The following is a 57,671-nucleotide window of genomic DNA, read 5'->3' as shown; positions in this document are numbered from 1 at the left end:
AACTGAGGGATGCTCAATCGAGGGTTGAGCTAAATAAAAGAGGGAGCTAAAAGCTCCCTCTCAATGCTATGTATATTTTTGTAGTCTGTTACTCTTCCCAAACCACCAATTTATCTTTCGGCCAGTTATGACCGACTTCGTGATATTTTTGCTCAAGGATATGTCGTTTGATCTTAAGCGTTGGTGTTAACACGCCATTCTCAATACTCCACGGTTCCTTAATCATTAATACGCCTTTGATCTTCTCGTGTGAGGCGAGTTGTTCGTTCATCTTCTCGATAACACGCTTGGTCGTTTTCTCATAACGAGCTCGATCAAAGTTAGGGAAGTCATGGGGTACAACAAGCAGGATAGGGCCTGGCAAGCCTAAGCCTATCAAACACATCATTTCTACGCGGCTGTATTCAAAGAGTTTGTTCTCGATTGGAACGGGAGCAACAAACTTACCTTTAGCTGTTTTAAAGGTGTCTTTCTTACGTCCACGAATCGTTAAGTAGCCTTCGCTGTCAATATCACCAATATCACCCGTATGTAGCCAACCCTCTGAGTCAAAAGACTCTTGAGTCGCAATGTCATTTTTGTAATAACCAGAGAACATGCCTTTGCTTCGAACTAAAATTTCTTCGTCTTCTGCAATTTTGAGTTCGATGCCTGGACCTGCATTACCCACCGTACCAATTTTGTCTGATCTAAACGGGTGGTTAATCGTGCTGTAGGCGAAAGACTCTGTCATCCCCCAAGCCTCGGTAATGTGTAAACCAACGCTTTCATACCATGCGAGTAAAGCCGGTGATACAGGCGCTGAACCACAACCAAGAACACGAGCTTGGTCTAAACCCAGACCATCAGCCAGTTTCTTCTTAATGATGTTATTCACAAATGGAATTTTAAGTAAGAAGTTCAGTTTTTTCTGTGGCAGCTTATCCTGAATTCGTTGTTGGAATAGAGTCCATAAGCGAGGAACTGAAATAAACAAAGTTGGACGGTGCATTTTCACATCGTCAATAAACGTGTCTAAAGATTCAGGGAAAGCCGTAACTACCCCACCCATTACTGATGAACCAAAGATGTAAACGCGCTCTGTAATATGGGCAAGTGGTAGATAAGAGAATAGGCGATCGCCTGGTTGGATACCAATATGGTCGATCAACCGTTGAACTGACCAAGTAAAGGCACCATACGTGAGCATTGCGCCTTTCGGTAAACCAGAAGTACCAGATGTATACACAAGCGACATCAGCTTATCATCGTGATGCTGAGGTCGTTTGGTTGAGGGTTCGTGTGTCTCGATAAGCTGCTCAAAAGTGTGTTGGCACTTAGCGGCAGTACCGTAGGGCAGTGAGATACTGACTAGACTCTGGTTATCATCGAGTACTTTTTGAGTGGCCTTAGGATCGTCAAGCTTGCCTGCAATCACAATTTTACTTTCACTGTGTTCAATACAGTATTGAATGGTGTCTGCTCCAGCTGTTGGAAAGATTGGGACGCTGACAAAATCTCCTAACATCATGGCAAGATCGCAGATAAACCACTCTGCACAGTTTTTTGAAACGAGAGCGACTCTATCGCCGGGTTGGGCTCCGAGTCCTTCTAATGCTGACGCCAGTTTTAGTGCTTTGTCGGCCACTTCTTTGTAAGTGAATTCAACAAATTGGCGGTTAATTATTTGTTTTAAATAGACTTCATCTGGGCGTTCTTCTGCCCATTTTAAAATCATGTCATTGGGTGTAGAGAGAGCTGTTGCTTTTTCTTGGCTAAACTCGTTAGGCTGAATCATTGTCTAACTCCATGTTTTTCGCTAAGTTATTTTTGTTAAGATCATGTTAAATGTACCATGATTTTTTATTTTAGGGAGTAAAATTAGCGTTTTCTGTTATCCGTGCAGGCACGTCTGTAACTTGCGGGGGTAACTCCAGTCCTTTTCTTAAAGATTCTTGAAAAATACGACACATCCTTGTATCCACATAGGTAAGAAATAACAGCGATTTTTGATTCGGTATCGGCTTCGATTAACTTTTTGGCTAAAAGGATTCGTTTATCGCACACAAAATCCCTGAAGCTTACCCCAAAGTGTAGATGAAACTTTTTAGAAAAATAGGTAGTAGAACAGTGACATTTTTCTGCAATTTCAGTTTCTCTGATCTCTTTGTTTATGTTGTCCATAACAAAGTTAACGACTTCAGAGGTAAACAACTTTGCAGGTAGCTGATTATTGTTATTCGTATCTCGGTCGAGATCAAAGTGAGGCTCGAAGATATGTTGGGTTTTACGCTGCAGTTCTTCGAACTTACTGGTCAGATGATTACTGCTCGTTTCTATTATAAAGAATATATTCTTATGATTTCGAACGATATTAGGTATCTGACCTGAACAAATAATGACTATTCGCTTGTTCAGATTTTCGCAAATAGACAGTGCCATTGTAAGTAGTTGAAGCTCATCCGTTCGATTCAATATATAGAATACTAACCTTACATCTAAGTTACTGATTATAGATATATCCTGTTTATAGTTCTCAATAGGGAAGTAATGACGAATTTTATTGGTAATAACTGAGTTGAAATCACTGTCTATATCAGAAAGTAGTGGTGTTATTATTTCCATAGTTATTGAACCTGTATCATATCAAAATAAACAGTAAGAAATACATATCAAAATGGCATCTATTAAATAGATTAGAAGTACAACAAAAAAGTGCAAGTAAATAGCAAGAAAATCCTAACCTAATATATTGTTCAGCTCTAGATTTAGTTTACAGGTAAATAAACCTGTAATGTAAATCAAGGAGAGATTCTCATGAGTAAGTTTTTGAAAAATTGTAAAGAATTCATGAATGATGAAGAAGGTCTTACGGTTATTGAATATGTTATTGGCGCAGCCATGCTTGTTCTTGGGCTAACCACAATATTTACTGGGATTGGTACAGCGCTATCAACGAAACTAAGTACTATTGTTGATCAAATTAGTACTTCATAAGAGCTAACGGTAATGAACCTTAAAAGGGTGGGGTATCAGAAAGGGTTGACTACGGTCGAGTATGTTATTGGAGCTGCTTCACTTGTCATTCTCGCTTGGTTAATATTTTCTGGAATAGCGACGGCTCTAATCAGTAAGTTTCTTTCTATCGTGGCGGGTATCTAAATTAATGATAAGTGAATCTTTATTGTTTTGGGCATTGCTTATTGTTGTTTCGGTATACGATGTTGAGAAACATCGTATACCAAATAAGATACTGATTTTATTTTTATTTTTGTACTTTTTATCTGTGTTAAATAGTGGGTTTTCTTTAGATGCATTAGTTGCTTCATTGATAGGTGCTGTAGTTCTTTTCTGTTCAGGTTTGATTTTGTATTTTCTGAGGGCCATGTCTGCAGGGGATGTGAAATTATTAGGTGTTATTGGGTTGTATATTGGGTGGGGCTCATTACTTGATGTGTCTTATTACATACTCATCGCTGCCGGAATAATTGGAACATTATATTTACTTTATAATCGAGCCAATAATAGTGAGATAACAGTTAGACGATACTTTGAAGAAAAACTAATGCTAGTTAGCGGGATATCTCCTGATATTAAAGGTGAACCTGTTGTGCATTCTCGTTACTCAAATAAAGTAACCATGCCATTTGCTCCTTCAGTTGTAATAGGTTTAGCGATGTACAGTTATTTTACATAGATCAAACTAAATCACTAGTCGATGTGTTGGAGAGGACATATGGATATGAGAGGGATACCTTCCCCGAGCAATTTAAAGCCTCAAATATCAGCTCCAGTGGTACCGACTTCCATCGAAATGCTTGGTGTTCCTGAGGTTGTTGTTGAGAACCTATTGCTAAAGCACCTATCAGCTTACCCTAAATCTGACGTGTTAGATTTGTCTAACTATTTATGTGTTGTTACACATGTCATAGAGAATGGACTAGCCGCACTCAGAAATAAATCTCTTATCGAAGTATTTCAACCTACTTCTGCTTTGTCTTTGGAATCGTCTTCTCATAGTCATGTCCGTTATTCCTTGTCAGAGAAAGGCTTAGAAGAAGCCGATCTTGCGTTCAAACGAGATGCTTATTTAGGTCCAGTTCCTGTTTCTCTCAAGCAATACACTGAAATTGTAGAGCAACAAGATTTAAGGGCAGAGCTTGTTACTCGCCCTGATGTGGAAGCCGCATTGAGTGATGTTTACGGCGTACAAAAAATGATCTCGGTGTTAGGGCCTGCAATAAATTCGGGAAGGGCGCTGTTGTTGTATGGGCACGCTGGGACAGGTAAAACTTTTGTCGCGTCTCGTATCGTGAACGCGCTTCATACTTCAGTTTTTATCCCTTATGCCGTTTACGCGTTAGGGAATGTCATTAAGGTTTTCTCAGCGCAACATCATACTCCTTTAGATCGTAATGGCAGTGAGCAAACTGTTTCACTCCGAGATCAATACGATAAGCGATGGCTCAATTGTGAACGTCCTAATATCCAAGTGGGCGGAGAGCTCACCATGGATATGCTTGAGGTGAATCACTCTGAGCATAATCGCGTTTGGTTAGCACCTTTACAAATGATGGCTAATAACGGCATTTTTGTTATTGATGATCTGGGGCGCCAACCCATGCCAGTGGATGCTTTGCTCAACCGCTGGATCGTACCAATGGAATACTTCTTTGATCACCTGTCATTACCGAATGGTCAACAAATCACCATGCCATTCGTTTTAACGCTCGCATTTTCTACCAATTTGAATCCTGAAAAGATCAGTGACCCAGCCTTTCTACGTCGCTTGGGCTACAAAATAGAATTCAAGCCTCTGAATCAGCAAGATTATGAAGCTCTGTGGGTGAGCGTAACTGTTGATAAAGAGATAGAACTGCAAGATGGGTTCTTTGAGCGTTTGTCTCAAATGCATACGCTGCACAAAGTACCGCTTTTCCCTTGTTTACCGAAAGACCTTGTTGGTATTAGCAAAGACATTCTTTCGTTTGAGCAACTCCCACCCGTTATCACATTCGACATTCTAGCCATGGCATGGAAAGTCTATTTTACCTCTGATGGACACGAGGAAGAGAATAATGAATAAGAGTCAAGTTTTCCTACTGTTTTTATTGTCCGTAGTATTCGGTTTAGCCGCTGTATTTTTCGCTAAACAATGGATGGACAACCAAGTTCAACCGACGATTGAAGTCGAGCAAGTTGAGCGTCATCCGGTTGTAGTGGCATCTCAAGAAATTGAAGCTGGAACCATAATTGAAGAGCAATATTTAACAACTAAGTTGATGGAAGTCGATTGGATCAATGAAAACAACTATTCGGATAAAACAGAACTGCTCGGAAAAGTAGTCGCCAATACCATTTATGCCGGAGAGGTACTTCATAAGTTACGTTTTACTGTGCCAGGAGAAGGGTCAACACTTGCTGCTCTTATTCCTGAAAATAAACGTGCGGTAACGATACGTGTTGATGATGTTATTGGTGTGGCTGGTTTCTTATTACCGGGGAATAAGGTTGATATTCTCAATACTGTTTCTTACGGAAAAAATTCTGCAGCGACTCAAACGGTATTAAAAGACATTAAGGTTTTAGCCGTCGACCAAACGGCTAAAACGAAAGAAAACAGTCCGATTATCGTTCGTGCGGTAACACTTGAGATGACGCCAAAAGAGGCTGAGAAACTCCTCACGGCTAAAAGCAAAGGTAGTATTCAGCTGACCTTGAGAAATCCACATGAAGTAGAGAAAAAAGTGGTTCGTCGATATGTGCCTAGACCAAGTGTCACCATTATCAAAGGTACAGAAACATCTAGTGTGCGCGTCAAGGATTGAGGTGAGATATGAAAATATTATTAGCGTGTGTTTTTAGCCTGATTTGTTTTTCAGCGGCCAGTGTTGCTGCTCTACAGACGGGAAAAACGGTCACGGTGCCGCATCATAAATCTACGCATGTGGTGCTGTCGGGAAAAGCGGCGAAGGTTTCTCTTGGAGATCCTGAAGTCTTAGACATTGTGATTTTGAAGTCTAATGAGTTGTTCTTAATTGGTAAAAAATTAGGGGCGACAAATTTGATGGCTTGGGATTCGCAAGGTCAGTTGATTGAGTCGATTAACATCGAAGTTACCCATGATCTTAATAGCTTAAAGTCAAAGCTATACGAGTTTCTTCCTGATGAGACGATTGAGGTTCATAGTGCGCAAAACCGTTTGCTGTTAAGTGGGCAAATCAGTAATCAACAACAAATGAATGTAGCGATGCGAATTGCCGAAACTTATGCGGCAGGACAAGCGGCGGATGATGCTAAAGAGAGTGGTAGTGAGCAAGCAGCCGCAACGGGTGTGATCAACTTGATGTCTATTGGTGGCGCACAACAAGTTATGCTTGAAGTGACGGTAGCCGAGGTTCAGCGAAGCTTAGTGAGAAAGTTCGATGCTAACTTCCATTTCTTCCAAACCAGTGGTTCTAACTTTTCGTGGGGCGCTTCATCAGTCCCTGCTGGTGTATTGGGCGCAACGCCAATTTTCGATATCCCAACCTCTACCGATTACGGAATTCTAGGTTCTTTCATCGATAGTAATACCTTGTTTACTTTTGCTCTTGATGTCGCGAAGCAAAACGGTGTGGCTAAGGTATTAGCAGAGCCAAACTTAACCGCATTAAGTGGTTCTAAGGCTGAGTTTTTAGCGGGTGGTGAATTTCCTATTCCTGTTCCCGACGACGATGGAATTACCATAGAGTACAAGGAATACGGTGTCGGCTTGAAATTCATACCTACCGTACTCAGCGATAAAAAAATCAATCTTAACCTAGCGGTTGATGTGAGTGAGATAGCTAACAGCAGTTCATTGACTATCGATCCTGGGTCGACGAATGCGACTTATTTTATCCCACCAATCACACGTCGAAGTGCTTCTTCTACGCTTGAGCTTGCTGATGGCCAAACTATCGGTATTGCAGGGTTGTTGAGTGAGAACGTACGAGATGTCAGTAACAAAATGCCGGGTATTGGTGATGTACCGATTTTAGGTCAGCTTTTCAATAGCCAAGAATACATATCGGGTGAAACCGAGCTTGTCATTCTCGTTACACCGAGGCTCGCTAAACCGGTGGACCGAAGTAAAGTCACACTGCCAACTGATGCCTTTGTGGATCCGAATGATCTGGAATATTACTTGTTAGGTAGAAGCGCATACATTGCGGAGCCTTCTGATTCTGAAGACAGCAGCAAGACAAGTTCAGACAAAGGAATCGCGCCAACTGATGGTGGCAGTGAAGGTTCATTTGGTCATGATTTATAAGGAGATAGATATGATTAGAACAATGATGGCCTTTCTCATAGTTGTACTCGTCGGTTGTGCCAATGATGCACCACTAGGGCAATCTGTGGCCACGTTAAAGATGGAACAAACGTACAACCCTAATGCGACACAGGAGAACTTACAGGTTTTGCCTGATGGTACCGGAGAGCGCATGCAAGCTGGTTACGATAAGTATGTGGGTAAAGGTGACGAAGAACTTTCCGGAAGTAGCAGCCAGGTTTTAAATAGTTTTAATTAGCGCAAATGATTAGGTACAGATGCATCGAGTTACAAGTACTGTTTAGACTATCTCATTAGGGCAAATTAGATTTTTTGAACAGTGGTGCGAGATTGAATAGGAAGCGTCGTGAATAGGTTAGCCATCATCGTAATGAACTTAGTGTTTACCGTTAAGGCTTGATGATATTAGGACAAGATGTCCACAATGAAGACAGGTGGGAATATGGGCGAAGCAATTGATATTTTACCTAATGAGGACGATGCGATTCGCCTTAAAACCAACTTGAATGTATGGCTGATTTATAACAATGATAATTTTCATGCTCATATGAGACAGCAATTGAAACGTTGTCGAAACGTGCATATTGAATCTTTTTCTTTGTTAGGTATGACTGAAGAGTATGTGAAGAATATCGATGCACCAGATCTAATCTTTGTTGAATCTAGCGGTGGTTGGGCTCAGAAAATGGTGGATTTGCAAAGCTACAATCTGCAGTTAGAAGAGCATGATTTATCTTTGGTTGTGTTTGGTGATGAAAGTGACAATGGGTCATTAAAAATAGCGTTAAGACTCGGTGCTTCGGATTTTTTGTCTCACGATATTTCTATTTCTGGTCTTCTCCCCTTACTTAAAAAAACAGCGGCGGAGAAAATCGAAAATTCGAGCTACGGAGAAGTGTTCCTATTTATCAACACTAAAGGTGGTATGGGAGCGACGACCTTAGCGCTTAATACAGCCGTAGAAATAGCAAGTTATCACCCGAATGAGGTGCTGTTGCTCGATATTGACCTCCAGTTTGGTGTTATTCCTGAATATTTGAATATCACGCCGACCTACAGTATTTCGGATGCCATCGATAGCTCAAATGATTTAGATGAGATGTCTTTGAGTAGCTTGGTGAATAAGCACTCGTCAGGATTACATGTTTTAAGTTTCAAGCATGAAAATAACGCAGATGATTATGAACATGCTCAGAAAATCGGGAAGTTACTGCCCGTATTACGTCGCTTCTATCGCTACATTATTATCGACTTTTCTCGAGGGTTGGATCATATCTTCGCATCGGCTATCTCCCCTGCGACTAAGGTGTTACTTGTTGCTCAACAAACCTTGGTTTCGGTTAAAAATAGCAATCGATTAATTCGAACACTCAAGTTTGAGTACGGGTTGCAGCAGGACTCAATCGAGATCATTGTGAATCGTTATGAAAAGCGACAAACAATTAAGCTAACAGACATAGAACAAACCGTTGGAAAGCATGACATCCATTTAATGCCTAATGATTTTAAGGTGGCTCTTGAGAGCGCTAATTTAGGTTTGCCGTTGGTTGAATCGAAGAAAAAGAGCTCAATTACACGGTCGATTATTGATTTGTCTCATATCCTTTCTCCGCCAGAACAAGAAGAGAAAGGTTGGCTTAAAAAAATATTTTCATAACACGTTTGTTACAGCATATATGAGGGATCGTTATGTTCTTTAAACGAAAAAATATTAATCCGGAGTTTGAAAAGAAAGTAGAACAGTTTTCCCAAGAGGAAGACGGCGTTGTATCGCCCCTCATTCAGAAAGTCGCTAACGTATCCCATGAAGCTAAGAGTTTAGAGGCGAGTGAAGAGCAAGAAAAGTCGATGAATGAGGCGAAAAAAGTCTTAGAGCAAGAATTGTCGATTAAACACTACTTTCATAAGCAGTTACTCGAAACATTAGATTTAGGGCTACTTTCTAGCTTAGATAAAGAGCGCGCCAAAGTAGACCTTCATGAAGCGATCGTTCAGTTAATGGCGGATGACCAAAGCCACGCATTAAGTGCTGAGGGGCGTAAGCGAGTCATCAAGCAAATTGAAGATGAAGTATTTGGCCTTGGCCCACTTGAACCATTGCTCGCCGATAAAACGGTGTCCGATATTTTGGTCAACGGACCTAAAAGTGTTTATGTCGAACGCCGAGGCAAATTAGAAAAAACACCGTATACGTTTTTAGATGATCGTCACTTAAGAAACATTATTGATCGTATCGTTAGTCAGGTTGGACGCCGGATTGATGAAGCGTCGCCGATGGTGGATGCTCGATTAGTTGATGGTTCACGAGTGAATGCCATTATTCCCCCTTTGGCCTTAGATGGCCCTTCTGTTTCGATACGACGTTTTTCTGTAGATAGCCTAACCATGGATAATCTGCTGGAATACAAGTCAGCCTCTCCACAAATGGCAAAGTTCATTGAAGCTGCCGTAAAAGGTGAGCTTAATATCCTTATTTCTGGTGGTACAGGCTCAGGGAAGACGACGACGCTGAATATTTTTTCTGGGTTTATTCCTAGAGATAAACGGATTATTACCATAGAAGACTCCGCAGAGTTACAACTGCAGCAACCACACGTGATTCGTTTAGAAACACGCCCCGCAAACCTTGAGGGTAAAGGTGAGATCAGTCAGCGAGAGCTGGTGAAAAACACCTTGCGTATGCGACCTGACCGTATTGTTGTCGGGGAGGTACGTGGTAGCGAAGCTGTTGATATGTTAGCGGCGATGAACACGGGCCATGATGGTTCACTTGCCACGATTCACGCGAATACACCTCGTGATGCACTAAGTCGTGTTGAGAATATGTTCTCGATGGCGGGGTGGAATATTTCAACGAAAAATCTAAGAGCGCAGATTGCTTCTGCTATTCATTTGGTGGTTCAAATGGAAAGACAAGAAGACGGTAAGCGTCGCATGGTCAGTATCCAAGAGATCAACGGGATGGAAGGAGAGGTCATCACTATGTCTGAGATCTTCCACTTCCAGCGTCAAGGTATCGATGAGCATGGCAATATCTTAGGTTATTACACCGCAACCGGTGTCGTTCCTCAGTCTCATGATCAGTTAGTTAAACGTGGTCTTGATTTGCCTTATGAGATCTTTACCGAGTCACATAGCTGAGGAGCCGATCATGGATAGTGTAACTGTATCGTTGGCCCTATTGTTTGTTGCGGTATTGTTTATTTCGCAAGCTTTGTTATTGCCAGCTGCCGGGAAAAAAGCTAAGCACAAAGAGCTATCCCGTCGTTTAAAAGAGACACAAAGAAATATTGATGAAGAGAGTTTGTCGCTCTTAAAAGACCATTACAACAAAGAACTTTCTCCCTTTGATCGTAAATTGATTGTTGTTCCTTTTTTTGCCGACTTAAAGCGTATGTTGGAATTAGCAGGTCTAAAAATCACATTAAGCCGCTTTTTGCTGATTGTATTCTTGGGCGGAATCCTATTGGCTTTGGTTGCTCTGGTATTCAATCAAGTTTGGTTCATTTGTGTTGCCGCTTTCGTCTTTGTTTGGGTTGTTGCTTATCTGTTTGTTCAAAATAGAGTGACCTATCGAATGGCACGGTTTGAGGAGCAGTTACCAGACGCCTTGGACATCATAAGAAGAGCCTTACAAGCGGGTCAGCCATTAGTTCAGTCTTTTAATGAGGTTGGCGAAGAGATGCCAGAGCCTATTGGGGTTGAGTTTAAGAACACCTATAACTTATTGAATTATGGTTATGATTTACGGCTCGCCATCTTACAAATGACAGAAAGAGTACCGACGGTTTCTATGTTGGCTTTTTCAAGTGCGGTCATGTTGCAGAAAGAAACGGGGGGCAACCTCTCTGAGAATCTGCAAAAAGTATCTGAGGTATTAAGAGCGCGCTTTAAGCTAGAAAGAAAAATCAAAACCCTTTCAGCTGAGAGTCGACTTTCTGCTTGGATACTGACGCTTTCTCCTTTTGCCCTATTTTTCGGTCTCAAATTCGTAAACCCTGAATACATCGAGCCTTTGTACAGTGATCCTAGAGGAATATCTATGGTCAGTGTTGGCGTGATTTTGTTGGCGATTGGGGCGTTATGGATAAGAAAAATAATAAATATCGAGATATAGATTATGGAATTCTTTGATTTAGAAGTATGGAAACAAACACTCTCTGAGTTCGGTATCACTAGCCAGACCCTGCTTTACGGGATGATTCTGCTTACCACTATGCTACTTACTCTTACTTTAGGGTTTCTTTTTGTTGGTACTCGTTCCCCGTTGGATAAAAAGTTAAAACAGATTTCCGGAGGGAACCATACTGGTAGTCGCAAACCTTATGACTTTACCAATACCTTGGAGTCGCTGACGCCATTTATTGGGAGAGGGAACAAAAAAGATAACGAAACGTATTCAGAAAAATTAATGCATGCTGGATATCATGAAAAGAGCGCACTTTCAGTATTTTACGCCTTTAAAGTACTTTCAACATTAATAGGGTTTGTCTGTGCATTTATGGTGTTTTACTTGGCTATAGGTGGCAGCTACAACAACTTATTGATTGTGACATGTATTTTTGTCGGGACATTCTTCCCCAATTTTGTATTGAGTAAAATGCAAAAAGAGAGACAGAGAAAAATCAGAAACGGTGTCCCTGATGCTTTAGACCTTTTGGTGGTATGTACGGAATCAGGTCTTGGTTTTAATGCCGCACTAGGGCGTGTCGCCAACGAGTTATACATTTCACAACCCGAACTTGCCGATGAGCTAGATACTGTGTTTGCTAAAATTCAAGCGGGTGTCACTATGCCTGATGCTTTGAGTCAACTCGTTGAACGAACTGGGCTTCGTGAGTTGGAAGGACTTGTTTCTTTGCTCTCACATGCTTCAAGAATGGGAGGCGGTTTAGCTCAAACCTTACGTGACTATACCGAAGATTTTCGAGACAAACGCCAACAAGCTGCGGAAGAAATTGCAGCCAAAATCCCCACCAAAATGCTATTTCCCATGTTGTTGTTCATTTGGCCTTGCTTCTTTATCGTTGCTCTTGGGCCCGGAATGATGATCGTAATGGATGCACTGACATCTCCAGGAGCGAGTTTATGATGCGAATGAATAGAATGGTTTTACTTTTACTACCGTTAGTAATTCTCGGTTGCGCTTCTTCTGATGAGCCTACTAATCAGTTTGATGCCGAATTGTATTCGGGTAAGCCAATTGACACCTTAACCAGTGACGATCCGCCGGTAAGTGAAAAAGAAGCAATCATGCGTGGTGATGTTGCTTTGAGAGACAACAACATCGATTTAGCTCTTTATGAGTACATCCGATCTCTGTCTTTTCCTGAACAAGAGTTTCACGATAAAACGCTATTTACTATCGGTCGAATTCATTCATCGAGAGGCAATTACGCACTCGCTGAAAAAGCGTATTTGGCGGCATTAGATTTTAACCCTGCGCATACTGAAGTTTTAGAGCTGTTAGGTGTTTTATATACTAAGCAGCGCCGTACAGACGAAGGTCGAAGTTATTTCTTTAAAGCGATCAATGCAGACCAAGTTCGCTTAAAAAGTAGTAGTACGATTAAAAACTACCAAGCGTTAAGTCAAAGTGAAGTAGCAGGTTTGAAGGTTGATAGTATGTCTCCAGCTCTGGCTTTCATGGGCATTGGAGTTTTGGAAGATGTTCAAGGTAAGCATCAGATCGCTCAAGAGTATTTTAAAAAGTCGCTGACTATCGATAAAACATCAGTGAAAGCTCTACTGAACATGGGTTACTCCCATTACATGTACGGCAACTACAAAGAAGCGTACCAATACACTCGTTCGGCTTTAGAAATAGAACCTAACAATGAGAAGGCTCAGAATAACCTTGCACTCATTTATTTGGCGTCAGGTGATGTGAAAAAAGCAATAAATGTGTTCATGCGCCATATGGATGCGCCAGAAGCTCTGAATAATGTCGGCTACTTTTTAATTATTCAAGGTCGACCTGATGAAGCGATTCCTTACCTGCAACAAGCCATAGATAAAAAACCATCTTATTACAAAATCGCCAATGAAAACCTAAATCGAGCCCTAGCAGAGGTGAGAGAAATGAAGGCGAGCACACCAATATAGTGTTGTTCTGTGAAGAGTTACTCTCCTTATGGTAAATAGCACAAATGAATTAGCCCCTGATGAGTGTCCTTATCAGGGGCTAATATTTGTCACTCAGTTTTGTATCTAAAGTTGGGTATCTAAGTACTTAATTATAAATAGTTAAGAACCACACCAGCTGCGATAAAGGTGCCAACTAAACCTACTATCGGCATCTTCATTGTTTTCAATAACCAAACGCCAACAATGATCAGAGCGAAGTCTATGCCGCTGCTCACTGCGCTTGTGAAGATTGGTTGATATAGAGCCGCAAGTAATAGACCAACAACTGCTGCATTCACACCAGTAAGAGCACCAGCCACCAAAGGTTTACTCGCAATTGCCTGCCAGTTTTTCAATACACCCAGTAGCAGCAAGAAGCCCGGTAAGAACACGGCAACCGTTGCTAATAGAGCACCTGTAATTGGCGCTGACGGCATTAATACATAACCGAGGTAAGTGGCTAACGTAAACATCGGTCCTGGTACGGCTTGTGCTGCGGCATAGCCCGTGAGAAATGCATCTTGAGACAGTTGGTCGCCAATACCATTTTGCAGTAACGGAAGTACCACGTGACCGCCACCGAATACCAAGCTGCCTGCTTGGTAAAATAACCCAAACACTTCGATACCTTGAGAATATGCACTAAACAGTGGTAAGCCAACCAATAGTGCTACAAAAATCACAAGTGGAGTTATGGATATCTTATGTGTTGAAGGCGTTGTTTTTAAGTCTTGTGAGGTTAAGAACTTACTGCCAATGATTGCTGCAAATAGGAGTACTAAGACTTGAGGCCAGATCCCAGGAATCAAAAGTAGAACAATCGCGGTGATCACACACAGTGCTGTTGCTATCTTTGATTGGCAAAAGTTTTTGTACATGCCGAAAGTGGCATCAGCTACAACCACGACCGCGAGTAGCTTAAGTCCGTGGATGATTGAAATGAAAAGAGGTGCTTCCAACAACTGGTTGCTCACTAAGGCCAATATCAACATTAGGATGACAGAAGGGGAGGTGAAGCCTACAAATGCGGCAATCGCACCGGTTAAGCCACCTTTTTTGTAACCAACCGCGAAGCCAACCTGACTAGAGCCTGGACCCGGTAAAAACTGACTGAGGGCGACAATTTGCCCGTACTCTTCGTCGGATAACCAATTCAGTTTCTCAACGAAGGTTTTGCGGAAGTAGCCAATATGTGCCGCTGGTCCACCAAAGCTGATCCAGCCAAGCCAGAAAAAGGTTTTAAAAATTGAAAGCATGATCGATTCCAGATAAATGTTTAGCGTAATTTAGGTGGAGTTGAACTATGATTCAAATTAATTATTTTAATTATAACTATTAATGAAATGGGTTCGTATGTATGGCAGATTTTAACTGGAAAGGGATCGACCTTAACTTGTTGATTGCACTACAGGCATTGTATAAAACGAATAGCGTGAGCAAGGCAGCTGAGCGTTGCTATGTTAGCCAATCTGCAATGAGCCATAGCCTACAAAGATTGCGAAAGCTGTTTGATGACCCTTTGTTTGAGCGAGTTGGTAGCAAGATGGAAGCGACCGACCGAGCCATTGAATTATCAAGCACCGTCGATGCGTTGCTTAATACTATTCAATCTGAAGTTCTGTTGTCCAAAAGGTTCGAAGTTGATAGTTATAGAGGCAGCTGGAAAATAGGGCTGACCGATTACGCTGAACAGATGTTTGGCCCAATGATCTTTGACTTTATTAAGCAAGTTTCGCCAAGCTCTCAAGTCGCGTTTTTCAACGTTAATCGAACCAATTATCAGCAGGTATTTGAAGAGGCTAAGTTAGATATTGCGATAGGCAGTTTTGGTGAAGTGCCTAAATTGTATGGCACAGAACTTCTCTATACTGAGCAACATGTCTGTTTGCTTGATGAATTGGTGTTGGATGTTGAGTTACCTATGTCATTACAATCATTTGTCTCTGTGGAGCACGCCTTAGTGTCTCCTAGTGGTGCCTTAAAAACCGCAGTTGATTCTAAATTGGCTGAGTTGGGCTATACCAGAAAAGTGGCAATCGCATCGAGCAACTTCTTAACCGTAAAACGATTGATTAGTGGCAGAAAGCTATTGTGCATTGTGCCTAAGTTAGTTGCTAGAAACGCCCCTAATGTCGACAGTTCACTGATAGCCGTCACTCCGCCGATAGACGTCCCTGATTTTGATATACAGCTTGTTTATCGTAAGGGAAAGCAATTAGACGACAAGAACACTCACTTGAGAAAAGTGATTTCTCAAGCTGTTGAGATTGTCATTGCTGTTGAGTGATTGATGGTGAGCTTCTTCTGAGTATCTAGCCTATCTTCTAAGCATGTAACCTATCAAGTGCCAAAGAAAGACTACCATTATTGCGCCGACATAACCGTCAATAGCGTAATGCCATGCCAAATGCACCGACCCAACCTGAATAAAGAAGGCGTAAATCCACGCTATGTAACCGAGTTTCTTATTCAATTTGAATGATGTCATCGCAATCAGAACGGATATGGTTACATGCATGCTGGGCATGGCTGAGATGCCTGTCCCTATATCCCCAACTCCTCCAACGTAGCTTGCCCAAAGCGCATCTTGAGTACTTAGTGCCCACAAAGACATAAAGCCACGTTCAGTGAGTTCTGCGCTCTGCATGTTTAATCTTTGCATCAAAGGAAGATACAAATCTTGGTCATTGAAGTGACTAATAAAAACAGGGCCGGCTGATGACAGAAGAGTTGCGAGTATGTTCCCAATGATAAACCACGAACTTAAGAATGTGAGTAAGAACTGGTTGCGAAGTTGGTCATCTTTACGGTAAATGACAAAATAAAGCAGCATTCCCCACATGATAAAAAACCACAAGTTGTACAAGATGTTGATGGCGAGCGAAGCTATTGAGTTAGGTAAAAAAAAGTGGGTGATTTCCCAAGGTGAAATGCCAAAGTGCAACCATTTATCTAAATGGTAAAAATCAAGATCTAAAAAATATGGGTTGAGATAAGGAATGACTGATTTTAAGAAGGTATAGCTAGAGAATGAGATGTTTAAGACGAGCATTAATAAAATAAAGTAGATCGGCTTTGATACTGGAAACAACAGAGTTTTAATTTTCTTGATGAATTGTTTGGTGGGTCTTTTTTCTCGATTGAACAACAAATGGCAGTAATAGTATGTCGCCCATAAAATAAAAGTGACGTAACAGACAGTGGCTAAGATTTCTAAGTAGGTATATATGTTATATCGAACTTCATGAGGCACGAAATAATTAACAACTAACGTTAACGGTGTCGTAAATGCAACATAATACAGAATCAGTTTGTTTCTTCTGAATTCATGAAGTAAAGACGATAACAAGTTTGATTGTTCTTTTTGAGGAGCGGGTTTGTCGGTGGTCGCCTCTGAATCCATATAGCCCTTCATCACGATTTCCTATCATGCTTAAAGGTTAGTTCATTTGAGCTGGTTTTCTACTTTTCAACCTTGTGTCAGGGGTAAAAATAAACGAAATAAATCCTTCCATTTTTCACAACCCGACTATACTTAATTTACGACTTAAAGCAGTCGTAAAGAATAGGCTTTTTGATTTACCTAAGTAAAAAAGTTGGTTATATCCTCATGATATAGCTTAAAAAACTACCAGGCTAAACGGACTTAGTTGGTCTTAAAGCGCTAGCTCCCCCTAGCGCTTTTTCTTTTATTTCGATTCTGGCAAAAGGGTCTGAATCCTTTTTAGCAGTTGCTCGATCTCCTGTTTTTCATAGTGAGCCGTCACCTTAGATTGACTACTCTCTCTGGGAATCAGTGTGGTTTCAATATGTTGTTGCAGTAGGGAATCTTGTGAGTTGGCGCTGAGCTTCTCTGCAAGTACTACGGCTTGTTGACCTATTGTAGTGAAATCTTGTTTGATTGTGGTGAGAGGTGGGTTAAAGAAAGCACTGTCCTCGATGCCATCAAAGCCGACGACTGCAACCTTTTCTGGTACTGGAATCTGCAGTTCTTGTAGCGCGCGTAAAGCGCCTAATGCCATCTGATCACTTGCCACTAACACGGCATCAAATACGGCTTGTTTAGCGACAGCTTCTCGAACGCCAAGATAACCACTTTCTGCTTGCCAGTTTCCTTGATATTGGTACTGCACCTTACTCTCTGCATCTGATAACGCGGCTAACCAGCTTTGATGACGAATCTTTGAGGCACTGGATTCGTTTGGGCCAGTGATCAGCAAGTAATCTCGACGTCCACTTTCTATTAAATGTTGAGCGGCCATTGTTGCGCCTTTAGCATGGTCACCACATATGTAATTGACGTGTGTGTCTGAAGGGACATCAATGAATATAATGTTCAGGTGTTGATACTGCTCGACCAAATACTCAGCTTCAACTTTAGTTAGAGGAACGTTGAGGATAATACTGTCGACCTGTTGGGCGAGTAATTCACGAATAGCTTCTCGTGTACTGTCGACGGTTGATTCAGAGACGACAGAAAATGTGGTGCCGTAACCCATATTGTGAGCCTGCATTCGCACGCCATTTGCGATCATTGCTGCGCCATGCAGTGCCATATCGAGAGTGACTAAGCCAACGCTGGTGGACTTGGCTCGACTGAGCATTTGAGCACCTTTATTGGGTACATAACCAAGTTGCTTTATGGCGGCGTTAACCTTGTTGCGGGTGGATTCCGCGACGTCTTGTGAGCCATTGGTTACTCGAGATACCGTCTGGGTGGATACCCCTGCCAGTTTTGCTACGTCTTTGAAGGTGATACTCATCGCTCTGCTCATCGAATATTTTAGAGTGAAATAATCCTACCGAAATTTAGCAAACTAAACTCTGCTCACTTTCAAATAAATGTCTTTTAAAACATTAAAAATGTTTCCGGAAACAGTCGATCTTGTACAAGTTTTTAGAATGTTAAAGCCAATTTGCATCACGATTTTGTCGATATTAGATACTAATCTGACGTGATGGGTTCACTATTATTTCTATATTATGTTTACGAAAACAATAGAGATTAGTAATGAACGAATTTATTCACTTAAAGAGTAAAAATCATAGTTTGATCATTAAATCAGGGCGTGTTCCAGAGGTTTTGCATTGGGGGGCAAAGATCGCAAGTATTGATGAAGATCTTCTGCTTTCGACAGAAAGGCCGATTTCTCAAGCTCGACTTGATGTGGATGTGCCACTTTCTCTTTGCCCTGAGTTAGGCAGTGGACACTTTAACGCTCCTGGCATTGAAGGTCATCGAGAAGGACTTGATTGGGCTCCCGTCTTTAAGACCGTTCGTTACGATGCTCAAGATCAAGAAGTGAGTTTTTTCCTTGAAGACAAGGTTGCTCTATTGGATCTTAAGGTTGAGATCAAACTGGATTTCGAATCTGACGTCGTCCAAAAACGTGTGACCGTCACCAATAAAGGCGACAACAAATACTACCTGAACAAGCTTTCTTCAACGCTGCCATTGCCGAATCATGCTAATGAGCTTATGACGTTCCATGGCCGTTGGTGTCATGAGTTTCAAACGCAACGTCAACGTTTTGAACACGGTGGCTTCATGCAAGAAAACCGTCGTGGTCGCACATCACACGAGAATTTTCCGGGGATGTTTGCAGGGGCTCAAGGGTTCTCAGAGCAGAATGGCTTGGTGTGGGGATTTCATTTAGGTTGGAGCGGTAACCACCAAATGCGCGCCGATGTTCGTAGTGATGGTCGTCGTTTTGTTCAAGCTGGCGAGTTGTTACTTGCAGGCGAATCTATTCTAGAATCTCAAGCAAGTTACCAAACGCCTTGGCTGTTCGGTTGTTACAGTAACTCAGGTTTAAATGGCATCGCGCAACGCTTTCAGCAATTTGTTCGCGACAACATTATTCAATTCCCAACCGATAAACCTCGTCCCGTTCACTTGAATACATGGGAAGGGATCTATTTTGACCACAAGCCTGACTACATTATGAAGATGGCAACGGAAGCGGGTGCGATGGGCGTTGAACGATTCATTATTGATGATGGTTGGTTTGTGGGGCGTGATGGTGAACGTACCGCACTGGGCGACTGGTATTTGGATGAGGTGAAATATCCAAATGGCTTAGAACCTGTCATTGAACATGTTAATCAACAGGGAATGGAGTTTGGCCTTTGGGTTGAGCCTGAGATGGTCAGTCAAGACTCTAACCTTTATCGAAACCATCCGGATTGGGTGCTTGGCCTGCAAGGTTATCATCAACCGTCAGGTCGTTGGCAATATGTGTTGGATCTGCAAAATGAAGCGTGTTTTAACTACTTGTATGAACGCCTCAATGCGCTTTTGACTCGATACAACATCACTTACCTTAAGTGGGACATGAACCGAGAGTTGGTTCAACCTGGGCATCAAGGTAAGGCTGCGGTGCACGGTCAAACTAAAGCGCTATACCGCCTTGTTGATGAGTTGAATCGAGCGCACCCAGAAGTTGAGATTGAGTCCTGTTCTTCAGGCGGTGGCCGTATCGACTTTGAAATCCTCAAGCGTACACACCGATTCTGGGCGTCTGACTGTAATGATGCCTTAGAGCGCCAAGCCATTCAAAAAGGCATGAGCTACTTCTTCCCACCAGAAGTGATGGGGGCGCACATCGGCCCAGCAGAATGCCACTCAACCAATCGTCGCCACAGCATCAATATGCGTGGTGTGACCGCCTTGATGGGACACATGGGCGTTGAACTTGATCCGGTTAAAGAGTCACCAGAAGAGAAACAAGCATTCTCACATTACATCTCACTGCATAAGCAATTTCGTCATGTTTTGCATTCTGGCCGCAGCTTCCGAATGGATACCGCGGACAAAAATCAGAACATTTATGGCGTTGAAAATGATGATGAAATGTTGATCACCGTCTGCCAATTAACCATGCCTGAATACGCTCTGCCTTCGCCACTTCGTGTTAGCTGCGTGGAAGACAATGCGATGTATCAAGTGAAGTTAGTGGAAGTGCCACAAACCAGTTTCCAGTTGATGAAGCAACGCCCTCAATGGTTAGACAAAACGTTAACCCTGAGTGGCGATAACCTCAAGGAAATTGGATTGACCTTACCTATTCTAGACCCTGAGTCCGCCTTGATTCTTCATATTAAAAAGATATGAACCGCTAGCTCTGCGTACCCCTACAAATAAAATTCTAAATATAAAAATATAATCGGCAGCGAGGAATTGCTGCCGCAATAACTAAACTTAAGGAAAACAAAATGTCTATTACAGTTCTGCTGTCATTCTTGTTATTTACTGGTTTTGTTGTCGCGTTTACCTACAACAAAGTTAAAAATGACAAGGACACCTCACAAGATGGTTTCTTTCTTGGCGGAAGAAGCTTAACCGGTGGTTTGATTGCCAGCTCACTAATTTTAACCAACTTAAGCGCAACTAGCTTTGTTGGCATGAGTGCACAAGCTTATACCCACAATATGAGTGTCATGGGTTGGGAAGTGGCGTCTGGTGTTACCTTAGTGATCATTGCGTTGATGCTGGTACCGCGTTATCTAAAGCAAGGGATCACGACGATACCAGACTTCTTAGAGAGCCGTTACGACATGTCGGTGAAGAAGTTTGTGACGTTACTTTTCTTGTGCCAGTACGTCATCAATATCTTGCCAACCACACTTTATGCCGGTGCCGTTGTTTTGGGGGAGATCTTTGATGTTCAAGCGTTGCTAAATATTTCAGAGTTTAGTTCAATAGCACTCATTTCGGCGACGATTGGTCTACTTGGCTTCTTTTACGCGATTTATGGTGGACTCAAAGCGGTCGTGATTGCCGATACTATTAATGGAGTTGGTCTTATTATTGGCGGCTTGATGATCCCTGTTTTTGGCTTGATGGCATTAGGGGAGGGTAGTTTTGGGGCAGGCTTGGATACGCTGTTGTACGCTGCACCTGAAAAACTGCAATCGGTCGGTACAGAGACAGATCCACTGCCGTTCTCTACCTTGTTTACCGGTCTTTTACTTGTGAACCTTTATTACTGGGGCACTGACCAATCGATCATCCAACGTGCATTGGGTGCTAAGAACCTAAAAGAAGGTCAAAAAGGGGTGATTCTTGCGGGGGCAATTAAGGTGATCTCGCCACTGTTCCTAATCATTCCAGGTATCATTGCTTTTCATATGTTTGGCGCGGATGCCGGTAACCCAGACACCATGTACACGCGCTTGGTAAACGAAGTATTACCTAAGCCTTTAGTTGGCTTCTTTGTTGCGGTTATGTTCGGTGCGATTCTGAGTACCTTCAACGGTGTGCTGAACAGTTCTACGACGTTGTTTGCATTGAATGTCTACAAGCCTCTGTTTGGCCAAGGTAAAACGGATGAAGAACTGGTGGGTAAAGGTCGTATCTTCGGTGTTGTGATCGCGATTATCTCTGTGTGCATCGCACCGTTCATCATGTATGCGCCTGAAGGCTTGTTCCAATACTTACAAATGGTAGCGGGCTTCTTCAGCGTGCCAATCTTTACTATCGTGTTTGTGGGTTATGTTTCTAAACGTGTGCCTGCTGTGGCGGCTAAAGTGGCATTGGTGGTGTTTGTTAGTTCATACGCAGCGATGCAGTTAGTGTTCAAAACGCCCATTCACTTCTTGCACCAATTGGCGATTCTGTTTGTCGTCTGTACAGCGCTGATGTTCATCATTGGGCACTTTATGCCACGTGAAGATGATTACGTGATGCCTGTGAATGAAAACATTGATGTCACGCCTTGGAAGTTTCGTTTTGAAGCTTCAGCGATCATTCTTTACATGGTGCTAGGCGCTTATGTGATGTTCTCTGATGTTGGTTTTGTCTCTGATGATCCAACCATCATGCAAGTGTACGGTGTGTGTGGCATTGTGATGTTGTTCGGAATCGCAGCACGATTAGCAAAGCGCAAGAAAGGCGTTGAAGTTGCCGCATAACCTTAATAGAGCCTGCCATTAGTTCCTTTAGAATGAGCTTTATAAGTAAAAGGATCATCGTAGGCCAATAACTGTTAATCCTAATAGTTATTAACACTCATAGCTCTCAATCTTAGTAAGAATTAACGCCAACAAAAAAGCCGCACCATCAAATGATGGTGCGGCTTTTATATATTTTGACACAGTTATTTTGATCGATAACCGTTAACCAGAATCTGGACTCTTAATTACGCTAGGTCGTCTTTGCCTTCGATAAGTGCGTGGTGGCTAACCGACCCCGCAGTACGTGCAGCTAGGTGTGGTACGTAACCTGGATCGTTCATGAAATCTACCGCAGCTTGTTTTGACGGCCACTCAATGATGATACGAAGTGCTGGTTGTTCTGAGTCGCCTTCAAGGCGTTCGTGGCTAGAAGTGCGCGCTAGGTATTTACCGCCGTATTGCGCCATCAGCTTGTTTGCAGGAGCAATGTAATCTGCAACCCATGCGTCTGTAGTGGGTGTAACTTCTAGTACAGAGTAGTAAGACATAATGATGTTCTCCACGTTGTGCACTCTGAGCGAGCATGCGCACTTTAGTTATTGGTAGTTATTGGTAGTTATTGGTAGCTATCTATCTTGCTAACGTCTTGGCTAGCTGATGAAATAATAGTAGTTCGAGAGAACCCGTTTGATAATCCCTACGATTGCAGAATCTTTATATAGGAAATGTTGATAATGCGGATTTCAAGTAGATGTTTTTATATTAGATAAAGGGTTAAGAAGAGAGTGGGATGACTAGAGGCTGGGCGTATTGTTCGGCGGTTGATAAAGGCAGTACAGCGAAAACAGGGAAAGGATCATCGTAGGCCAATAACTAAAAGGCATCTCAATCGTAATGAGTGAGATGCCTAAAATATTGTTTTTATAAATAGTTATTGCTTGGCTACTTACCACTTACAAAGAGAATCGAGTCCACTTTTTCGCTCGCCAACGACGAACCATGATCAACCCGCGGAACCATTCATCCATCGCAATTGCCATCCAGGCACCAAATACACCGTAGCCCCAATGTACGCCAAGCAAGTAGCTCATTGCAACGCCAATACCCCACATGCTGAGTATGCCCATCTTGACTGGAAACTTAATGTCGCCTGTCGCTTTTAAGCACGAGATGAAAATCAGATTAAATACACGGCCAGCTTCTAACAAGATTGAACCTGCAATGAGCAATGCGGCAAGGGCAATGATCTCTGGATCTTGAGTGAACAGATCTAAAATTTCAAAGCGGAAGATATAGACCATACAAGTAATGCTGGTCGAGGCGATAAAACCAACCACAAAGTAACGTTGTACACGGCTCGTTATTTCATCTACCCAGCCCTTGCCAATGTAGTAGCCTGTTTGAATTTGGCTCCCTTGGCCGATGGCTAAAGCAAACGCAAAAGAGAGGCGAGCAATGTTTTGTGCATAAGTAAATGCAGCTAGTGATGAGGTTCCCATTTGCACAATAAAGAAGGTAATCGTGATTTGCGCCATGTTGTAAGAGAGTACTTCTCCGGCGTTCATCGAGCCTATCTTCATGATTTTTTGATAGATAGCTTTAGGCACGGATTTGAACTGCTTGAGAGGTAAATCAATTCCTTTGCTTCTTACTACACCGATTAAAATTAATAGGCCAATGGTCTGACTAATGACTGTCGCCGTTGCCACGCCTTGTACACCGTATACTGGTAAACCAAAAGGTTGGTACAGTGCGCAGTAGTTACCGAATACATTGATAACGCCGGCTATTAGGTTGATGACCATTGGTGACTTAGAGTAACCATGGCTACGTAAAATTGTAGTTAACACCACACCAATCGTTACGTTGAAGGTGAGGGCGCCACTGATGAACAGATACTCTTGAGCGTATTGTTCAACTTGAGGTTCAAGTTGATAAAGAGGAATAAAATATTCTGCGCCAAGAACAGCGATAATACTCAATAGTAGGCCAGTAATAATGGCTAATACAATACTCGCCACACCTACATGGGAGCTTTCCTCATCACGAGATGCACCATTGTATTGCGCAATTAGTATGCCCGTGCCGCTGCTGACCATAGTCGAGACGATGATCAGGAAAAAGGATATTTGAGAGATAACACCAACGGCAGACACGGCTTTGTCTGAGTATCCCGATAACATGAATACATCACTGGTGTTGAGTGCTGTTCTTAATAGAACTTCGATAAAAATTGGCCAGGTGAGCGCAACGATTCCCATACGTTTGTTTAGGGTGGAATCAGCATTAGGCATTTAGGTTTCTCAAAAAAAGGGGTAGGCGACACTATAGTTTAGCGATTATTTAGTAAACGACTATCAAATTAATGTCCGGATAGCGGTTAAGGATAAAGAAAATGAAAATAAGCCTAAGAACACAACATTTAGGTGTGAGTTATGAAATTTTTGAGAGAGGTTTCATAAGGTGAAGAGGATCAAAATGGAAGTTTTTGGCTACTGGAAGTGGCATGAAAAATGAGTTTGAAATGAAGCGGTAAAGCGAGCGACATCAAGCAAGCTTTACCGTTTTTAAATGCTTAATTGATTCTCTGACCTTCCGCATCAAACAGATGACAATCTTTTGATGAGAAATTTAGATTCAGAGACTGATAACGCGTGACCTCTTGATCTCCGGGCAGATGAACTTTAAAGCTGTCTACGCCACAAGATTGACCAAACATATAAGTACTGTTGCCCAGTCGTTCTACTACCTCACTCTGGAACTCAATCGTGATATCAGAAGTGCCATCAATATTTAAATGCTCAGGTCGAATACCAAGCGTAAGCTTTTGTCCTTCGGCAAGGCCATCATTTGGTAATGGTAGAGTAATTTTACTAAGGCCATTAACCGTCAGTTGGGCGTGAGTGTCTGAGGTGCTATTAACCAAACAAGGTAGGAAGTTCATTTTCGGAGAACCGATAAAGCCGGCTACAAATTCATTTTGAGGAGAGTGATACAGCTCTAATGGCGAACCTACTTGTTCAATACGACCATCTCTAAGCACAACGATCTTGTCGGCAAGCGTCATGGCTTCGACCTGATCGTGCGTTACATAGATCATGGTGTTTTGAAGATCTTGGTGCAATTTGGCTATTTGTAGGCGCATATCGACGCGAAGTTCAGCATCTAAATTTGATAGGGGCTCATCGAATAAGAACACTCTTGGTTTGCGAACAATTGCTCGACCAATTGCAACACGTTGACGCTGCCCACCTGACAACTCTTTAGGCTTACGTTTCAATAAAGGCTCTAGTTGAAGTGTTTTAGCGGCGCTAGTGACCTGTTTCTCAACTATTTCCTTAGCAAATCCGTTCATTTTCAGGCCAAAGCCCATATTTTCCTCAACGGTCATGTGCGGATAAAGTGCGTAAGATTGGAATACCATCGCGACACCACGCTCGGCAGGGTCGACATCGTTAACAAGATCATTGCCAATGTGTATCTCACCTTCAGTGATTTCTTCCAAGCCAGCAACTAAGCGTAAGAGGGTTGATTTACCACAACCAGAAGGCCCAACGAATACTACGAATTCGCCGTTATTTATTTCTAGATCAACACCATGGATCGTTTGGATATCACCATATCGTTTGATGACCTGTTTTAAGCTGATATCAGCCATGCTCTCTCCTTGCCTCATTGGGCTACATCACTTTGCCTTTAAAACATACGCTTCCATCAGAATTTTGTTAGATGCCTCGCATGAATAATTGATCCCCGTCATACAAATTTTACAAATCATATTGATTTTTGTGGAAACGTTTACAAAATTAAAACATAACTGTGCGTAATATTATCAATAAGCCTAATATTTAAACGTAATCACTATAAATGCTGAGTTGCTAGATTAAATTTATAAATCTAGATGGAAATTAATCGAATAGTAAATGAAGCTTTAAAGACAAGGAATTTCGGGAAATGGAGCAATCTGTGAAAACGATATACCCAGAAAATCGCACTCCGTCAGCGAAGAAGAAAAGACGCATCAGTTCCAAGGTGTCTCCTTGGCTGTTCTTAGCTCCGGCTATTGTCATCTTCTCTCTTTACGTTATTTATCCGATCTTGGACAGCATTTGGCTGAGCTTCTTTGAATGGGATGGGTTAGGGGAAAAAGAGTGGGTAGGGTTGGGCAATTATCGTGAACTGTTTGATTCAGAGGCCTTCTATACCTCTTTGACGAATAACTTTCTTTGGTTGATCTTTTTTATGCTCGCGCCACCTTGTGGCTTAGCGATTGCCCTTTTTCTAAACCAACAAGTGAAAGGCATTCGAGTCGTTAAATCTCTATTTTTCTTTCCCTTTGTTATTTCCCAAGTGGTGGTCGGCCTCGTATTTGCTTGGTTCTATGACCCGTCATTTGGTCTTTTTAATATCGCATTAGGTGCCTTTGGCTTTGAGCCAATTTCGATTCTCGCCGATGAAGATTATGTCACCTATGGAATTATTGCTGCAGGCTTATGGCCACAAATCTCTTACTGCATGATCTTGTATCTCACGGGTTTGAATAACCTAGACCCAGAACAGTTAGAAGCGGCACGCCTTGATGGGGCAAAGAAGTGGCGCATGCTCTGGTATGTAGTTCTTCCTCAACTAAGACCTGCGACTTTTATTGCTGTGGTCGTGACTGTGATTGGTGCCTTACGTTCATTCGATTTAGTTGCGACTATGACTGCGGGTGGCCCTTGGGGAAGCTCAACGGTACTGGCGTATCAAATGTATGAAGAGTCTATTTTTAACTATCGAATGGGTTATGGTGCGGCGGTTTCTGTGGTGCTGTTTCTGATTATGGATATCTATATCGCTTACTTCTTGTGGCGCATGTTAAGGAGTGAAAAATAATGTTTCCGCAACCAATTCAAAAAGCTGGTCGCTTTACTAACATCAGTTACCGAGTCGCGTTACCTATCTCGATCGTGATGTGGTTACTGCCACTTATCGCAGTGATGATGACATCGATTCGTTCGATGGACGACATCAACAAGGGTAACTACTGGGGTTGGCCGAGTGAGATTCAGTTCATTGAGAATTACACCCAAGTTTTTACCTCGACATCAATGGGGCAGTACTTAATCAATAGCTTGATCATTACATTGCCAGCGGTAGCAGGGGCTGTTGCTCTCTCGACATTGGCTGGATACGCCTTGGCGAAATACAACTTCAAGGCCAATGTTTGGATCTTTGCGATGTTTATTGCGGGCAACTTTGTTCCGTTTCAAATTTTGATGATTCCTGTACGTGACTTAACCATTGGGTTGGGTTTGTACGATACCCATTGGGCGTTGATTTTCTTCCATATCGCTTTCCAAGCCGGATTTTGTACCTTGTTTATGCGTAACTTTATTGTTGGCATTCCCGATGCGTTAATTGAAGCGGCAAGAGTGGAGGGAGTCAGTGAATGGAAGATTTTCTGGCATGTCGTATTACCTCTCGTTCGTCCAGCGCTCGCGGCATTAGCGGTACTGGTGTTTACCTTCATTTGGAATGACTATTTTTGGGCTTTGGTATTGGTTCAAAGTGATGATGTTCGCCCTGTGACCGCTGGCTTGAGCTCATTGCAAGGCCAATGGTTGGCGTCTTGGCAGTTTATGTCTGCCGGAGCGGTAGTGGCTGCTATTCCACCTGTGGTTCTGTTCTTCACTATGCAGAAACACTTTATTGCTGGCCTGACTTTAGGTGCAACAAAGGGCTAACAGGTTAACGGCCATGTTATTTACAGGCTTAGCTATTTTCAGGTTTAGTTATTTACAGACTCAGCTATTTACAGATTCAGCTATTTACAGATTCCGTCATTTACAGTCCAAGTATGTAACGAGATAAGCAACTTAACAAAAGAGAATACGAACAATGCCAAGGTGGTTTGAAGTCAACCATCTTGGCTAAGTAAATCCTGATCGGATTGATAATGAAAGAGTAATCAAACACGCATCACCCTACGAGACAAAACAATAATAATTGGACTTAGTGAGCGTTAGCTCTATAACAAGGACCTCAATATGAAATACGTGAAACATATCGCTGCTACAGCAGTGCTTGCTGCCTCCGTATCTGCAACCTCGTTTGCAGGCACTTTGGTCATAAACTCAGATGCTTCTGATCCTGCACCAAAAGAAGCTTGGGGTGAGATCATTAACCGCTTTGAAAAAGAAAATCCTGATATTACGGTTAAGTACAATTTGTACGATCACGAGTCGTACAAAACAACGATTCGTAATTGGTTGGTGACTTCGCCGCCGGATGTGGTTTTTTGGTATGCGGGTAACCGAATGAAAGCCTTCGTTGATCGTGGCTTATTCGAAGATGTGAGTGATATCTGGACTGACAACAACATGCAGCAAGATTTCGCAGCCGCGGCGCCAGCTATGACGGTGAAAGGCAAGCAATATGGTGTGCCATACACGTATTACCAATGGGGTATCTACTACCGTAAAGATATATTTGAACAATATGGAATCGGCGAACCGAAAACGTGGGATGACTTGAAATCCGCATCAGCAACGCTCAAAGAGAATGGCGTGGCACCGTTTGCTATTGGTACCAAGTATCTTTGGACGGCGGCGGGTTGGTTTGATTACATCAACATGCGTACCAATGGTCTAGATTTCCATATTCAGTTGATGGAAGGCAAGGTGTCTTATTCTGATGAACGTGTTAAGAAAACCTTTGCTAATTGGGCTGAACTTGTTGAACCGGGTTACTACCTAGAAAACCACGCCTCTTATTCTTGGCAGGAAGCTCAACCGTTTTTGTATAACGGCAAGGCGGCGATGTACCTAATGGGTAACTTTATCACGCCAAACTTCCCTGAAGAGTTGGATGGAAAAATGGATTTCTTCCAATTCCCTGTGATCGACTCAAGCGTACCTATGTCTGAAGATGCGCCAATGGATACGCTACATATTCCTTCAAAAGCGAAGAACAAAGAAGACGCTCGTAAGTTCTTAGAGTTTGTTGCACAAGCAGAAAATCAGCAGCTAATCAATGAGATGTTGTTGCAAATCCCAACTAACAACAAAGCAAAAGCGAAATCTGATCCGTTCTTGGACAAAGGCGTTGCGATGCTCGGTTCTACCGAGGGTACTGCTCAGTTCTATGATAGAGACACTGATCCTGCGATGGCTAAAGAAGGCATGAAGGGTTTCCAAGAGTTTATGGTTCACCCTGATCGTATCGAAAAAATCTTGAAGAAACTCGATAAGGTAAGCAAGCGCACCTTTAAATAATACTTCATCAGCCGCAGCGACTCTTGCTGCGGCTCTCTTCCTTTTCAGTTTGTCATTGCCAGTGTTATTTGATTAGTGTTCGTCGTTTTTGAGCGCTTTAGGTGTCCATTCTCACGTGTTAAGTACCATTCTCACGTGTTAAGTGCCATTTTATGAGTACCACGCGGCCAGTACTACTTGCAATGATTCACTATATTCGGTTTATCGTAAGGAACGCTTCATGAGAACTTTCTCTCAAATCATCTCTGCTCGTGAATGGGAAAATCAACACATTACTCATCATAACGTTGTCGAGGCTCATGCCCCTTTGAGTGCTTACACTTCGCTGGTTGAAGCGCTGACAAAAAGCTCGTCACGCACCTTGTCTCTCAATGGTATTTGGAAGTTTCAACTGTTTGATGCGCCAGAGTTGCTTGTCGAAGAGTCAGTGTCTGAGCATTTTGATGACTCGTTATGGGAGTCGATAGTGGTGCCAAATAACTGGCAAATGCAGGGCTTTGATAAACCGATCTATACCAATGTGAAATACCCCTTCGTCGATAACCCACCGTTTGTCCCAAATGATAACCCGACAGGGCTTTATCGAACGCGTTTTGATTGCTCGGAGCAAGAGCTATTAGACACTCATAGGCTGACCTTTGACGGCGTGAATTCTGCATTTCATTTGTGGTGTAACGGCCGTTGGGTTGGGTACTCGCAAGACAGTCGCCTTCCTGCCGAGTTCGACTTGTCTCCATTCTTACACGTTGGAGAAAATTCACTTGCGGTGATGGTACTGCGTTGGTCGGACGGTTCTTACCTAGAAGACCAAGACATGTGGTGGCTGAGCGGCATTTTCCGTGATGTGACCTTGTTGAGAAAACCCAAGATCGCGATTGAGGATGTTTGTATCGTGACTCAATTGGACGCATGTTATCGCGACGCTGTTTTAAATATTTCTACTCAAATAACCAAACAGAGCAATGGTGCAGAAAGTTTCTATAAGTTAAGGGCTGAACTATTTGATGTTCAAGGGCATTTGATTGGTGAACCTCAAACTGTTGGTTTTGGTGAAAGGTATGTCGATGAGAAAGGGCCTTGGTCGGACGTTGCCGAGCACAAGATTTCAGTCTTAAATCCGAATAGGTGGAGTGCCGAATCGCCATATTTGTATCGTTGTGTGGTGTCATTGCTTAATGAACATGATGAGCTTATCGATTGTGAGGCCTACGATGTTGGATTTCGTCGTGTCGAAATAACGGATGGTTTGCTCAAAGTTAACGGTAAGCCCCTGCTGATTCGTGGTGTTAATCGCCATGAACATCACCCTGAACTGGGTCATACCATGACTCGTGAAGGCATGATTCAAGACATCAAATTACTGAAACAGAATAACTTCAACGCAGTACGAACCGCTCATTACCCCAATCATCCATTGTGGTATGAATTGTGTGATGAATTTGGCCTGTATCTGGTTGACGAAGCGAATGTAGAAACTCATGGCCAGTTTCCGATGTGCCGCTTATCAAATGATGCGTCATGGTTAAATGCTTACATGCGCCGTATGACAAGGCTGGTCGAGCGAGATAAAAACCACGCCAGTGTGATCATTTGGTCGTTGGGCAATGAATCAGGTATTGGGCGCAATCACCATGCGATGTACCAATGGGTGAAACAAGCCGATCCAACACGTCCCGTTCAATACGAAGGAGGCGGAGCAGATACCGCGGCGACCGACATATTATGCCCAATGTACGCACGTGTTGATTGGGATTTACCTGTTATCGCTAGTCAACCTGAAGTGACACCTCGCGTCGGTATTCGCAAAGCCATTGCTCTGCCAAACGAGCAACGTCCTCTTATTCCCTGTGAGTACGCCCATGCGATGGGTAACAGTCTGGGTAGCTTTGATAAATATTGGCAAGCGTTTAGAGACAACCCAAGATTACAGGGCGGATTTATCTGGGATTGGGTCGATCAAGGGATAACCAAAACCGATGCGAATGGGCAGAAATATTGGGGCTACGGTGGTGATTTCGGAGATGAGATTAATGATCGCCAATTTTGTATTAATGGATTGGTTTTTCCGGATAGAGCGATTCATCCTACGTTGCATGAAGTGAAAAAAGCGCAGCAGTTTTATCAATTCAAATTAGTCTCAGTATCCCCTTTGATTATCGACATTCGTAGTGAGTATTTGTTCAAGGCGAGCAGTGTTGAAACGTTGAATTGGAATATCACTCGAGATGGAATTGTTCAATGCAATGGCAGTATTGAGTTGCTTGTTGAGCCGGAATCGAGTGTGCAGATAGAGCTTGATGGTGTGAGAATTTCTGAAGTTGCTAATGCGCTTAATCATATCAATTTGGAAGTAGAACTAAATGCCGATACCGCGTGGGCAAATAAAGGTCATGTGACGGCGATTGAGCAATTCACTCTGCCAACACCGCCGCAATTAATGTTGGACGCCAACCTTTCACAATACCCACCGCAAGTGATTGAAACTGAAACACAGCTAACGGTTATCGGTGACGATTATCAAGTTGAGTTCTCGGTGTTAACGGGGGCTTTAGAACGCTGGCAAGTGAAGGGCGCAGAACAACTTGCAAGTGGCATTAGAGATAACTTTTATCGATCGCCACTAGACAACGATATCGGTGTCAGTGAAGCAAACCGTGTCGACCCTAACTCATGGATAGCACGCTGGCAGGCGATGGGCTTAGACAGGCTAACTCCTGAGTGCATCGATTTTTCATGTTCTACTCAGCAAAACTCGGTGTCAGTGACTGCAAGAATTGCCCACTTAGTTGAGGGGCAAGTACGTTTGCTCTCTACGTGGCAATATCAACTGTTTGCTGATGGTGAAGTGAACATTGAAGTGCATGTTCAAGCGGCGAAAGGTTTGCCTTCTCTGCCACGTGTTGGTTTAACTTTCGCGTTAAATAATGTTCCAAATAGTGTGGAGTGGTTTGGTCGCGGACCTCACGAAAACTACCCAGATCGAAAGATGTCCGCGCAGATGGGGCGATATCAGCAGAGCATTGAACAAATGCATACCCCGTATATTTTCCCTTCTGATTGCGGCTTGCGTTGTGATGTTCGTGAAGCAAAAATTGGTCACTTTGAGCTGCAAGGAGACTTCCATTTCTCAGTCAGTCGTTTTGGGTTACAGCAGTTACAGAAGGCAAAACACACTTGTGACTTAACCGAACAAGAACAGCTGTTTGTCTATGTGGATGGTTTCCATATGGGGGTTGGCGGTGATGACTCATGGACGCCAAGTGTCCATGATGAATACAAATTATTGAAAGAGCATTACCATTATCAGGTGCGTTTTTATTGTGGTTAGAACGGTTAAAGTGCAGCGAATAGAGTAAAAGGATCATAGTAGGCCAAATAGTCTAAATGTTTGTTTGTTCGCTTGTTTGGCTTCAGGTGTAAAAAAGGCACTCAGCGAGATACTGAGTGCCAAAGTCTGAAATTTATTAATCCGTTGTATCTTGTTAATCCGTTGTATCAATGAATCTCAGAGGACAGGTAAAAAGGTTCGATTTATTCTGCGTCAGTAAAGAAATCGTTGTAAAGCATGTACAGGTGAGCTGCACTCCAAGAGAAGTTTGGCGCGCCTTGTTGTTCACCGGTTAGTGGGTTGTAGTTTTCACGGATCGGACCGTCTTGTACCAAACCATCAGCGTGATCGAAGAATGCGCCTGCCATTTCAATTGCATCATCACGGTAGCCGTAGCTATCCATACCTTTTAGGCCGAAGTAGAATTGGTCGACCCATACACGTCCACGCCAGTAAATATCTGGGCCAAATGCAGGGCTAGAAAGCGCTGCTGTGCCTAATGGAACGTAGGTGTTGAACTCTTCAGTATCTTTCATCACTGAGACAACTGCATCAGCGTTAGCTTGAGTGGCAGCAGCATTGAACAATGGTGACCAACCTTCAGGGCCTTTGCCACGTTCTACGATCGGTTTACCCGCACAGCCATTCGCGAGTGGTTTGTCTTCAATACGAATGTCGTAGAAGAAGTTAGTGCCTTCGTCGAACATACAGGTGTTGATGTAGTTCGATAGGTGTTCAGCCTTTTCACGGAACTCTTTCGCTTCAGCGTCTTTACCAAGAATGTCAGCCATTTCTGCTAGGTACTTGTTATCGCTGTACATGTAGCTTGCTTGGTCGACAGACTCTTGCAGTAGTGAGTAGCCCAATAGCGTGCCATCTTCAGCGCGGTTTTGAGCGAACTCAACATCCCAATCGCTGCGCTTGCCGCCATTCGCCACATACGCGTCTAGCTGATCTTTATCGATGAAACCAAATGCGGCTGCATCGTCACGACCTGACTCCCAAGACGCGGCTGTTTGAGCTGGGCTTTCGATGTAATCGTAGTTACCTTCAGCCACGACTTTATCGAGTGCTGCTTGGCCTACGACTGTCTCGTGCTTATCACCACGAATCACAGTGAAGTACATTTCGCCTTCAGGTGTGTTGTGTGCTTTGTCGCGTGCTGCGCCGTACTCTGGAACACCGTTACCGTTGTTGTCACGGTTGCGTAGCCACCAATCATGGTATGCCACTAGCTTTGGATACATCTCTTCGAGCCAAGCTTCATCGCTGGTGGTCTTGTAGACTTCCATTACTGCCCATGCCGCTAGGCTTGGTTTTGTATTACGTTCATTCCAGTTGCCACCATCGCCGCCACGTTCAGGGCTTAGGTTGTAAGCAAGCAAATCTGGCACGTAACCTTCATCCCAAGGACGAACTGCATCGTCAGCTTGGATTTGGTATGCGAACATCGCGCGGATGTTGTCTTTCGCTACATCTGGGTTGAAGTGAGCCATTGCGTAAGCTTGCTTCCATGTGTCCCACGGCCAAGTTTGGTTGCCCGAGAACCAACGGGCGGTTACTGATGGTGTGACGGAATCAAATTCCATCGCGCCGGCTGCGCCACGCCAGTTACCGTTTAGGGTTTCCATTGCTTTTACCGCAACACGTTCTTGTTCTGGCGTTGCGTTCGGGTTGGTTAAGCCCATCTCTAGGTAGCCTTCCCAACGCTCTGCTGATGCCGCTAAGAAATCGGTAGGGTTTGCCATGATCTTTTTGATTTCAGGCTGTTCCGCTTGTGCTTCTTCGGCCGTTAGAACATGCGAGTAAGTGGTGTAAATGGTGGTTGATGCTTCAATGTTTGCCGTTGAAGTAAATGCTAAACCATCTACTGTGGTTTGTGTTGGAATCGACTTATGAACTTGGTACTCAGACTCGCCTGATGTAAGCAAATCCCACGTTGAACGCACCTTACCAAAGGTTACCTTCAGGCCATCGTCGGTTGCGACGATTTGACGGTCGTATTCAGGATAAGTTTCTGCGATTGTTTTGTCGGTTTGCGCCACGCCTTCTTTCGCGTGGGTCTTTTCTAGCAGCTCACCATCCCACACCAATTCGACAGGCGAGTCGGTAGTGATTTTGGTTTCTAGCAGAGAGGTACGGTTTGAAGCAAAACGCATCGTCATCTCTACCGTTACATCGTCCGATTTTAGCGTCTGAACCAATGCGCCCGGTAAGCTGTATGCTTCCATGGTGAATACGACTTTTTTGCCATCTTTGAACACGCTTAGGCGGTCAAAGTTATCTGCCATAAAGTTGATGTATTCTTCAGTAAGAAGTGCCGTTCCAGGGAAGCCGCCCATGCCTTCTGCTGTGTCTGGCAGCAAGTGACCGTGCCATGCACCTAAGTCGAAGAATGGGTTGAAGCGCTGGTGGTCATCGAAGTCGTAGTCACGCATGTATTCTGGCGAACCAGTACGGTCAATAACGTTCTTAAATTCGTTAACTTGCAGTTGTTCTGTGTCAGAGCTTGAGTTTGATGTACAGCCAGTAACAACAAGGGCTGCGCCAATAGCGAGAGCTGCGAATGATTTATTCAGTTTCATGATGATTTCCTGTTATTACCAGTAGAAGTATTGCATTGCGAACACTTGTGCGTCGCCAGTTTCTGTGTCGCTACCAACGCCAAAGCGGCTGTCGAAAGCAGTCGCAAACGCGCCGTTGCCGTATTCGTACCAAACACCAGCATTGACGTAAGACGTGATTTCTTTATCGCCGTTGTCACCGTCAAAGTTTGCGTAGTTGTAGGCTGCTGATAGGTAAACACCTTGCGCTGCTTCATACCATGCACTGGTTTGAAGGCCTGATTCGCTACCGAATGATTCTTGGTTGCCTTTGTCGGTATCGTGCCAAACACGAGCTGCCACGTTTTTGTATTCCGCACCTAATAGCAACAGTTCGCCACCATCGTTGTTGCGGACTTCACCACCACCCATCAGGGTTAGGTCGTCAGTCAGGTCGTATTGGAGGTAACCATTGACCATGGCGTTTTTGTCTTTCCATTGGTCTGCAAAACTGTCGTATTTACCAAAGTGAAGCAGAGCATCGTCTTCAGAGAAATCAGACTCAGGAGCAAAAGAAACGCTGTAGCGTAGCTTGCCTTCTAAGTTTTGAATTTTCACACCCACGTTTACGTCACGAGTGTTGGAGATTGCGTAGCCATACTCAACGGTTGCATCACCCCACCATTGAACGTCATCCAATGATGAATCCATACGACCAACAATAAATTCTGTTTTTGCATCTGTGCGGTAGCCAGCGTAGAAGCGGTTAAAGCCGCCTTCAAAGCCGCCCCAACCGTGACCCGTTGCCCAAGCGTTACCTTCGTCGTCGGCTTGTACTGTCCAGCCTTCCATGTAAGCAAGACCAAACCAATTACCATGCTCAATCGCTAAGCCCGCTTCAATGTAAGTGCCGTCTGCATAGCGGCCTTTGTCATCGCCTTCTAGTGCAACGTGACCACCAAGGCCAAGCTCACCATAAAAATTGAATAGGGTGTCTGTCTGAGTTTGTGGGGGTTGAGTATCACTGTGGTTTGCTGCTGATTCTTCAGCGTTCGCATTGGCAGTTAGAGCAGCAAGAATACAGCTTGTAATAAGAGTTTTTTTAGTAAAACTACGTTTCATTTTATTCACTTCTGTGTCGGGGTTATAAATGAAGATTCGTAAGTAGTTCTGACTTCTAATATGGGGTGCTCTTCAAGGCGTATTTGGTCAGGTCACTTACGATCGCAAAACCGATATTAATGATTATTTTCATGTTTAAAATTAAATTACCTTAAAAATGTGATCTATTTTTAGTAAATATTTACTTTGTTTTTATTTTGACTTTATGTTGAATTTGCAGAGGTATGGCTAGGGTTGTAAGTATTCCCTGTGTGAATTCTTTTCTAGGCGGATAGATTGTTGAATTGAATATGTTCTGTCTTGATAGTTTTGGTGGAAGAGGGGTGTTTTGGTAGGAGGTATTTGGTCGGAGATAGGTTTTTAGAAAAAGGTACCGACAAATACAAAAGCACTCACCGTGTGGTGAGTGCCTGTAATAGTTCAAACAAAATCAAAGCTAAGATTTAAATCGAGGTTAATAGGAGACTAAGCGTTCGCCGGTTGAGGTTTTGCTTCTAATTTTTTCTCTTCTGGAGATAAGCTTTTCTCGTATTTACCGTACTTCCACCACGCGTAACCAAGGAAGATAACAATCCCGCCCACGTTGTAGAAGATGATGGTCATGATGTCAGCACCTGTCGGGAAAGTAGAGGCAAAGAAACCAACAGTGAAGATGCCGATCAGAATAGAGACCACGGTAATGCCTGTCATACGTGAACCCATTCTGAAATCGCGAGGTAAGTGATCCAGCTTCAAACGTAGATTAAGGTACGCGATCATGATGAATAGCGGTGGCAACATCGATGCTGCTGCTGTCATGTTGATAATCGTACTCATCAGATCTTGAACCGTATCGGACGCCAGTGTCGGAATGAACATCAGTGGAATCACAATCAAGAACTGAATCCATGCTGCACGTTCAGGTACACCTTGCTTGTTAAGTGCGACGGTTTTCTCGCCGAAGATACCTTTAGGGATTTCAGAGAAGAAAATCTTAACGGGTGTAGCCGTCCACATCAGCAGGGAGCCAAGCATTGCTGTGAATGAAACTACGCCTACAAAGCGATTCATTAGGATTTCAGACAGGCCAAAGTGTCTTGCTAAGCCTTCAAATACTTGTACTGAACCACCTGTAAACTTCAATTCTTCACGAGCAACGAATACGTTTGCCAGTACTGAGCCAACCGAGTAAAGCGCGCCGATAAAGATACCCGCGATGATGATCACCTTAACGAAAGATTTGTGGCCACCTTTGATGTCGTTGACGTAAACCGCGACCGATTCAGCACCGCCAGCCGCCATGAAGATCCAAGTGATTACACCAAGGAATGCCCAGTTAAAGCTTGGTGTCATTGCTTCGATGGTGATTGGGTCAGCAGGTTCTATTCCACCGATTAGTGCACCGCCAGAAAGCAAGATGTAAGAGAGCGTCAGTAACAACATTAACGATGATGTTAGCGAGGTGATTGGGCCAAGCAGTTTCGCTCCGTTATTGGATATATGCGTAGCGATAGCAAATAAAATGGTACTCAGGATTGCCGTGGTTATTGGTGTGAATATGTACTCAAACCCTAAGAAGGCATAAGACGCGTAAGCAATGATTCTAGGTAATAGAGAGGTGAAAAAAAATAGGTTAACAAACCAATAGGTGTAAGCTGAAATAAACGCCCAGCGGCCTCCTAGAGAGCTTTTTACCCAAGAATAAACACCCGCCTCAGAGTCTTTATTCAGTGATACGAACTCTGCCACGATCAAACAAAAGGGCACAAAGTAAAATAGGGTCGCTAAAAAGAACATCGGAGCTGAGGACAGGCCGATTTCGATGTTGTTGTTTATGATGTTATTGAAGCTGTATACCGCCGCGAAGGTCATAGACAGTAGGGCAAATTTGCCTATCGTACTGCGTTTATTATCGGACATGATGTTCTCCGGTGAATCACGTTGATGATCATTATTCCTAGGTCCTAGAGAGGAAGATCTAGGCCGTGTTTTTATTGTTATGTTGGTTTGGCAAACACCCGCTCTATGAAGTCAGGTTTGGCTCATTTATTATTTTTGTATTGATTTACGAACAAATCTTTAGACGTTTTAGCTTGTTAGTTTCAGTAAATTTATTACTGATGTAAAAACTGCAACACTAAGATGTTCATCGAAGAGGCTAGCTTTCTCATGTACGACGATGTATCAGGCTTGTAGGGGCTTTTTGTCGTTTTTTCTCTATGAGTTCACTTATCTCTTCAACAAGAAGATTAAAGATTAAGCGGTGGGAAGTTAATCTAAATTGATCAAATATGTGATGTGAGGTAAATGAATTTAGTTAATTTTTTACCTTTGTTTTTATTCGGGTTTTATTACGATCTAATTAATGTTTTTAGTGAAGTTAAACCTTGACGAGATGGTGTTTTTTATTCTTATGGATCGTTTTTAATTTACTGATTTAAAACAAAAAAGCGCCATAAAGGCGCTTTTTGATTTGTGCTGTTTTTATAGATTCATCATCTAGTGAAGATCTGATCCTATGATTGCTTAGCGGCTTCTAATTTTGCTTCTTTACCCGCTTGCTTCTTCTCAAAGCGAGAGATCCACCACCAAGCGAGAGCTGAGAATATCGCAGTCATGAATACGTTGACGAAGAAAGCTTGCATTAGGTCAACACCTGTTGGGAATGCCGATGCAGTCATGCTCACAACGAAGATACCGATAAGCACGGATACTACTGTCATACCTTGAACGCGGGTGCCCATACGGAAGTCACGTGGTGTATCGTCGTGCTTCAAGCGGAACACAAAGTAAGCCACCATGATGAAGATAGGCGGTAGCATTGCTGTACCTGCTGTGAGGTTGATTGCTGTGTTCATCATGTCTTGTACTGATTCAGAACCGAAGCCGTTAACCACTAGCATTACGAATACGAACGCAAACTGCCACCATGCTGCACGCACAGGCACACCGTGTTCGTTAAGCTCGGTTGTCTTCTCACCGTAAACACCTTGAGGGATCTCAGAGAAGTGAATTTTAACGGGAGCTGCAGTCCACATCATCATCGAACCGAACATCGCAACGAATAGGATAATACCGACGAAGCGACCCGTTAGAGATTGTGAAATATCGAAGTAGTTCGCCATACCAGTAAAGATTTCAACCATACCGCCAGCATAAGTTAATTCGTCACGAGCAACGAATACGTTAACTAATAGAGAACCCACTGCGTACATGATGCCGATAGCGATACCCGCGCTGATGATCACCTTGATGAAAGACTTATGACCACCTTTAACATCGTTTAGGTAAGCGGCTGCGGTTTCTGCACCACCAGCAGCTTGGAAGATCCAACACATAATACCTAGCGTTGCCCAGTTGATGGTTGGTGTCATGGCTTCAAGAGTGATTGGCTCTACAGGTTCATGGTTACCGCCTAGTGCCATCATGGCGCCGATAACGTAAACCGCGAACAGCGCAAATACACCGTATGCTACGATTTCTGCAATCTTACCTAACCAGCTCGCGCCTTTGGTTGATATGTGTGTCGCAGCCGCAAATAGACCAATTGAGATTGCCGAGGTGACAATTGGAGAGAAAGCGTATTCGTACCCTAACATCGCGTAAGACGCATAAGAGATAACGTTGGGTAGCAGTGACACAAACCAGAATAGGTTAACGAACCAGTAGAGGAACGAACCTAAATAGGCCGCTTTTGAGCCTAGTGGTTGTTTAAGCCAGTCGTACATGCCTGACTCGGAATTTTTATTTGCTGATACGAATTCAGCAATAATGAATACGAATGGAATGAAGTAAATAAGAGTGGCAAGCAAAAAGATAGGGGCTGAACTCAATCCCAATTCGATGTTGTTATTTACGATGTTGCGAACGTTAAATACCGCTGCAAATGTCATGGAGAGTAAGGCAAATTTACCTAACTTACCGCGTACAGATTCAGACATAGTGTCCTCCGAGGAATCACATAATTATAGTCGTTATTTCTCTAGGCTACTTTGTAGGGAAGGAGCAGAGAGGCTTTATGCAGTGTGACTGAGCCTTGAACGGCAAGCCTCAGTACACACTGTGAATAGATCTTGTTGCTGCTTTCGGCTGTTTAGCTTCAGCAGCTTGGTTCCGGTTACTTACTTACTTAGTTTCGGTTACTTACTTACTTATTAAGGAAGTAACCGTCTTCGATAGTCACTTTCAGTACTACTTTGCGAACTCGGTTATCACCGTGGAATCGGTAAGCTTTACTGTTATCAAATATCGCTACTTGGCCTTCAACTAACTCACAAGTCTCACCGTTACCCATTAGGTGTTCACGGTCGGTTTCATCGCTGTAAGCTTGGGTTTGCTCTAACTCTGATTTGGCTGCGAACTCGACGGTTTCACGACCTTCTAGGTAGTAATGCACGTCGAAGTAACGGCGGTTACCAGTGAAGTTTTCTGTGTTACGTGCCACACCGTCTTCAATGATGTAAGCCAGTGAGTCACCAATCGAATACATCACGCCATCTTTGATGTTGCCTATGTTTTCAATTGCTTCTACACAGCGTTGCCATTTACGACCGTCGCGGTAAACGACTTTAAACTGCTCTAGGTTGTCTAAAACGATCATCGCTTATGCCTCGTTCAGTTTTGGTTGAGTTTTTGGCGTATTCACCGTGAAGAACTCATCACCAAAGTTGTGATTGATTAGGTGCTGCGCATTACAGTCACCCGCTTGGAATGGAACGAGTGTTAGGCCGTAGCGGAATTCATCCATGTAAACACGGTAAGAATCCAACACTTCGCTGCCCCAAGAGTTTGAACCTAAGCCCATTACTTGGTGGTCTAGATTTAGCGTGATGTAACCGCTTTTCTCTAGCTCAATCGTGTGTTGTGCTTGGTGCATATTTTGATTGGTGTAGAACCATGCGCTGAAGTTGATTTCTTGCTGTGGTTTTACTGCAATACCATTACCCGCGCGGCTTGAAAGCGCAGCCCAACGAACGTGTTGGCGGTTGCCGTTGTTTTGTGGGAACGGGTAGTTCTCGAACATGTCAGCCACCGTTGATTGGTAAACATCAATCATGTTGGCTTGCTTGCTGTCTTGGTAGTTCTCTTCAGGACCGCGGCCGTAGTATTGAACTTGGTCGAAATCACCGTTAATACCCATATCGAAACCAATTACTGGAATCACATGTGGGTAATCACCGTAGCGTTCACCGCTTAGCTCAACGTTCAGTTGACCTTCTGCACTGATTTGGTAGCGATATTCACAACGCATGCCGAAATCAAATACTGGTGGAGCAACGATGCTGGTGGTGGTGATCTCAATCTTGCCGTTGTTCTCTTCCACGTTTAGCGTGCGGAAGTGCTCTTGCATGATCTGTAGGTGTGCAGGCTCCCAGTAACCATCGTGCTCTTGCTTATGGTTATCGATCATTGGCTTGAAGAAGTTTAGCTTCGGCTCTGACTTAATCAGTTCTTCACCGTTCACTAACCATGACGTCAGCTTGCCGTTCACTTTCGAGAAGTTCAGTGCAAAGTTGTGGCCTTTGATTAGGTAAGAAAGGCGAGACTCTTCAACATTCAATGTCGTTGCATTGCTGCTAGTGAATGCTTCTAGCTGTGCTGTGTTCTCTTTCGCTTGGAATTGATAAACCGCGATATCGTGGTTTGCTTCGCTGTATGAAGTACGAGAGTCCTTACGAACCGTAAAGTTCACAAACACTTCACGCTCATCTAGCTTTGGTAAGTTAAGCGTTAGTTCACGGCTAGAGTTTTCAGCCAGCTCTTCTACTTTGATGTGTTGTACTGCAACCGTTTCACCTTCAGCACGGATTTCCGCAGTGATGGTGTAATCATCGATGTTTGAGAACCAAAGTTTATTATCGACAGTAAAGGTGCCGTCTTCTGCGTTGAAGTCGCGGATCTTCACAGGCGCGATGACTTGTTTGTACTCTTTCAAGCCAGGGCCTGGCGTTTGGTCTGGGTAGATCAAACCATCCATGCAGAAGTTGTAGTTGTTCGGGTAGTCACCGTAGTCACCGCCGTACTTGTAGAACTCAGTACCCGCTTCATCACGCGCTAAAATGCCGTGGTCACACCATTCCCAAACATAGTGACCTTGAATTGCGTCATGTTTGTAGAACACGTTTTGGTATTCAGTTAAACCACCAGGGCCGTTACCCATTGCGTGTGCGTATTCGCAAATGATGCGCGGTTTTTCGTGTGGAAATTCACCGAAGGCATTCATCAGTTGAGCACGTGAGTACATGGTTGAAATGATATCTACCACTTCAGCATCACGGTCTTCTTCGTAGTGAACCAGACGCGTGTCATCAATCGCTTTTGCGGCATCGTACATAGATCGGATGTTGCAGCCGTAGCCAGACTCGTTACCCAATGACCACATGATGATTGAAGGGTGGTTCTTTTGAGCGTGAATATGACGTTCGATACGTTCAACAAACACCGCTTCCCATGCTGCATCGTTAGTGATGCGGCTTAGGTCGCCAACGTTCGCAAAGCCGTGTGTTTCGACATCGGTTTCGCCCATGACGAATAGGCCGTAGATATCACACAGTTCGTAGAAGCGTGGGTCGTTCGGGTAGTGCGCTGTACGTACTGAGTTGATGTTGTGTTGCTTCATCAGTACTAAATCTTTCTCTACGCGATCCATGCCGACAGCACGGCCTTTTAGGTGGTCGTTGTCGTGACGGTTCACACCGTGCAGCATCACGTACTTGTTGTTGATGTAGAAAAGACCATCGCGAACTTTAATATCACGGAAACCAACGCGTTGTGGAATCACTTCCAGCACCTTGCCGTCAGCGTCTTTCAGCGTTAGTAGCAGTTGGTACAGGTAAGGGTTTTCAGCGTTCCATTGAACAGGGTTAACCACATCAATAGAGAATTGAGTATTCGCATTGCCGTCAGTCAATCTATTGGGAACGGCTAAGCTATCTACAGAGCCTTGCGAGATAACTTGGCCGCCATCAAGCAATGCGTACTCAAGGGTTGCGTTTGTTGCTGCTGCTAGGTTTTCTAGTTCCACTTTGCACGACAGGGTAGCGCTTTGGTAAGCGTCGTCGAAGTCAGTACGAACGGTAACGTCTTGAACGTGCAGTTGTTCTTTACCTACTAGGTAAACATCACGGAAGATACCGCCCGTCCACCACATGTCTTGGTCTTCAATGTAGGTTGAATCGGCCCATTGCATCACGCGAATAGAAAGTAGGTTGTTGCCTGCTTTTACATGGCTAGAGATATCGAACTCAGCGGTGAGGCGGCTGCCTTTGCTGAAACCCACGTACTCACCGTTTACGTAAACTTCGAAGTAAGTTTCAACGCCATCGAATTTGATGATGGTTTGCTTATCGTCCCAGCTTTCGCCTAGGAAGAAAGAGCGTTGGTATGCGCCGGTTGGATTGTCTGATGGTACGAAAGGCACATCAATTGGGAACGGGAAACCTTCATCTGTGTATTGAAGATCACCGTGGCCTTCCATTTGCCACATGTTTGGAACCGTAATGTGGCCCCAGTCTTTCATTTCTTGAGAGTAGAACTCTTCAGGAACCAATAGTGGATTGGTGAAATAGCTGAAATTCCATTGGCCACTCAATAGTTGGAAGTGGCTGCTAAGTTCACGCTGAAACGTTTTTGCATTCTTTTCTGATGCGTATGAGAAGAAATATGCACGCGGTGCCATACGGTTCTCATGTAAGTTCAGGAAGTTTTCCCAGTTGTTCACGTTGCCTCTCTCTCGGCCTAAATGCAATTTGCTGACCGACGTTCTTATGCGTAATTGGGTCGTAGTGAATACGAGTATTTTTGGACTGAGGTGATTATTGGTAAAACTTTTACTAAATGAAATTGGTGAAAACGTTTTACTTTAACTCCATCACGTTTTTTATGGTCTTTTTACAGTGCTGTGTGATCCACTTAAAAGAATGCTATTGGCTGTTTTATGAAGCAGCCTAAAGAGGCTGGTATGTGTATATAGGCGTATGTGATGGGTACAAAAAAGGCCACCTTAAGTAAAGGTAGCCTTGGTTTATCTAATTGATATATTTAACTATTTTGTTGTGTCACGCAGCTTTAATTTGCTTGGTACATAGACACGTAGTGGGATAGTACGGCCGTCGCGTACTTTCTCAATCAACAGGTTAACGCCTTGAATTCCCATTAGTTCAGAGTGAATACGAACAGTCGATAAAGATGGGAAGGTAAATTTAGCTGTTGGGATGTCATTTACACTAATCAGCGCAATATCTTCAGGAATGTTTAATCCGTGCTCATGAACGGCTCGTAAAACACCAATTGCGATGGAATCTGACGCAATAAACATGGCTTTAGGGTAGTCGCCAGTCGCTAGCATCTGTTTTGCAAGCTTATAACCTGAAGAGCTAGAGAAGTCTCCACGATAGATGTCTTGCTCGCTGACAACGTTCTTAAGGCTACCGTATTCAGCAAAGGCTACTTCGCGAATATCAGGAGTGTTGACGTTATCTTGTCCGCCAATAAAACCAATGCGTTGATAGCCTTGGTTGATAAAGAAGTTGGTGATCTCTTTGCTGATCAAAGCCAGGTCGATATCGACAGAGTCATAAGGTTCAGAGTGATCAGTGAAATCGACATAACAGATATTATCGCTTAGCTTTTTGGCTTGTTCGATAACCTCCGGTGTCATTCTTCCCACCAACAATACACCAGTGATAGGCGCTGAATTTACGTGTATTTTACTTTCATAACAGTTGGTTAGTTTAACTTCCATCTTGTCACATTGGGTTTCAATCCCGTGGCGAATCGATAGATAGTAAGGGTCATTCACTTCAGCTTCTTGCTTGTAGTTATACAGCGCAAGGAAGTGATGATTTTGTTTTTTACTGCTAACGGCTTTTCGTGAGCTGCTGGTTTTGTATTCCAACTTCTCTGCAATTTCAAAGATACGCCTTTTGGTCTCTTCCTTGACGCTTAATGTAGGATCTTCATTGAGAACCCGTGAAACTGTAGCCAATGAAACATTCGCTTCAGTTGCGATATCTTTTAACGTTGCCATACTCACTTCCTGTTGTTGGAACATTGCGTTGCTTTAAACAAACCATCTTTAGTAAAAAAGCAATGCACCTCTTTATTCTACAGACCTATTGTAATCAAACTGGAGTTCATTGCATTAACTTTTAGTAAAATAAATCCTCAACGCCTAGTCCGTATCTCATAATTAACTATCTATAATTATCTTATTAAAATTCAATGGATTAGATGTGAATAACTATTATGTTTTTCTATATCACAGTCGCCATGAACTCTAACTGTTAGTGTAAACGTTTACACTTCGTGGTTTTGATCACAGAAATATAGTCAAAATGGCTGCTACTATTTCTGTCATAGGGTGCTATTGAATTGAATATCGGTTCGAGTGACGCCACGAATGACAACAAAGAGAGGTTGATTGTGAAAGTACTGGTTACAGGCGGCATGGGTTACATCGGAAGTCATACATGCATTCAAATGATGCAAGCTGGTATGGAACCAATCATTGTAGACAACCTTTGCAACAGTAAAGAGCTGGTTCTTGAGCGAATAGAATCGTTGACTGATCAGCGACCAACTTTTTATCTTGGCGACATTCGTGATGAAGCTTTTCTAGATACTGTTTTTTCTGAAAATAACATCCAAGCGGTGATTCACTTTGCTGGACTTAAGGCGGTTGGCGAATCGGTCTCTAAGCCTTTGGAATATTACGATAACAACGTAAATGGTTCTTTGGTTCTTGCTCGCAGCATGAAGAAAGCGGGTGTGAAAAGCATCGTATTTAGCTCATCAGCGACCGTCTACGGTGATCCGGAAGTCGTGCCAATTACTGAAAATTCGCCAACGGGAGCAACGACTAACCCTTATGGTCGCAGTAAGTACATGGTTGAAGAGTGCTTAAGCGATTTATTTAACGCCGAAAATGATTGGAGTGTGACGTTATTACGCTACTTCAACCCAGTAGGCGCACATCAATCTGGCAGCATGGGTGAAGACCCACAAGGTATTCCGAATAACTTAATGCCATTCATTGCTCAAGTAGCAGTAGGGCGCCGTGAAAAATTGGCTGTATTTGGCAACGATTACCCAACAGTCGATGGCACGGGGGTTCGTGACTATATTCATGTGATGGATTTAGCCGATGGTCATGTTGCGGCATTAAAAGCGGTTGGTGAGAAGGCGGGTCTACATATCTACAACCTAGGCACCGGTAAAGGTTCAAGTGTTTTGGAAATGGTAGAAGCCTTTGCACAAGCATCAGGCAAACCTGTTCCTTATGAAGTTTGTCCACGCCGTGCTGGTGATATTGCTGAATGTTGGGCAAGCACTGAAAAAGCGGAACGCGAGTTAGGTTGGAAAGCGACACGCAGCGTGATGGAAATGACGGCGGATACGTGGAATTGGCAGTCGAATAATCCAAACGGCTATTAGTCTGTGTAATTGAAGCCGCAGTGCTTTCATCTGATAGCTAGTAGCTAGTAGCTAGTAGCTAGTATCTGCACTTTTCTCATTGATAAGTGCTGAAGAAAAGAATTTTAAAGAGTTGAGTAAGTAGCATGTCAAAAGTTGAATTTAACCCAGTAGACCATCCGCACCGTCGTTATAACCCATTAACAGGTCAGTGGATTTTAGTATCACCGCACCGTGCAAAGCGCCCTTGGAGTGGCCAAGATGAAAAGCCATCGACTGCACAGCTTCCAGCATATGAGAAAGAATGCTTCTTGTGCCCGAGCAATACACGCATCTCGGGTGATGAAAACCCAGATTACGATGGCACTTATGTTTTCAGTAATGATTTCGCGGCGTTGATGCCTGATTCACCTGACGCTCCAGAGTCTGAAAACCCTCTATTCAAGACTCAAGGTGTGCGTGGGCTGAGCCGCGTGATCTGTTTCTCTCCGGATCACAGCAAAACGCTGCCAGAGTTACCGGTTAATAAAATCCGCGGTGTGATTGATACCTGGAACGAGCAAATTGAAGAGCTAGGTAAAGATTACCTATGGGTTCAAGCCTTCGAAAACAAAGGCGAGACCATGGGCTGTTCTCAGCCTCACCCACACGGTCAAATTTGGGCGAACAGCTTTCTGCCAAACGAGATTGAACGTAAAGAAAAGCTGCTAAAGGAATACTTCGTTCAGCAAGGTTCGAACCTGTTAGTCGATTACGTTGAAGCTGAAATGAAAGACGGCTCACGCACTGTGGTTGAAACGGAACATTGGATTGCTGTTGTGCCTTATTGGGCGGCGTGGCCATTCGAAACCATGTTACTGCCGAAAACGCATATTCGCCGTATGAGTGAATTGACGGACGAGCAGCGTGATGACTTAGCGCTGGTAATCAAGAAGCTGACTAGCCGTTACGACAACTTGTTCCAGTGTTCATTCCCATACTCAATGGGCTGGCACTATGCGCCATTCTTTGAGGAAGGCACTGACATCGACCACTGGCAACTGCATGCGTTGTTTTATCCGCCATTGTTGCGCAGTGCTTCGGTTCGCAAGTTCATGGTGGGTTACGAAATGTTGGCTGAATCTCAGCGCGATTTAACCGCAGAACAAGCGGCGCAACGTCTTCGTGACTTGAGTGATGTTCACTATAAAGAACAGCAATAAAAAACGAGATTCCAGGTATATCGCCTCTCGATTCTGAAATGACGAAACGTTAGAAGCCAGAAGGTTTATTTCGTCATTTCTTACCGCGAGCTACGAGTGGGATAGGAAATCGATAAGAATTAAAGTGGTGCCCTTTAGGGGCCATTACCAATTGAACAAAGAGTTTAACCAGAGAGTTTACTTATGTCTGATCTAATCCAAAACGTGAAAGCATCTTTTGAGCAAGTCCTTGGCTACCAAGCGACTCATATTGTTCAAGCACCAGGTCGTGTGAATCTGATTGGTGAACACACTGACTACAACGATGGTTTTGTCCTACCGTGCGCCATTAACTACCAAACCGTTGTGGCAGCAGCAAAGCGTGACGACAATATCGTTCGTGTTGTGTCTGTGGATTACGGCAATGCCGTTGATGAATTCGACCTTACTCAAGAGATCACATTTCAACAAGACAAGATGTGGGCGAACTACATTCGTGGTGTGGTGAAGTGTTTAAAAGGTCGTGGTTTTGAATTTAAAGGTGCAGACATCTCTGTCACGGGCAATGTGCCTCAAGGCGCGGGTTTAAGTTCTTCTGCGGCATTGGAAGTCGTGATTGGTCAGACATTCAAGGTACTTTACAACCTAGAGATCAGCCAAGCTGAAGTTGCACTAAATGGCCAGCAAGCGGAAAACGAATTTGTAGGTTGTAACTGCGGCATCATGGACCAAATGATTTCAGCAGAAGGTCGTGCGAACCACGCGATGCTTTTAGATTGCCGTAGTCTAGAAACGACCGCGGTTTCGATGCCTGAAGATATGGCTGTGGTTATCATTAACTCAAACAAGAAACGCGGCTTGGTCGACAGTGAATACAATACGCGTCGTGAGCAGTGTGAAGAAGCCGCGCGTATTTTTGGTGTTCCAGCACTGCGTGATGTGACGCTTGAACAGTTCAAGGCGAAAGAGTCTGAACTGGGTGAGATGGTTGCCAAACGTGCACGCCACGTAATTACTGAGAATGACCGAACTGAAGAAGCGGCAATGGCTCTGCGTAATCACGATATGAAGCGTATGGGTGAATTGATGGCTGAATCGCATGCTTCAATGCGTGATGATTTCGAAATTACCGTTAAAGAAGTCGATACACTGGTTGAGCTAGTGAAAGGTGTGATCGGTGAACAAGGTGGCGTACGTATGACTGGCGGCGGTTTTGGCGGTTGTATTGTGGCATTAGTTCCACCTATGTTAGTTAATGAAATTAAAGCGACGGTTGAACAGAAGTATCAAGCAGCGACTGGCCTAAAAGAATCGATTTATGTGTGCCAAGCGAAAGACGGAGCGGGTCTTGTTGAAGTAATCTAGCTGTTTCGAGATTTAAGATAAAGCTTACCAAGTAAAAAGATCATGGTAGGCCAAATAATAAAGCCTTTACCCAATGTAGAGGCTTTTTGCTGGCACTAGAAAGGAATTTAGAATGACCCAAGAGCAGAACCTGCATCAATCCATGACACAAACCGCGGCCTATGATGGGCAGCCAGCACAGTTGATAACGCTGTCGAATGCGCATGGCATGGAAGTGACATTCATGGATATTGGTGCAACGTGGTTGAGCTGTATTCTGCCAGTAAAAGGAAATAAGCGCGAAGTTCTATTGGGTGTCGACTCAATGGAGAATTTCGAGAAACAAGCCAGTTACCTTGGTGCGACAGTAGGGCGTTATGCTAATCGTATCGCCAATGGTCGTTTTAAAATCGATGGCATGGGTTATAAGCTCGATGGTAATCAATCCGGTAATACTTTACACGGTGGCTCCGATGGCTTTGATAAGCGTCGTTGGCAGTTAACTGAACACACACCACTGTCTGTGGTTTATAGTTTGGTGTCGGCGGATGGCGACCAAGGTTTTCCTGGGCAGCTAACGGTATCAGTGCGTTATGAATTAACCGAAGACAACCGAGTGTCTATCGAATACTTTGCAACCACAGATAAAGCGACGGTAGTGAATCTAACTAACCATGCTTACTTTAATTTACTTGGCGCAAACAGTGATCACGACTGTTTGTCTCATATTGTCAGTATCAATGCTTCACAATATTTGCCGACTAACGCTGTTGGTATCCCATTAGGTAACTTGAAGGCGGTGAAATCAACCAGCTTTGATTTCAGTCAGCCTATGATGATCTCTGAACGCCTATTGGGTGATGAACAACAAAAAGCGGCCAAAGGTTATGACCACTCTTTTCTTTTAGCGGATGGCTGTAAGCGCGATAAATGCGCCGCTACAGTGACGTCGCCTGATGCACTTGTCACCTTGAAAGTCTTCTCCACTAAGCCTGCTATGCAGTTGTATACCGGCAATTGTTTGGGTGGAACACCTAATCGAAATGGTGGCAGTTATGAAGACTATGCAGGCATTGCATTGGAAACCCAGTTCTTACCAGACTCACCTAACCACCCAGAGTGGAAGCAAGAAAGTTGTATTCTTAGGCCTGAACAGGAATACCACTACCGAACTTGTTACCAGTTTGAATTTTCGGGGGATTATTCAAACTAGTCCATTCTAGCTCAAAACGGTTTATGCCAATTGGCTCCAACAAAGGGATTTTTGTTGGGAAGAGTATGGTGAGAAAGCCCTAACAGAACTGCTTCTGTTAGGGCTTTTTTTTGTAAGTCTGTTTCTTAGATTGTAGAGGTCACTGTAGATTTTATAGCTTGCTGAGATTACAGAGCCGACTTTGCATCGCGGTTCTTAAATAACCGCTTTATACCAAAAGCCAGCTTTATACGAAAGTACGGTTCTTTATCAAAGGCTAACTGATTTTCTCTACTGAATTTCGACGCACTAGAGTGGGCGAGAACATCATAGGTTCAGAAGACGTACCTTGACCTTTAGCAAGCACAAGCGCTAGGCGAGTGGCTTTCTCAGCCATCATCTGAATTGGGTAGCGAATCGTGGTTAGCTTAGGGTGTACATAACGGGCAATTAAGCCGTCATCAAAACCAACAATCGAGACTTTATCTGGCGCTTGGATGCCGTTTTCATCAAGTACAGACAACGCACCTGCCGCCATGTAGTCGTTGTAAGCGACAAGGCCTGTAATAGGCAGAGACTTGGTCAATAGATTAGTCATTGCGTACTCACCACCATCACTGGTTGGAGCCGAGTATTCAATGTAGCTTTCAGAGAGCGCGATTTTGTAATCAGAGAGTGCTGCTAGATAGCCTTGCACTCGTTCATCGGCATCTTCAATGCTGTGTGATGAAGCGATACATGCGATGTTCTTGTGACCATGACGAATCAAATATTCTGTAGCAAGGTAAGCGCCTTTCTTGTTGTCTAAGAAAATACAACGCTCGGCGATTTCGGCAATATAACGGTTGATCAACACTAAGCCTTTTACTTCTTTTGCGTAGGCGATGAGTTCTTCATCCGTTAATCCCTTAGAATGGATCACCAAGGCATCACAGCGACTATTGATCAGCAACTCAATGGCTTGTCTCTCTTCTTCACGATCGTGAGAACCATTGCCGACAAGGATATGTTTACCGTTCTCGCGTGCGACATTATCAACAGCTTTAACTAAGGTGCCAAAAAAGGGATCGGAGATATCACCCACTAACACACCAACCGTGTTCGTGCTTTGGCTTACAAGCGCACGAGCATTGGCATTCGGACGATAGCCGAGCTTTGTCATGGCTTTAGTCACAGACTCAATTGAGTTTGCACTTGCCTTCGGAGACTTGTTTACGACTCGAGATACGGTTGCAACTGAAACACCAGCTTCCTTTGCTACATCTTTAATTGTTGCCATTTTTAACCTCTATTCATTGCTGTATCTATTTAACACCGACAATGAAGGTAAGGCAATGAAACTCTCATTTTACTTCCATTAATGCGATCTTTACCGCTTGTAATTATTGACCTTAGTGCTAGTGTAAACATTTACATTTTACTTAATTTTAGTAAATACTTTAATGGGTAAAAACAAATCAATATAGGAAGTGAGAAATGGATACTGTCTCTTATGGTGACTTTGCTAAGTTAGAAATGCGTGTGGGTAAGATCATTGAGGTTGTGCGTCATGAAAACGCAGACAAGCTTTACATCGTGCAAGTAGATGTCGGTGAGAAGACGCTACAAACGGTAACCAGCCTTGTCCCTTACTACACCGAAGAAGAGTTAATGGGCAAACAGGTGGTTGTGCTGTGTAATTTAGCGAAAGCGAAGATGAGAGGCCACACCTCTGAGTGCATGTTGTTATGTGCAGAAACTGAAGACGAATCGGAAAGTGTACTGCTGACACCAGAACGTGTGATGCCAGCGGGTATTCGTGTCGTTTAAGACAGTTTTATGTCGGTGAGTCCATGTGTTCACCGACTATCTAGGTTTTGCCACTATCAAGATTTCGCTAACTATATGGGTTTGCTAACTATATCGGTTCCGCTAACTATATAAGTTTCGCTTACTACACAAGTTTCACCGACTATTTGGATTTCGCCGATGAGTTGAATCACATCAGATATTTGGATTTCACCGTCTGCATGAAGTTCGCCGATCAGCTTCGCACTGTCAATAATAGCCCGTCAATGACACTGTGGTGGTGATCGGAAACCCCTGCCAGGTTGCCGTATTTTGGCTGGTGGCGATCATTTTCTAATGGATGGTGCCAACCTTGTGTGTGTTTCACAAAGTGCGCGGCAAAGCTTTCAGACACTTCTAAACATCCTGCTAGCACAGTATCCACGTAGGTTTGAACAATCGGACTGTTTTCGCAAGGCGCTTCGATTTCGTCTTTGATGTAAACCCAGATCGACGCATTGGCATTGAATCCTGTTTCGCTTGCTATCTGTTCAGGGCTAAGTTGAATTCTATGATAGCCACGTTCACGGCGATCAAATTCCGCGAGTGCTTCCTCATCAACTTCAAGCAATACCCCATTCACTTGGCCATCACCTGGGTTTACGATCAGAGGAGACAATACGTAGCTATCATCAATTTTACTCCAGTGCCGCACTAAGCCATGCACTATCGAAGGAATAGCTTGTCCTGTTTGACCTGTGAGTTGACGTGAAGAGGAGTTGATCAAGCTACCATAACCAAAAATATACATCGCGTTCCCTGTCTGTTCTTTTGTATTTGAGACTAGTCTTACTATATGTTCCGCTTTCTAAAATGTCAGTAGTTTTTATTTTTAACACTAATGAGTCTAAAAGACTTCTTTTTGGGGTGTTTAATTGACTCTTTTTTGATGTTGAATAACACGTTGATGGTTGTTTTTATTGGGTTTCTATCTTTGGCGTACTTCGTGCATTGTCTAAGGAAATATTGCAATAATGATGACTGCATCATGAATTTGGCTATTTATACCAATTCCATATAAGCCATTCTTGGCCGTTATCTGAAATGAGGAACGAGTTTGTTAAATATCACAGATAAAAGTGTAGAAGACGCAATTCCAGCCTACCTTCGTTTAGGCTTCCGACCTTTCTTCTTCCTGGGCAGTCTCTATGCTGTTATCGCTATCGTGGCTTGGGTTGTCATGTTCCAAAATGGTCAGCCGGAGATTTTAAAAGTCCCTGCACTTTGGTGGCACGTACATGAAATGTTGTTTGGCTTTGCTATGGCGATTGTTGTCGGCTTTGTTTTAACGGCGGTGCAAACGTGGACGGGAGTCAATGGCACTAAGCATTATCGATTAGCTGCCCTAGTGGGATTATGGCTTGCACCGCGTATTCTATTTTGGACTCCTGCGCCTTTGTGGCTGATCTCATCGGTTGAGGCACTGTTCTTGATTTTTGCCGCTTACGAGATTGGTTTCCGAGTTGTTAAATCAAAAGGCTGGAAGAACCTGTTCTTTGTTCCGTTGTTTATACTGGCTATCGTGGCGAATTTTGCTAGCTATGCAACCATTAAGGGCATGCCTCCATTTCCATCGTCTGCAGTATGGCACGCGATGTTGTGGTGGTTTACGTTGTTATTGTCTGTAATGGGTGGACGAGTGATTCCATTCTTTACGGCGCGTCGTTTTGATTTTGAAAAAGCACAGCCACTCGTTTGGTTAGAATGGTTAGCGAATCTACCTTTGGTTGGTTTATTTGTATTGAGCTTCTTCCCATTGACTTTTGCTCAAGTTGGCAATGAGTTAATGGTATTTGCAGGTGTGACTCAATTGGTGCGCTTTATCCGCTGGAAACCTTGGACTACGTTATCTGAGCCCTTGGTGTGGTCGCTGCATGCGGCTTACCTATGTATCCCTTTAAGCTTGCTGCTGCGAGGTTTATTAGACAACCCGTTCGCGAGCCACAATATGCTGCACTTGTTTGCGATTGGCGGTTTGAGTGGGCTAATTTTAGCGATGATTACGCGCGTGACAATGGGGCACACAGGTCGTGCAATCTATAAAGGGCCAAGTATGGCGTTAGCGTTCTCGGCTATTTTTATCGCGGCTTTGGTTCGTAGTGTAGGTGTGACATTTTTCCCTGCGTATTTATTTGAGATGGTGAACATCAGCGCGGGTTTATGGACGTTAGCATTTGGGCTGTTTATCTGGAAGTTTGGCATGATGCTATTAACGCCAAGAGTGGATGGTCACCCAGGCTAAGCGTATTGATTATCGAACCCATTTTGAAAGGGAAGCACTGAGCTTCCCTTTTTTGATCGCAGCAAATCTCCATTCTCAAAGGTCCATTCTCTTAGTGAGTATTTTCGGCAAGATATTGGCGCACTTGTGCAATGAGATCTTCTTTGGCGTGAGGAGAGATGAAACTCGCTTCGACAGCATTAATACTGAATTGCGCTAATTCGTTTTTCGTCAGTGGATGAGCATTAGCGACGGCGAAGAAGTTATCATTCATATAGCCGCCGAAGTAAGCCGGATCATCGGAATTGATGGTGACGCACAGCCCTCTTCTCAGCAACTCGACGATGTTGTGCTCTTGCATGGTGTCGAAGACTTTGAGTTTTGTATTCGATAGTGGGCAAACGGTCAAAGGGATACGCTTCGCGACTAACTCTTCCATTAACTCGTCATCGTCGATACAGCGAACGCCATGATCAATGCGAGTAATGCCTAACAGACTTAATGCATCGATAATGTTTTGTGCTGGCCCTTCTTCTCCGGCATGTGCAACGGCCAAGAACCCTTGATTGATGGCCTCTTGAAATACGTGTTTAAATTTCTCTGGTGGGTTGCCTTGCTCTGATGAATCAAGTCCGACACCTATAATTTTGTCTTTGAAGGGAAGCGCTTGTTTTAGTGTTTCAAAAGCACTCTCTTCATCAAGATGTCGAAGAAAGCACATGATGAGTTGACTAGTAATATCGAGTTCGAGTTCGGCTTGCTGCAAAGCTTGAGTGATACCACCAACAACGGTTTCAAAAGCTACCCCACGTTCGGTATGAGTCTGCGGGTCAAAAAATATCTCGGTATGAATTACGTTGTCTTGCTGGCATTTCAGGAGGTAAGCCCAAGTTAGGTCATAGAAGTCTTGTTCATTAATCAGTACGTTAGCGCCTTGGTAATAGATATCGAGAAAGGACTGAAGATTATGGAATTGGTACGCGTCTCTTACTTGGTCTGGGTTTTCAAAGGGAATTGAAATGTTATTACGCTTGGCGAGTTTGAACATTAGCTCAGGTTCTAGCGAGCCTTCAATATGCAAGTGCAGCTCAACTTTAGGTAAGTTTTTGATAAAGCTATCCATAGCAACTCCTTAGCTATTGTAATTATGGGCGGAGTAGGTGAGATGTTTTGATGGCGAGATCTGAGTACATAAGCTATCTCGTTTTTTATCTTTGTTTGAGCATAGTCTATTTCGTTGTGGCCGATAAAACTGGGCGTAAATTGGTGGCGAATCGAGAGTTACGAACCAATTGAAATCAGGCGCAAACGATTTGCAGCATTAGAGTGTGATCCGCTGCAAATATTTGCAGCAATATTCATTGATTTGTGCTCTAATACCGCGCTTACCAAGGGATGGTGTTAAAAGATGCTCACTTAGATGGAGTTATCAAAGTGACCGATCCCTTAATGATCTCCCTTAGGAAAATATAGAACATGTCTAAGAACAAAAAATTTGATATCCGCCTTACAGAAAAACGCAGCGGTTGGTGTGCAGAAATTACTCGTCAAGTAACGTCTCGCAGCACGACAGTATCTAAGCGTCAATCTGATTTTGAAACTGAAGCTCTAGCACAAGAGTGGGCTGAGAAAGAACTAGCATCTTTCATCTCAAACCAAGCTGAACGTAACGAGCGTAAATCAGAACAGCGTAAAGAGCGTGACGACCTACGTCACACTAAAGAGCTTAAAGCTGAACAAGCACGTGAAGCACGCGCAAAAGCTCGTGAAGAAGAGCAAGAAGACGCTGAGTAATTCGGTGCACGATTAACTTATAGGTCCCTTAATTTTAAGATAAGGGACTTATAAAAAAAGCCCCAATATAGTCACCTATATTGGGGCTTTTTCGTTTGTGGAGTTCGTTTCTATTTTGCCTGAGAGCGACGGTTTTGATTTGTCGCTTTTAACGTCGATCTATCAAGCTTTAATCAGTTGTTCAGCGCGGTTAGCCAATCGTCTTCTGCTACTTCTTCAATGTAGCTTTCTACGGATTGGCCTACTTCTTCATCGTCTTGTTTGAAGTAAGCAATGTTGAACACCGCATCACCTTCATTCACCAGAGGCAGCGTTTGCTGACCAATCACGATACCACCTTTAGTCGTGATCACTTGCCCTTCTTCGTGCCCTAGAGGAGAGCTGATGTAAGCCAAAGTTTGTCCGGCTTCCACTTGTTCGCCAAGTCTTACCATATTACGCAAGATACCGTCTGATTCAGCGCGGATCCAACTGGTTGATTTACTGAGCACGGGTTCAGGTAGCTTTTTGCGGTTTGGACGCAGCATGCCAATTTCTTTCATTACTTGATGAACGCCGAGGTAGCCTGCACGAATCGCTAAATGATCAAAACGCAGAGCCTCACCACCTTCGTACGTTAACACTGGAATGCCAAGCTTCTCGGCTTCGCTACGCAGTGAACCATCACGCAGAGGTGAATCAATGATGACTGGTGTTGCGAACGCTTTCGCAATACGTAGTGTTTCTGGGTTAGACAAGTTTGCACGAATTTGTGGCAGGTTCGTACGGTGAATCGCACCCGTGTGAAGATCCAGAATGTAATCACAGTGCTTCGCTACATTTTCAAAGAAAGTGTGTGCGATACGTGATGTCAGTGATCCTTTCTCACTACCAGGGAAGCAACGGTTTAGGTCGCGACGGTCTGGTAGGTAACGAGACTTATGAATGAAGCCAAACACGTTAACGATCGGCACAACAATTAATGTCCCTTTCAGTTTATTGGGTTCAATTGCGTTCGTTAACTGTCGTGCAATCTCAACACCGTTTAACTCATCACCGTGGATAGCAGCGTTTACCATTAGTGTTGGGCCTGCTTGGCGACCGTGGATGATCTCAATCGGGATCGAAAGTGGAGAGTGCGTGTAAAGCTGAGCCGCTTGCAGTTCAATCTCTTTTC

Annotated in this window: 45 protein-coding genes (1 of these 45 running past the window's edge); 26 read left to right on the top strand and 19 right to left on the bottom strand. The window is 43.6% G+C overall.

Going from position 1 to position 57,671, the window contains the following annotated elements:
* Positions 1-88 precede the first annotated feature (88 nt).
* A complete protein-coding gene (locus AACW75_RS25290) occupies positions 89-1,777 on the bottom strand; it encodes an AMP-binding protein (RefSeq protein WP_237297580.1) in 1,689 nt (562 codons plus the stop codon).
* An 83-nt stretch (positions 1,778-1,860) separates the two neighbouring features.
* The gene (locus AACW75_RS25285) at positions 1,861-2,604 is read right to left on the bottom strand and encodes a helix-turn-helix domain-containing protein (RefSeq protein WP_135455937.1); all 744 of its coding nucleotides are present in this window, start codon (positions 2,602-2,604) and stop codon (positions 1,861-1,863) included.
* A 192-nt stretch (positions 2,605-2,796) separates the two neighbouring features.
* On the opposite strand from AACW75_RS25285, the gene AACW75_RS25280 reads away from it, so the two are divergent.
* The 12 genes from AACW75_RS25280 (at position 2,797) to AACW75_RS25225 (ending at position 13,399) form a co-directional block, all read left to right on the top strand.
* A complete protein-coding gene (locus AACW75_RS25280; protein WP_017088257.1) occupies positions 2,797-2,976 on the top strand; it encodes a Flp family type IVb pilin in 180 nt (59 codons plus the stop codon).
* A 12-nt stretch (positions 2,977-2,988) separates the two neighbouring features.
* Positions 2,989-3,141 (top strand): hypothetical protein, encoded by a 153-nt coding sequence (locus AACW75_RS25275; protein WP_017088256.1) that lies wholly within the window; start codon positions 2,989-2,991, stop codon positions 3,139-3,141.
* 4 nt (positions 3,142-3,145) lie between these two features.
* Positions 3,146-3,676, top strand: a complete 531-nt coding sequence (locus tag AACW75_RS25270) for an A24 family peptidase (RefSeq protein WP_135455938.1) — start codon at positions 3,146-3,148, stop codon at positions 3,674-3,676.
* A 39-nt stretch (positions 3,677-3,715) separates the two neighbouring features.
* Positions 3,716-5,065, top strand: a complete 1,350-nt coding sequence (locus AACW75_RS25265) for an AAA family ATPase (RefSeq protein WP_237297579.1) — start codon at positions 3,716-3,718, stop codon at positions 5,063-5,065.
* Positions 5,058-5,807: a Flp pilus assembly protein CpaB gene (gene cpaB, locus AACW75_RS25260; RefSeq protein ID WP_017076279.1), complete on the top strand. Its 750-nt coding sequence runs from the start codon at positions 5,058-5,060 to the stop codon at positions 5,805-5,807. Before AACW75_RS25265 ends, cpaB begins: the two co-directional genes overlap by 8 nt.
* A gap of 8 nt (positions 5,808-5,815) precedes the next feature.
* Positions 5,816-7,273 carry a type II and III secretion system protein family protein gene (locus tag AACW75_RS25255; protein ID WP_237297578.1) on the top strand — a complete coding sequence of 486 codons (1,458 nt, stop codon included), beginning with the start codon at positions 5,816-5,818 and terminating at the stop codon, positions 7,271-7,273.
* Positions 7,263-7,532, top strand: coding sequence for a hypothetical protein (locus AACW75_RS25250; RefSeq protein ID WP_065682810.1), 270 nt, complete (start codon positions 7,263-7,265; stop codon positions 7,530-7,532). The genes AACW75_RS25255 and AACW75_RS25250 overlap by 11 nt, the downstream gene beginning before the upstream one ends.
* A 204-nt stretch (positions 7,533-7,736) precedes the next feature.
* Positions 7,737-8,951, top strand: coding sequence for an AAA family ATPase (locus AACW75_RS25245; RefSeq protein ID WP_017088251.1), 1,215 nt, complete (start codon positions 7,737-7,739; stop codon positions 8,949-8,951).
* Between the two features lie 32 nt (positions 8,952-8,983).
* Entirely contained in the window at positions 8,984-10,435 is a 1,452-nt protein-coding gene (locus AACW75_RS25240; RefSeq protein WP_076675725.1) for an ATPase, T2SS/T4P/T4SS family, read from the top strand.
* A gap of 10 nt (positions 10,436-10,445) precedes the next feature.
* Positions 10,446-11,411, top strand: coding sequence for a type II secretion system F family protein (locus AACW75_RS25235; protein WP_135455944.1), 966 nt, complete (start codon positions 10,446-10,448; stop codon positions 11,409-11,411).
* A 3-nt stretch (positions 11,412-11,414) separates the two neighbouring features.
* Positions 11,415-12,386 carry a type II secretion system F family protein gene (locus tag AACW75_RS25230; RefSeq protein WP_135455946.1) on the top strand — a complete coding sequence of 324 codons (972 nt, stop codon included), beginning with the start codon at positions 11,415-11,417 and terminating at the stop codon, positions 12,384-12,386.
* On the top strand, positions 12,383-13,399 hold the full coding sequence (locus AACW75_RS25225; RefSeq protein WP_237297577.1) for a tetratricopeptide repeat protein: 1,017 nt from the start codon (positions 12,383-12,385) through the stop codon (positions 13,397-13,399). The genes AACW75_RS25230 and AACW75_RS25225 overlap by 4 nt, the downstream gene beginning before the upstream one ends.
* Before the next feature lie 131 nt (positions 13,400-13,530).
* Here the strand turns inward: AACW75_RS25225 and chrA are convergent, their stop codons facing one another.
* Entirely contained in the window at positions 13,531-14,676 is a 1,146-nt protein-coding gene (chrA, locus tag AACW75_RS25220) for a chromate efflux transporter (RefSeq protein WP_102551131.1), read from the bottom strand.
* A gap of 101 nt (positions 14,677-14,777) precedes the next feature.
* On the opposite strand from chrA, the gene AACW75_RS25215 reads away from it, so the two are divergent.
* Complete coding sequence (locus AACW75_RS25215) at positions 14,778-15,707, top strand: LysR family transcriptional regulator (protein ID WP_237297576.1); 930 nt, start codon at positions 14,778-14,780, stop codon at positions 15,705-15,707.
* A 30-nt stretch (positions 15,708-15,737) separates the two neighbouring features.
* Here AACW75_RS25215 and AACW75_RS25210 read toward each other — a convergent pair whose 3' ends face one another.
* Both AACW75_RS25210 and AACW75_RS25205 read right to left on the bottom strand, forming a co-directional pair.
* Positions 15,738-16,835, bottom strand: coding sequence for a phosphatase PAP2 family protein (locus AACW75_RS25210; protein WP_135455952.1), 1,098 nt, complete (start codon positions 16,833-16,835; stop codon positions 15,738-15,740).
* Positions 16,836-17,109: 274 nt separating this feature from the next.
* On the bottom strand, positions 17,110-18,183 hold the full coding sequence (locus AACW75_RS25205) for a LacI family DNA-binding transcriptional regulator (protein ID WP_237297575.1): 1,074 nt from the start codon (positions 18,181-18,183) through the stop codon (positions 17,110-17,112).
* Positions 18,184-18,431: 248 nt separating this feature from the next.
* Between AACW75_RS25205 and AACW75_RS25200 the strand changes: the two genes are divergently transcribed.
* Positions 18,432-20,534: an alpha-galactosidase gene (locus AACW75_RS25200; protein ID WP_237297574.1), complete on the top strand. Its 2,103-nt coding sequence runs from the start codon at positions 18,432-18,434 to the stop codon at positions 20,532-20,534.
* A gap of 101 nt (positions 20,535-20,635) precedes the next feature.
* Entirely contained in the window at positions 20,636-22,333 is a 1,698-nt protein-coding gene (locus AACW75_RS25195) for a solute:sodium symporter family transporter (RefSeq protein WP_237297573.1), read from the top strand.
* Between the two features lie 227 nt (positions 22,334-22,560).
* Here the strand turns inward: AACW75_RS25195 and AACW75_RS25190 are convergent, their stop codons facing one another.
* From AACW75_RS25190 to AACW75_RS25180, 3 genes are all read right to left on the bottom strand, one after another.
* Positions 22,561-22,863, bottom strand: coding sequence for a DUF1330 domain-containing protein (locus tag AACW75_RS25190; RefSeq protein WP_237297572.1), 303 nt, complete (start codon positions 22,861-22,863; stop codon positions 22,561-22,563).
* A 405-nt stretch (positions 22,864-23,268) separates the two neighbouring features.
* Positions 23,269-24,609 (bottom strand): MATE family efflux transporter, encoded by a 1,341-nt coding sequence (locus tag AACW75_RS25185; RefSeq protein ID WP_135455960.1) that lies wholly within the window; start codon positions 24,607-24,609, stop codon positions 23,269-23,271.
* 281 nt (positions 24,610-24,890) lie between these two features.
* On the bottom strand, positions 24,891-25,973 hold the full coding sequence (locus tag AACW75_RS25180) for an ABC transporter ATP-binding protein (protein WP_135455962.1): 1,083 nt from the start codon (positions 25,971-25,973) through the stop codon (positions 24,891-24,893).
* A 296-nt stretch (positions 25,974-26,269) separates the two neighbouring features.
* On the opposite strand from AACW75_RS25180, the gene AACW75_RS25175 reads away from it, so the two are divergent.
* The 4 genes from AACW75_RS25175 (at position 26,270) to AACW75_RS25160 (ending at position 32,899) form a co-directional block, all read left to right on the top strand.
* A complete protein-coding gene (locus tag AACW75_RS25175; RefSeq protein ID WP_017076259.1) occupies positions 26,270-27,190 on the top strand; it encodes a carbohydrate ABC transporter permease in 921 nt (306 codons plus the stop codon).
* On the top strand, positions 27,190-28,041 hold the full coding sequence (locus tag AACW75_RS25170; protein WP_017076258.1) for a carbohydrate ABC transporter permease: 852 nt from the start codon (positions 27,190-27,192) through the stop codon (positions 28,039-28,041). The genes AACW75_RS25175 and AACW75_RS25170 overlap by 1 nt, the downstream gene beginning before the upstream one ends.
* A gap of 303 nt (positions 28,042-28,344) precedes the next feature.
* Entirely contained in the window at positions 28,345-29,571 is a 1,227-nt protein-coding gene (locus AACW75_RS25165) for an ABC transporter substrate-binding protein (RefSeq protein ID WP_237297571.1), read from the top strand.
* Positions 29,572-29,791: 220 nt separating this feature from the next.
* Positions 29,792-32,899, top strand: a complete 3,108-nt coding sequence (locus AACW75_RS25160) for a beta-galactosidase (RefSeq protein ID WP_237297570.1) — start codon at positions 29,792-29,794, stop codon at positions 32,897-32,899.
* Positions 32,900-33,102: 203 nt separating this feature from the next.
* On the opposite strand, the gene ygjK is transcribed toward AACW75_RS25160, so the two are convergent.
* The 7 genes from ygjK to ebgR all read right to left on the bottom strand — a co-directional run bounded on the left by ygjK (position 33,103) and on the right by ebgR (position 45,571).
* Positions 33,103-35,484: an alpha-glucosidase gene (gene ygjK / locus AACW75_RS25155; protein ID WP_145571267.1), complete on the bottom strand. Its 2,382-nt coding sequence runs from the start codon at positions 35,482-35,484 to the stop codon at positions 33,103-33,105.
* Between the two features lie 15 nt (positions 35,485-35,499).
* Positions 35,500-36,564, bottom strand: a complete 1,065-nt coding sequence (gene ygjJ / locus AACW75_RS25150; RefSeq protein ID WP_017076254.1) for a protein YgjJ — start codon at positions 36,562-36,564, stop codon at positions 35,500-35,502.
* A gap of 465 nt (positions 36,565-37,029) precedes the next feature.
* Positions 37,030-38,463, bottom strand: coding sequence for an amino acid permease (locus AACW75_RS25145; protein ID WP_145571269.1), 1,434 nt, complete (start codon positions 38,461-38,463; stop codon positions 37,030-37,032).
* A 596-nt stretch (positions 38,464-39,059) separates the two neighbouring features.
* Complete coding sequence (locus tag AACW75_RS25140) at positions 39,060-40,484, bottom strand: amino acid permease (RefSeq protein ID WP_102551143.1); 1,425 nt, start codon at positions 40,482-40,484, stop codon at positions 39,060-39,062.
* Positions 40,485-40,690: 206 nt separating this feature from the next.
* Positions 40,691-41,143 carry a beta-galactosidase subunit beta gene (locus AACW75_RS25135; protein ID WP_076645923.1) on the bottom strand — a complete coding sequence of 151 codons (453 nt, stop codon included), beginning with the start codon at positions 41,141-41,143 and terminating at the stop codon, positions 40,691-40,693.
* A 3-nt stretch (positions 41,144-41,146) separates the two neighbouring features.
* Entirely contained in the window at positions 41,147-44,263 is a 3,117-nt protein-coding gene (ebgA, locus tag AACW75_RS25130; protein ID WP_145571270.1) for a beta-galactosidase subunit alpha, read from the bottom strand.
* A 324-nt stretch (positions 44,264-44,587) separates the two neighbouring features.
* The gene (gene ebgR / locus AACW75_RS25125) at positions 44,588-45,571 is read right to left on the bottom strand and encodes a transcriptional regulator EbgR (RefSeq protein ID WP_145571272.1); all 984 of its coding nucleotides are present in this window, start codon (positions 45,569-45,571) and stop codon (positions 44,588-44,590) included.
* 395 nt (positions 45,572-45,966) lie between these two features.
* Between ebgR and galE the strand changes: the two genes are divergently transcribed.
* The 4 genes from galE (at position 45,967) to galM (ending at position 50,694) form a co-directional block, all read left to right on the top strand.
* Positions 45,967-46,977, top strand: coding sequence for a UDP-glucose 4-epimerase GalE (gene galE / locus AACW75_RS25120; RefSeq protein WP_145571323.1), 1,011 nt, complete (start codon positions 45,967-45,969; stop codon positions 46,975-46,977).
* Positions 46,978-47,102: 125 nt separating this feature from the next.
* The gene (locus tag AACW75_RS25115; protein WP_145571291.1) at positions 47,103-48,158 is read left to right on the top strand and encodes a UDP-glucose--hexose-1-phosphate uridylyltransferase; all 1,056 of its coding nucleotides are present in this window, start codon (positions 47,103-47,105) and stop codon (positions 48,156-48,158) included.
* 183 nt (positions 48,159-48,341) lie between these two features.
* A complete protein-coding gene (gene galK, locus AACW75_RS25110; RefSeq protein ID WP_145571294.1) occupies positions 48,342-49,502 on the top strand; it encodes a galactokinase in 1,161 nt (386 codons plus the stop codon).
* A 112-nt stretch (positions 49,503-49,614) separates the two neighbouring features.
* The gene (gene galM, locus AACW75_RS25105) at positions 49,615-50,694 is read left to right on the top strand and encodes a galactose-1-epimerase (protein ID WP_145571295.1); all 1,080 of its coding nucleotides are present in this window, start codon (positions 49,615-49,617) and stop codon (positions 50,692-50,694) included.
* A 256-nt stretch (positions 50,695-50,950) separates the two neighbouring features.
* On the opposite strand, the gene AACW75_RS25100 is transcribed toward galM, so the two are convergent.
* Positions 50,951-51,952, bottom strand: a complete 1,002-nt coding sequence (locus AACW75_RS25100) for a substrate-binding domain-containing protein (protein ID WP_135455985.1) — start codon at positions 51,950-51,952, stop codon at positions 50,951-50,953.
* A gap of 197 nt (positions 51,953-52,149) precedes the next feature.
* Here AACW75_RS25100 and AACW75_RS25095 point away from each other — a divergent pair, with 197 nt between their 5' ends.
* Positions 52,150-52,482 (top strand): tRNA-binding protein, encoded by a 333-nt coding sequence (locus AACW75_RS25095; protein ID WP_017076243.1) that lies wholly within the window; start codon positions 52,150-52,152, stop codon positions 52,480-52,482.
* Between the two features lie 214 nt (positions 52,483-52,696).
* Here the strand turns inward: AACW75_RS25095 and AACW75_RS25090 are convergent, their stop codons facing one another.
* Positions 52,697-53,251, bottom strand: coding sequence for a gamma-glutamylcyclotransferase family protein (locus AACW75_RS25090; RefSeq protein WP_017076242.1), 555 nt, complete (start codon positions 53,249-53,251; stop codon positions 52,697-52,699).
* Between the two features lie 306 nt (positions 53,252-53,557).
* On the opposite strand from AACW75_RS25090, the gene AACW75_RS25085 reads away from it, so the two are divergent.
* On the top strand, positions 53,558-54,742 hold the full coding sequence (locus AACW75_RS25085) for an NnrS family protein (RefSeq protein WP_017076241.1): 1,185 nt from the start codon (positions 53,558-53,560) through the stop codon (positions 54,740-54,742).
* Positions 54,743-54,833: 91 nt separating this feature from the next.
* On the opposite strand, the gene AACW75_RS25080 is transcribed toward AACW75_RS25085, so the two are convergent.
* Positions 54,834-55,844, bottom strand: a complete 1,011-nt coding sequence (locus AACW75_RS25080; protein ID WP_145571297.1) for an adenosine deaminase — start codon at positions 55,842-55,844, stop codon at positions 54,834-54,836.
* Between the two features lie 353 nt (positions 55,845-56,197).
* Here AACW75_RS25080 and AACW75_RS25075 point away from each other — a divergent pair, with 353 nt between their 5' ends.
* Positions 56,198-56,515: a DUF3622 domain-containing protein gene (locus AACW75_RS25075; RefSeq protein WP_017076239.1), complete on the top strand. Its 318-nt coding sequence runs from the start codon at positions 56,198-56,200 to the stop codon at positions 56,513-56,515.
* Positions 56,516-56,688: 173 nt separating this feature from the next.
* Here AACW75_RS25075 and AACW75_RS25070 read toward each other — a convergent pair whose 3' ends face one another.
* Positions 56,689-57,671, bottom strand: the 3' portion of a protein-coding gene (locus tag AACW75_RS25070) for a succinylglutamate desuccinylase/aspartoacylase family protein (protein WP_145571299.1). 64 nt of this gene lie beyond the right edge of the window; only the last 983 of its 1,047 coding nucleotides appear in the window; its start codon lies off the right edge, out of view; it ends in the stop codon at positions 56,689-56,691.

The sequence above is a fragment of the Vibrio sp. L3-7 genome (assembly GCF_963898195.1).
Lineage (GTDB): Bacteria > Pseudomonadota > Gammaproteobacteria > Enterobacterales > Vibrionaceae > Vibrio > Vibrio echinoideorum.
This window is presented reverse-complemented; position numbering and strand designations above follow the sequence as displayed.

Bases quoted from the DNA above. Each gene is read 5' to 3' on its own strand.
- cpaB (WP_017076279.1), top strand. From the start codon at position 5,058: ATGAATAAGAGTCAAGTTTTCCTACTGTTTTTATTGTCCGTAGTATTC.
- AACW75_RS25245 (WP_017088251.1), top strand. From the start codon at position 7,737: ATGGGCGAAGCAATTGATATTTTACCTAATGAGGACGATGCGATTCGC.
- AACW75_RS25250 (WP_065682810.1), top strand. From the start codon at position 7,263: ATGATTTATAAGGAGATAGATATGATTAGAACAATGATGGCCTTTCTC.
- AACW75_RS25135 (WP_076645923.1), bottom strand. From the start codon at position 41,143: ATGATCGTTTTAGACAACCTAGAGCAGTTTAAAGTCGTTTACCGCGAC.
- AACW75_RS25235 (WP_135455944.1), top strand. From the start codon at position 10,446: ATGGATAGTGTAACTGTATCGTTGGCCCTATTGTTTGTTGCGGTATTG.
- AACW75_RS25145 (WP_145571269.1), bottom strand. From the start codon at position 38,463: ATGTCCGATAATAAACGCAGTACGATAGGCAAATTTGCCCTACTGTCT.
- AACW75_RS25285 (WP_135455937.1), bottom strand. From the start codon at position 2,604: ATGGAAATAATAACACCACTACTTTCTGATATAGACAGTGATTTCAAC.
- AACW75_RS25175 (WP_017076259.1), top strand. From the start codon at position 26,270: ATGGAGCAATCTGTGAAAACGATATACCCAGAAAATCGCACTCCGTCA.
- AACW75_RS25095 (WP_017076243.1), top strand. From the start codon at position 52,150: ATGGATACTGTCTCTTATGGTGACTTTGCTAAGTTAGAAATGCGTGTG.
- AACW75_RS25280 (WP_017088257.1), top strand. From the start codon at position 2,797: ATGAGTAAGTTTTTGAAAAATTGTAAAGAATTCATGAATGATGAAGAA.
- ygjJ (WP_017076254.1), bottom strand. From the start codon at position 36,564: ATGAAACGTAGTTTTACTAAAAAAACTCTTATTACAAGCTGTATTCTT.
- AACW75_RS25270 (WP_135455938.1), top strand. From the start codon at position 3,146: ATGATAAGTGAATCTTTATTGTTTTGGGCATTGCTTATTGTTGTTTCG.
- AACW75_RS25185 (WP_135455960.1), bottom strand. From the start codon at position 24,609: ATGCCTAATGCTGATTCCACCCTAAACAAACGTATGGGAATCGTTGCG.
- galM (WP_145571295.1), top strand. From the start codon at position 49,615: ATGACCCAAGAGCAGAACCTGCATCAATCCATGACACAAACCGCGGCC.
- AACW75_RS25205 (WP_237297575.1), bottom strand. From the start codon at position 18,183: ATGAGTATCACCTTCAAAGACGTAGCAAAACTGGCAGGGGTATCCACC.
- AACW75_RS25165 (WP_237297571.1), top strand. From the start codon at position 28,345: ATGAAATACGTGAAACATATCGCTGCTACAGCAGTGCTTGCTGCCTCC.
- galK (WP_145571294.1), top strand. From the start codon at position 48,342: ATGTCTGATCTAATCCAAAACGTGAAAGCATCTTTTGAGCAAGTCCTT.
- AACW75_RS25190 (WP_237297572.1), bottom strand. From the start codon at position 22,863: ATGTCTTACTACTCTGTACTAGAAGTTACACCCACTACAGACGCATGG.
- AACW75_RS25215 (WP_237297576.1), top strand. From the start codon at position 14,778: ATGGCAGATTTTAACTGGAAAGGGATCGACCTTAACTTGTTGATTGCA.
- AACW75_RS25200 (WP_237297574.1), top strand. From the start codon at position 18,432: ATGAACGAATTTATTCACTTAAAGAGTAAAAATCATAGTTTGATCATT.
- AACW75_RS25230 (WP_135455946.1), top strand. From the start codon at position 11,415: ATGGAATTCTTTGATTTAGAAGTATGGAAACAAACACTCTCTGAGTTC.
- AACW75_RS25075 (WP_017076239.1), top strand. From the start codon at position 56,198: ATGTCTAAGAACAAAAAATTTGATATCCGCCTTACAGAAAAACGCAGC.
- AACW75_RS25255 (WP_237297578.1), top strand. From the start codon at position 5,816: ATGAAAATATTATTAGCGTGTGTTTTTAGCCTGATTTGTTTTTCAGCG.
- AACW75_RS25170 (WP_017076258.1), top strand. From the start codon at position 27,190: ATGTTTCCGCAACCAATTCAAAAAGCTGGTCGCTTTACTAACATCAGT.
- AACW75_RS25180 (WP_135455962.1), bottom strand. From the start codon at position 25,973: ATGGCTGATATCAGCTTAAAACAGGTCATCAAACGATATGGTGATATC.
- chrA (WP_102551131.1), bottom strand. From the start codon at position 14,676: ATGCTTTCAATTTTTAAAACCTTTTTCTGGCTTGGCTGGATCAGCTTT.
- AACW75_RS25140 (WP_102551143.1), bottom strand. From the start codon at position 40,484: ATGTCTGAATCTGTACGCGGTAAGTTAGGTAAATTTGCCTTACTCTCC.
- ebgR (WP_145571272.1), bottom strand. From the start codon at position 45,571: ATGGCAACGTTAAAAGATATCGCAACTGAAGCGAATGTTTCATTGGCT.
- AACW75_RS25195 (WP_237297573.1), top strand. From the start codon at position 20,636: ATGTCTATTACAGTTCTGCTGTCATTCTTGTTATTTACTGGTTTTGTT.
- AACW75_RS25160 (WP_237297570.1), top strand. From the start codon at position 29,792: ATGAGAACTTTCTCTCAAATCATCTCTGCTCGTGAATGGGAAAATCAA.
- AACW75_RS25265 (WP_237297579.1), top strand. From the start codon at position 3,716: ATGGATATGAGAGGGATACCTTCCCCGAGCAATTTAAAGCCTCAAATA.
- AACW75_RS25210 (WP_135455952.1), bottom strand. From the start codon at position 16,835: ATGAAGGGCTATATGGATTCAGAGGCGACCACCGACAAACCCGCTCCT.
- AACW75_RS25115 (WP_145571291.1), top strand. From the start codon at position 47,103: ATGTCAAAAGTTGAATTTAACCCAGTAGACCATCCGCACCGTCGTTAT.
- AACW75_RS25275 (WP_017088256.1), top strand. From the start codon at position 2,989: ATGAACCTTAAAAGGGTGGGGTATCAGAAAGGGTTGACTACGGTCGAG.
- AACW75_RS25290 (WP_237297580.1), bottom strand. From the start codon at position 1,777: ATGATTCAGCCTAACGAGTTTAGCCAAGAAAAAGCAACAGCTCTCTCT.
- AACW75_RS25225 (WP_237297577.1), top strand. From the start codon at position 12,383: ATGATGCGAATGAATAGAATGGTTTTACTTTTACTACCGTTAGTAATT.
- ygjK (WP_145571267.1), bottom strand. From the start codon at position 35,484: ATGAAACTGAATAAATCATTCGCAGCTCTCGCTATTGGCGCAGCCCTT.
- AACW75_RS25090 (WP_017076242.1), bottom strand. From the start codon at position 53,251: ATGTATATTTTTGGTTATGGTAGCTTGATCAACTCCTCTTCACGTCAA.
- AACW75_RS25080 (WP_145571297.1), bottom strand. From the start codon at position 55,844: ATGGATAGCTTTATCAAAAACTTACCTAAAGTTGAGCTGCACTTGCAT.
- AACW75_RS25240 (WP_076675725.1), top strand. From the start codon at position 8,984: ATGTTCTTTAAACGAAAAAATATTAATCCGGAGTTTGAAAAGAAAGTA.
- AACW75_RS25100 (WP_135455985.1), bottom strand. From the start codon at position 51,952: ATGGCAACAATTAAAGATGTAGCAAAGGAAGCTGGTGTTTCAGTTGCA.